Here is a 44,447-nt window from a genome sequence, read left to right as displayed (position 1 = left end):
CATCTCCGTCAAGGCAGGAGGTTGGTTATGCCACAAAGTGGCTGATTGTCCAGGGAATCAAGGACTAGAGGAGAGCCATAGAATGAGGAAAACCTGAGGACAAGAAAGCATGGGACGGCAACAACGGGTGGCCATCTTGGGGGCCACAGGAGCAGTAGGAGCGGAGCTGCTGAAACTGCTGGAAGAGCGCCACTTTCCGGTGGCAGAGTTGAAGCTGTTGGCCTCGCCCCGTTCAGCGGGCACCTATTTGACCTTCAAGGGGGAACGGATCCCAGTGGAGCCGGTTTCAGAAGCGGCCTTTCGGGGTCTGGACCTGGTGTTGGCCTCTGCCGGTGCTAGTGTCTCCAAAACCTGGGCCAAAACCATCGTCAAGGCAGGAGCGGTGCTGATCGACAACTCCAGCGCCTTTCGTCTGGATCCCGATGTCCCGCTGGTGGTGCCCGAGGTCAACCCCCAGGAAGCCTTTTGCCACCGGGGGATCATTGCCAACCCCAACTGCACCACCATCCTGATGTGCGTGGCCATCTACCCCCTGCATCGCCACATCCCGCTTCGCCGAGTGGTGGCTGCTACCTATCAATCGGCCAGTGGGGCCGGGGCCCGCGCCATGGTGGAGCTAGAGGAGCAAACCCGCGCCTACCTCCAGGGGCAGCCGTTGCAGCCCCAGGTGTTCCCCTACCCCATCGCCTTCAACCTCTTCCTCCACAACAGCCCCCTGCAGGAGAACGGCTACTGCCAGGAAGAAATGAAGATGGTCAACGAGTCGCGCAAGATTATGGGATCCCCCAACCTGCGGCTGACAGCTACCTGTGTGCGGGTGCCGGTGCTGCGTACCCACGCCGAGGCCCTCAACCTGGAGTTTGAACAGCCCTTCCCTGTGGAAAAAGCCCGGCAAATCCTGGCCCAGGCCCCTGGGGTGGTGCTCATTGAAGATTGGCAGCAGAACCGCTTTCCCATGCCCATCGACGTGGCCGGCAAGGATGAAGTGGCGGTGGGCCGCATCCGCCAGGACATCTCCGAGCCCAAGGCCCTGGAGCTGTGGCTGTGCGGGGATCAGCTCCGCAAAGGAGCAGCTCTCAACGCCATTCAAATTGCCGAGCTACTTTTGTGAGGACTAGTTCACCACCACTCTCCAAGTAACAGGCCCAGTCTGAACGGGGGCAGCCTGCGTGCTGTTTAGGGTAACTGGGGAGTTGGGGTAGTTGTAGTCGCCAGTTGCCGTCAGAGTTCCCGTTTGGACAGGGATAGTCACTGTGCAAGTTTGCCCTACATCCACTGATCCTCCGGTGAATCGAATAGTGTTACCACCTACAGTAGCTGTGAGGGTAGCCCCGGCACCGCAGGAAGCAGGCAAGGCAGGAGGTGCACCAGGCCCTATTGTCAAAGGCGGTGCCACTGGCAAGGTGTGGTTAAAGCTTAAGCCGGTTAGGGGTATAGCGGCGTTGTTGGTGATGGTGAAGGTTAGAGTTCCAGTAGCAACAACGCCAGAAGGGGATAGGGATAGGGTGCGGGGATTAGGAGCAAAGGCCATGGTAAAGGTGGGAGCCGGCACCGTTACCGTCAGGGTAATGGCGGCTGCGGTGGCATTGGGCGCCTGGTTGCTGCTGAGGACTACCGCTGGGCTGGTCAGGGATCCCGCTGTGGTGGCCGTAACTTGAAGATCCAAGCGGATGGTGCAGCTAGCATTAGCTCCTAGGGTGCCATTGACCAGCAAGATGGAGTTTGCCCCGGGGGGAGCTGCCACCGTCCCGCCACAGTCGTTGTTCAAGTTATTAGGATTGGCAACGATTAGGCCGGCAGGGAGTGGATCGGAGAAAGAGAGGCCAGTCAGCGGCAGGGCGGTTGTGTTGGTTGGGTCGGGGAGGTGGGGTTAAATGCCTTGTAATCGCTTTTCTTGTCATCTCTGCTTTCCTTTTAGTCATCGCCAATTGAACACACTAGAAGTGCGTTTTCCGTAGGGGTGAGCCTAGCGCTACTGGGGAGTCATTTTCAGAGGAGAAAGAGGCGGTGAATGGGAATTAGCCGGAAAAAGGGGAAAATTGAGAGGCATTGGGCCTTCAGGGAGAGTGATCTGTGCATCCAATCGCGATGGGATCCCTGGCCAGCTTGATCGCCGGGCTGGCAACCGGGTTAGGGGCCTTGCCCGCTCTGTTTCTCCCCTCGCTCTCGGAAAGGGCGCAAGGGATCCTGCTGGGATTTGGGGGTGGGGTGATGCTGGCGGCCACCTCGTTTTCGCTGGTGGTGCCGGGCACCGAGGCAGCCATGGCGCTGGGGTATTCCCAGTTTGGAGCGGCGGTGGCGATGGCGGCGGGCCTGCTGCTAGGGGCAATCTTCCTGGAGAGTGCCCACCGCTTTTTTCCCCACGAGCACTTTTTCAAAGGGCCTGAGGGGGTGAACCGCGCCCATCTAAAGCGGATCTGGCTCTTCATCATTGCCATTGCCCTGCACAACTTCCCAGAGGGTCTGGCGGTGGGGGTGGGATTTGCCACTGGCCAAGTCAGCGATGGGTTGGTGCTGGCGCTGGGGATTGGCCTGCATAACATACCGGAGGGGCTGGTGGTGGCCTTGTCGCTGGCAGGCCAGGGGTATTCGCGGCTGTTTGCTTTTGCCATCGCTCTGCTGACGGGTTTGGTGGAGCCCATCAGTGGCATCTTGGGAGCGACGGTGGTTGCCTTGGCTCAGCCGCTGCTGCCCTGGGGCATGGCTTTTGCTGCCGGCGCGATGCTGTTTGTTATCTCGGGTGAGATCATCCCTGAGTCGCACCGGCAGGGGTTGGAGCGGGAGGGCACCTTTGGCGTTCTCAGTGGGTTTGTGTTGATGCTGCTGCTCGATATTGCGCTGGGCTAGAAAGGGATCCTGTCCTGTCTTGACGCGAGGTTTTCAATGCTGAGCAACGAGCCTTTTCTGTGGCGGGGATCACGGGAGCACGCCTGCCTGCTGCTACACGGGTTGGGGGGTGGCGTCTACGAGTTGCAGTGGCTGGCGGAGCGGCTGTTGGCAGCCGGCCTAACGGTGCAGGGGTTTAACTACCCCGGCCATGACCGCCCAGCACCCCGCATGCCTCCTTCCCGCTGGACGGAGTGGTATGGGCGGGCTTTGGAACATTACCTAGCTCTGCGCCAGGAGTACCCGCGCCTTTCGCTCGTGGGGTTTTCCACCGGCTGCCTGTTGGCGTTGCACCTGGCCTTTGCCCATCCTGTCCACAAATTGGTGCTGCTGGCGCCGTTTTTTGCCATTCGCCACCGCTGGTACTACCTCTTTCGCCTGGAGCAGTACCTCAACAGCCTGGGCTGGCTTTTGGACGATGTCCCCCGCTTCCGCCTGCCGATCCGGGATGGCAATGTCCGCGCTTTGGCAGAAAAAGTGGCTTATTTCCGCAGCTTCAATCTGACGGCGGTGCGCAGCGCCCTCGAGCTCATCGAGCAGGTCAAGGGGGAGGTAGCCAGCATTCAAGTGCCCACCCTCATCCTGCAACCGCGCCAAGATACGGTGGTGGATCCCGACCAAGCGGTGTGGCTGTATCGGGAACTGGGATCCGCCGAGAAGAGCCTGCATTGGCTGGAGCACTCCGACCACGTTCTCACTTTGGACTGCGAGCGGGAGACCGTGTTTGCCCAGGTTTGCGCCTTTCTCAAACGGGATCCCTCTGCGCCCGGATCAGCGTAACCCGCTGCCAAGCACCGCGGGCATCGTAGTCCCGGATCAAACGCAAGAGACAATGGCAGTCTTCCGACTGCGGAAACCAGCTCAGGCTCACCGAAAAGCTGCGATCCCGGTGGGCGGTAGGGATGGGCAAGGGATCCGGCCCGCCAACCCACAGCCCTCCCGGCAAGGGATCCCAGTTGCTCAACCACTCTGCCCCCGAGCAGTCCACCTCGGTTTGGGCAAACCGGCCCTCGGCAACCGCAAAGCTCTGGGCGATCCCCCGCCATCTCCCCTGGAGGCAGGCCCTCAGTCGCTCTTTGCTCAGGGGTGAACAGTCTGCAACGGGATCCAAAGCTTGGCCGCGCCGCTCCAGGATCGCGGTTACCTCTACCAGACGACCTTGGGCGTCCCACTGTTGCACCACCCGCGCCTTGCGATCTCCCCAGAGAAAGCCTTGCTCAACGGCAAAGTCGCTAAACGGCGCTAGTTGCAGCCGCCCGTTAGAAAAGGAGCCATCGGGGAAAAAGCGCAGTCCGGGCGAGAAATCTCGGTAAACCCAGCTCTGGCGGCTTGTTGGGTTAGGGGATCCCTCCAGGGGGTAGTAGGCATTGGTTTGGCGGATCGCGCCCAACTCCAAAGCCTCAAAGGTAATGAGGCTGCGCTTTTGGCCTACTAGCTCCCAACCACCGTGGGCAGTAGGTCGATAGTCAAAAAAGAGGCCGTGCCATTCTCCCAAGTGTAGGGCTAGGCATTGTATCGGGGTTTTCATGAAGAAGCCTGAAGTGCAACGTTGAAGACAGAGCCGATGGGGAAGAAGCTCCGGGGTGGTATTTTACTGGTTTTGGGGTAACCGCAGTTACGAAGGCTCTAGAGGAATGAAGCGACACAAAGTAGCCATACCCTAGCCCATGAGCCGCCGCAAAGCCAAACAAGAGCAGCTTAAGTCAGAGCCATAAAAATCATCAAGAATTAGCTATAAAAGATCCCAGAATGCGCACTTCTGGCTCCAGCAGGATCGACCATTGTTGATAGACTTTTTCCTGGGCCAGACGAATTAGGCGGTAGATGTCATTGGCGCTGGCCTGGCCACAATTGACGATGAAGTTGGCATGGCGCTCGGAGATTTGGGCTCCGCCGATTCGGTAGCCCTTTAGACCCACTTGCTCAATTAACCAGCCAGCGGGATAGGTTTCGGGGTTGCGAAAGACGCTGCCACAACTGGGCAGATGATAGGGCTGAGAGCTTAGGCGCTGGTTGAGGTGGCGCTGGGTTTCCCACTGCACCTGGGCTGGATCTTGGCCCGGGATCAACTGCAATGTTGCCCCTATAACCGTCCAGGGCAAGTCCTGCAGCCGCGAGCGGCGGTAGCCAAATTGCAGGTCGGCGGGTTTCAAGCGGCAGGGCTCTTGCTCTTCATCCAAAATCTGCACCTCCACCACCACGTCCGCTATGGCATGCCCGTGGGCGCCAGCATTCATCACCACTGCTCCCCCCAGCGTGCCCGGGATCCCAATCGCCCACTCCAGTCCACTCCAGCCTTGCTTGGCAGCCGCCCGCGCCAGGTTGACCAAAGGTTCTCCGGCAGCGGCCCAGATCCTCCCCCCCTCCAGCAGTTGCAGCCCGCGCAAACGCCGGGTGTGGATCACTAGCCCCGGCAAGCCAGCGTCACTGATGAGCAAATTGCTGCCTGCCCCCACTAGAGTGGCAGGGATCCCTTCTGCCCGCGCCCAAGCCAAACACTGCCGCAGCTCCGGGTTGCTGCCGGGCTCACAATACCACTCCGCCTTGCCCCCCACCCGCAAAGTGGTCAGAGGGGCCAAGGGGATCCCTGGGCGAATCCGTCCAGACAGCAGCGCTTCTTGCCCAGCAGGAAGAAGCTCCTCGTTACCAGCATGGCCTGCGGCATCGGGCCCACAGGACCTGTTCTGCTGAGGCACCAGCGGAGCTGTCGTCATAGTTCGTCATAGTGTTGATACCTCAGAAGCAGCCATGTTGAAAGCGTGGGTTCTTTGCCCAGGCTATTCTCCCTCCGGAGGAGTCTGGAGCTGTTCCCCCACCTGGGCTGCATATGCCCGCATCGTAGCCGCTATCTGCTGATTGAGGTCGCCTGCACCCAGAAAGATGGCGAGATCCCCAGCTTGCAAAATGGAGGTCAACACCTGCGGCAGTTGCGCTAAAGAAGACACATAGCGCACCTGGGGATGGTGTTCCGCCACCGCCACGGCCAGCCGCAAGCTGTCAGAATGCTCCGACGCTGGCTCTCCTGCCCCGTAGGTGGGCACAATCACCACCACATCTGCATTCTCAAAGCAGCAGGCAAAATCCTGAAACAGGGCGGCCAAGCGGCTATGGCGATGGGGCTGAAATACTGCCACCACGCGCCGCTGTTGTAGCCGTGCTGCCTGCAGCGTAGCGCGAATCTCGCTGGGATGGTGAGCATAGTCATCGATAAAGGTAACCCCGCCCACCTCCCCTTTGGCCTCAAAGCGGCGCTGCACCCCTCGAAACTCGGCCAGGGCAGAGGCAATTACCGGAAACTCCAAGCCCAACTGTCGCCCAACGGCAACCGCTGCTAGAGCATTGCTGAGGTTGTGGGATCCCGGCACTTGCAGCCGTAGCTGACCCAGCAGGGATCCCCTTTCCCAGATCTCGGCGGCAGTGGAATTGCCCTTGTAGACAATCTGCCGCGCTTGGTACTGGGCTTGGGGATGTCCGGCCAGGCTGTAGCCCACGTCCACCTTGAGGTGGGTGGCCACGTTGGGGCAATCCAGGCAGGCCACTAGGGTTTGGCTCTGCTGCCCATACTGCTGAAAGGCCCGGATGACCTGCTCCAGATTGGCATAGTGATCTGGGTGGTCTAGCTCAACATTGGTGATCACGCCAATTTTGGGATAGAGACGCACCAGCGAGCCGTCTGACTCATCCACCTCCGCCACCAGGTATTCTCCCTGGCCTAGGCGAGCGTTGCCGTCCCACGCCTCCATCTCCCCGCCTATGATGAGGGTGGGATCCCAGCCCGCAGCAAGCAGCATGTAGCCAATCATGCTGCTGGTGGTGGTTTTGCCGTGAGTGCCCGCCACGCCGATGCTGGGGCGATGGTTAAACAAAGCCGCTAGTAAATCGGCTCGGTGCCAAACCTTTAGTCCCTTGTTTAGAGCCGCCGCTAATTCCGGGTTGGTGGGGCGAATGGCGCTGGAGTAGACCACCTGGGGATTCCCAATCAACCCCTCTGCCGTGTGACCTTGAATAACGCGCACCCCCAACGCCTCTAAGCGGCGAGTGCGGTTATTGGCAACAATATCGGACCCCGAAACGCGAAACCCTTTCTTCGCCAAAATATAGGCCAAAGCAGACATGCCGACCCCCCCAATTCCAACAAAGTGATAGGCCGAAAGGGAGGAGTTCGACAGCTCCAAGCTTTGCCCAAGTAGAGATGAAGACGGAGCCTGCACCGAAATGCCGGGATCTTCTCCCCCCGCTGTCTCCACCATTGCAACGTTGCCTCACTCCTCGCACACACCTAAAACCAAAGCTGCTGCAAGGCAGATCATATCAGCAGTTTTTCGCCTTCTGCAGCAGGGAAGCAAAGCCTAAGGAAAAAGAGCTGCTTAAAGTGCAATTTCGAACTTGACACTCTTTTCCACAAAGCTTTAAGCTTCTTAATAAAGGGGTAGCTGTAGGCTTGAAGTTGACGGCAAAATGAGACCCCAACTGCTGTGGTTACTGCCAGGAGCTGGGCTGGTTGGCTGGGCAGCGCTAGCTACCTTAGGGTTGAGCCAACAAGGAGCTACCCAAGGAGCAACGCCGCCGCCAGCCGAAACTCCGGCAGCAGGCGGGGCAACGCCGTTGGCTACCTCGGTCGGGGCTCTGGGCCGTCTGGAGCCGGAGGGGAGCGTTATCCGTGTTGCTGGCCCTCCTGGCGAACGACTGGGGGAGCTGTTGGTAGCCGAAGGGGAGCGGGTGGTGGCGGGGCAGGTATTGGCCCGTCTGGAAAGCTACAGCGAGCGCCTAGCGGAGAGGGAGTACGCTGCCGCCCAACTGCAAGAGGCCCGTGCCCGTCTAGAGGCTGAGACCCGCTTTGGCCAGGCTCAAATTGAAGAAGCACGCACTCGCCTTAGCCGGCTGGACGAGCCCCAACAGTTGCAGATCCGCTCCCAGGAAGCCGTGGTGGAGCGCATTCGGGCGGAGCTAGCCGATGCTGAGGCCAATCTGGCTCGCTTTCAGGCTCTCTGGCAGGAGGGAGCTATTTCGCAGCAGGAACTCGATCAAAAGGCTCTGGTGGTGCGACAGCGCCAGGAGGACTTACAAGCTGCCGAGGCCACCCTCAACCAACTGCGCCTTGCCCGCGAGCGGGATCTGCGCAATGCCCAGGCCCAAGTGCAAGCTGCTGAAGCGGCGTTGAGACGGGCCCAGGCGCAGGTGCAGCTGCAGTCTTTGGCCCGCAACCTGGAACTGGCGGAAGCCCGCTTGGAGCGCACCCTCATCCGTGCCCCCCGGGCTGGCCAGGTGCTGAAAATCCACACTCGGCCGGGGGAAGTGATCGCTGCTAACCAAGGGATTCTCGAGCTGGGCAACACCGACCAGATGATGGTGGTGGCCGAAGTTTACGAAACCGACATCCTGCGGGTGCGACCAGGACAACGAGCTACCATCAGCAACCGCGTGCTGCCAGAAACCCTACAGGGCCGAGTGGAGCGGGTAGGCTTGCAAATTGGCAAGAAAGACGTGCTCAACACTGACCCTGCTGCTGACGTAGATGCGCGGGTGGTGGAAGTGTACATCCGCCTGGATCCAGAAAGCAGTGCCCGCGTGGCCGGCCTGACCAACCTGCAGGTGAACGTGGCCATTGATGCTGAGGGGTAGAGGGGGCGATGTCCAGCCTGTTCAGCTTTATTGGGCGCCGCATTCCCCTAGCCTGGCTGCAGTTGATGCGGGAGAAGATCCGCCTGCTGGTGGCTTTAGCAGGCATTACCTTTGCCTGCATCCTCATGTTCATGCAGCTGGGCTTCCAGGACAGCTTGCTGGAGAGTGCCATCCGCTTCCATGTTGCCCTCAAAGGGGAGATCTTCCTGGTCAGTCCCCAGTCCAACGCCCTTATTGCCATGAACACCTTTTCGCAGCGGCGGCTCTATCAGGCGTTGGGCTTTGAGGGAGTGCGAGCTGTCTCGCCTGTGTATTTGAGCTTTGCCCTCTGGAAAAACCCTGAGACCCGTCGCACTCGCAGCATTTTTGTCGTGGGGGTGGATCCCTCTGCCGACCTTGTGGATTTGCCAGGGCTAACCCCCGACGAGCTGGAGGAGATTAAAAAAGCTGACGTAGTGCTCTTTGACCGCCGCTCCCGCAGCGAGTTTGGTCCAATTGCCCAATGGTTTGAGGCTGGACAAGAAGTCGTTACCGAAGTGGGCAACCGCCGGGTGCGGGTAGGGGGGTTGTTTGAGATGGGGGCTACCTTTGGCGCCGACGGCACCATCCTTACCAGTGACCTCAATTTCCTGCGGATTTTTCCTCAGCGCGAGCCTGGCCTGGTGGATATTGGCGTGGTGCAACTCCAGCCAGGGGTAGATCCCAAGCCGCTGCTGGATCAGATGCGGGCTCTGCTGCCCGAGGACGTGCGAGTACTCTCGCGGGCAGAGTTCATTGACATGGAGCGGAGCTATTGGGAGGAAGGCACGGCCATCGGCTTTATTTTCGGCCTGGGGGTGGCTATGGGCTTTATCGTCGGCATTGTGATTGTCTATCAGATTCTCTACACCGATGTATCTGATCACCTAGCGGAGTATGCCACCCTCAAAGCCATGGGCTACACTGACACCTACCTGTTGGGGGTGGTGCTTCAGGAGGCCCTTTTGCTGGCTGTTTTGGGCTACATTCCCGCCTTTGCCTTGGCTGTTTTGCTTTACGATTTGACGGCCAATGCTACCCTATTGCCCATTGCCATGACCTTTAACCGAGCGATGTTGGTCCTGGGGCTAACGGTGAGTATGTGCTTTATCTCAGGAGCCATTGCTGTGCGGCGGCTGCGGGCTGCTGATCCTGCCGACATTTTCTAACTGCTGAAGCAGGAATCCAGAATGGTGGCTTCCTTAGTTAGTAACTTGAGATTCTGAGCTTCCTATGCTGACTTCCCTTCTCAATCAAACTGCCCCTACCTCCACTCAAAATACCGCTGAGCCCGTGGTCAAAGTCGAAGGGCTAAATCACTATTTCGGTGAGGGATCCCTGCGCCGGCAAGTCCTTTTTGACATCAACTTTGTCCTGCACCCGGGGGAGATTGTGCTGTTGACTGGACCCTCTGGCTCGGGTAAGACCACGCTGCTCACTCTCCTAGGAGCCTTGCGCTCGGTGCAAGAGGGCAGCCTGCAGGTGTTGGGGCAGGAGCTGCGAGGAGCCAAGCCCAGCACCCTCGTCCAGGTTCGCCGCAGAATTGGCTATATTTTCCAGGCTCACAACCTGCTGCGATCCCTGACGTCAGCCCAGAATGTGCGCATGGCCCTAGAGCTGCACAACGGCCTGTCTCCCCAGGAGAGCCAACGGCGGGCAGAAACAATGCTGGCAGCGGTGGGTCTTGGGGATCGCGTCCACTACTACCCGGAACAGCTTTCAGGGGGTCAAAAGCAGCGAGTGGCGATTGCCCGCGCCCTCGTCAGCCACCCCAAGTTGGTGCTAGCGGATGAGCCGACGGCCTCCCTCGATAGCAGGTCGGGCCGCGAGGTGGTGACCCTGATGGAGAAGTTGGCGCGGGAGCAAGGTTGCACTATCCTGCTGGTAACCCACGACAACCGCATCCTTGACATTGCTGACCGGGTGCTGCACATGGAGGATGGACGGCTGGAGAGCCAGCCCATTGCCTAGGTTGCTCCCTGGGAGGCGTGACGGCGGTACCAGTCGATGGTGCGCTGCAGCCCTTCCCGCAACCCCACCTTGGCCACAAAACCAATCTTCTCGCGGGCCTTGGAGACATCTAAGCAGCGGCGGGGCTGGCCATTGGGCTTGTCAGTTCGCCAGCGAATCTCTCCCTGAAACCCCATCAGCTCGCAGATGAGGGCAATCAGATCCCGAATGGAGATCTCTTCGCCGGTGCCCAAATTCAGGGGCTCGGGGCTGTTGTAGAGCTGGGTGGCTAGAAGGATCCCCCGAGCTGCGTCTTCGGCGTAGAAAAACTCGCGCGTGGGGCTGCCATCTCCCCACACCTCCACGTAGTTCTGGCCCCGCTGCTGGGCTTCATGCACCTTGCGGATTAAAGCGGGGATGACGTGGGAAGTTTCGGGATCGAAGTTGTCCATGGGGCCGTAGAGGTTGACCGGCAGGAGGTAGATGCCGTTGAAGCCGTACTGCTGCCGGTAGGCCTGCAGTTGCACCAGCAGGGCTTTCTTGGCAATGCCGTAGGGGGCGTTGGTCTCCTCCGGGTAGCCGTTCCAGAGATCCTCTTCTTTGAAGGGGACAGGAGTGAACTTGGGGTAGGCACAGATGGTGCCCACGCAGACAAACTTCTCCACGCCCGCCAGGTAGGCAGCATGGATAAGCTGGGATCCCATGATCAGGTTGTCGTAGAAGAGTTCTGCTGGCTTGGCCTGGTTGAGGCCGATGCCGCCCACGTGGGCCGCCAGGTGGATGACGATATCCTGTCCCTGCACCACCTCTTGGCAAACTTCCCAGCGGCGTAGATCCTGGGTGCGGGAGCGTGGGATTCGCACCTGCTCCGGCTTGACGCCCAGGAGGTACAACTGTTGCAGGACATGTTTGCCCAAAAAGCCACTCCCTCCGGTCAGCAAGATGCGCTTTTGGCTGAGATCGATGGCAGTGGACATGGCTGGCGCGGAAAATTCCCGGCTTTCATTATGGCAGGGCGGCAGCTCCTAACTGCCCAAGCTTGAAGACAGCTCTGCCTGCAGCCGCTCTTGAGCCGCTTGGAGAGCTTGCGCCAGTTTCTCCGGCTGTTTGCCACCAGCCTGAGCTAGGTTGGGCCGCCCCCCGCCACCGCCGCCGGTGAGCTTGGCAATCTCGCCGATAAAGGAGCCCGCCTTCAGGCCAAGTTTCTGGACAGCCGGGCTAAAAGCCGCTACAAAGCTCACCTTGCCCGCTTCGGGCACCGATCCCAACACCACTGCCCCTTCCCCCAGCTTGTGGAGTAGGTGTTCGGCAGCGGTTTTCAGCGCCTCCGGGGGAGTGGCTCCCAGTTCCGCCACCAAGATCTGCAGAGGGCCCACGGCTACAGCCTGGGGCAAGAGCTGCTCTGCCTGGAGCAAGGCCAGCTGGCTGCGGGCCTCCTCAAGGGCCTTCTGGGCGGCCTTTAGCTCCGCCTGCAAAGCGGCAACGCGCTCTGGGATCTCCTGGGGCTTGGCCTTGAACTGGGCGCTCAGCTCCCGCACCACCCTGTCGCGCTCGTTCAAGTACTCCAGCACCGCCGGCCCGGCTACAGCCTCGATGCGGCGGATCCCGGCAGCTATGCCCGTCTCAGAGATGATCTTAAATAGGCCAATCTCGGCGGTGTTGCTGACGTGGGTGCCGCCACAGAGCTCCATCGACACCCCCGGAAAGTCGACCACCCGCACCTCGGCGCCGTATTTTTCCCCAAACATGGCGATTGCCCCTCTGGCTTTGGCCTCTGCCAGGGGCAGGATGGCTACCTGAGCTGGATGGGCCTCGGCAATCCAGGTGTTGACCAGATCCTCAACTTGCTGCAGCTCTTCGGGAGTAAGGGGACGCGAGAGGGTAAAGTCGAAACGCAGCCGGTCAAAAGCCACCAGGGATCCGGCTTGGCTAATAGAGGGATCAACCACCTTCTTCAGGGCTGCCTGCAGTAGGTGAGTGGCGCTGTGGTGGGCCTGGGCGCGCCGCCGACAGGCCAGGTCAATTTGGGCCTGCACGGGATCCCCCACCCGCAGGATCCCCCGTTCCACCTGGCCAAAGTGGACAAACAGATCTCCTCGCTTCTGCACGTCCTCCACCCGCACCCATACTCCGTCCCCAGCCAGGTAGCCGCGATCCCCAATCTGGCCCCCGGATTCGGCATAAAAAGGTGTGCGATCCAAAACCACCTGCACCACTTGCCCCGCCTCCACTTGGGGCACGGATTTCCCCTCCACCAGCAGGGCTTCGACCACGCCGCGGGCAGAGGACTGGCTGTAGCCGAGAAACTCCGTCTCGATTAAAAACTCGGCCAGCTCGTCCAGGGATCCCTGGGCCATGACGTCAAGGGTTTGGTGGGCGGCGCGGGCCCGCTGCCGCTGTCTTTCCATCTCCTGCTCAAAGCCCTGCAGATCCACACTGAAGCCGTGCTCCTGGGCAATTTCTTGGGTTAGCTCCAACGGGAAGCCGTAGGTGTCAAAGAGCTTGAAGGCGTCGGCCCCAGAGATCTGCTTTGGCGCGCCACTGGCTGTAACGTCTGCAAACAGATCAAACAGCAGCCGTTCCCCCCGCTCCAGAGTCTTGAGGAACTGCTCCTCTTCCCGCTGCAGCTCGGCTTTGATCACCGCCTCCCGCTCCCGCACCTCAGGATAGGCAGCCTCCGCCAACTGGATGGCCGTCTCCACCACCGGCAGGGTAAAGGGCTCGCCAATCCCTAAGAGGCGCCCGTGGCGCACCATCCGCCGGATCAGCCGCCGCAGCACATAGCCCCGCTCCACGTTGGAGGGGATCACCCCATCGGCAATTAGGTGCATCACCGCCCGCGCGTGATCCCCGATAATCCTAAGGGAGACTTTCTGCTCGGGGCTGGCCTGGAAGTAGTCCACCTGGGCGATCTCGGCCGCCTTCTGCACAATGGGGAAGAGCAAATCCGTCTCATAGTTGTTGGGGACTCCCTGGAGCACCCGAGCCAGACGCTCCAGCCCTAGGCCCGTGTCAATGTTTTGCTTGGCCAAGGGGGTAAGGTGGCCCTCGCTGTCCCGGTTGAGCTCCATGAACACCAGGTTGTAGATCTCGAGAAAGCGGGAGTCATCCCCCAGGTCGATCTGCTCATCCCCCAGCTCTGGCTTGAAGTCGTAGTAGATCTCCGAGCAAGGGCCGCAGGGGCCAGTGGGGCCGGCAGCCCAGAAGTTGTCTTCCTCCCCCCTGCGCTGGATGCGTTGGGGCGGGATCCCTATCTCATCGCGCCAGAGGGCAAACGACTCCTCATCCTCCCGGAAGACGCTCACCACCAGGCGCTCCGGCGGCAGGCCAAACACTTCTGTCACCAGTTCCCAAGCCCAGGTGATGGCCTCTTTTTTGAAGTAGTCGCCGAAGCTAAAGTTGCCCAGCATCTCAAAAAAGGTGTGGTGGCGGGCTGTCCGTCCCACGTTCTCGATGTCGTTGGTGCGCACGCATTTCTGGGCAGTTGTCACCCGCGGGTAGGGCGGATCCTGATGCCCTAGGAAGATGGGCTTGAAGGGCAGCATGCCGGCAATGGTTAGCAGCACCGTCGGATCCTCCGGCACCAAGGAGGCGCTGGGCAACACCTGATGGCCCCGCTGGGCATAGAAATCTAGAAAAGCCTGCCGGATGGCAGCTCCGGAGAAGGACGAAGACATGGCCAAGGCAAGGGGTGACTGCATTGATCAATATTCTCCATTCTAGGTTTTCTAGCTCTGGGGCAGTTGAAAGCAGCAAAATCTAAGCGATTTCGCCGATGGACCGCAAGTAGGCAAACGCATAGAATCAGCCTAGTTGAGCTAGATGCGCCAGATTTCTCTTGGGTCTAGCCTAAACGCGCTTGCCTACCTAGCTTTCCTCTCTTGGTTCTCTAGGCGTTAGCCGGTAGCGCGCTAAATGTTGAGCTGCTACTGCCTCAACCCCAACTGTCCGCAGCCAGAAAATCCGCCGGATGCCTCCACCTGTGCTGCCTGTGGACAGCCGCTGCTGCTGCGCAATCGCTACCGGGCCTTCAAGCGCTTGGGACAGGGGGGATTTGGCGCTACTTTCTTAGCTCGAGATGAGGACATGCCCTCCAAGCCCTGGCGGGTGATCAAGCAGTTGCGCCCAGTGGAAAATTCGCCCCAACTGGCCAAGCTGGCGGAGGAGCTGTTTAACCGCGAAGCCGAGGTGTTGGAGCGCCTGGGGGAGCATTCGCAAATCCCCACGCTCTATGCCCACTTCCAGGAAGGCGGCAAGTTTTACTTGGTGCAGGAGTTTATCGAGGGAATCACCCTTGCCCAGGAGGTGCGGCGTAACGGGCCTTTTTCCGAAGAACAAGCCCGGCACGTGATGCAGGAGGTGCTGCTCATCCTCAGCTATGTCCACAGCCACAACACTGTCCACCGCGATATCAAGCCGGCCAACCTCATTCGCCGCAAGGAAGATGGCCGCCTGGTGCTGATTGACTTTGGGGCCGTGAAGCAGCTCGGGCCGGGCCACAATGTCTCGGAGGAGGGAACGGCCATCCGCTCCCTGGGCTTTTCTCCGCCGGAGCAGATGGCTGGCCAGGCGGTAGGCCCCGCCAGCGATCTCTACGCGCTGGCTGCTACCTGCCTCAATTTGATGACGCTGGAGTCGCCGGCCAAGTTCTACAACCACAACACAGGCCAGTGGGATTGGTCGGATCGCCTGCAGCTCAGCCCTGAGTTCGACGCCATTTTGCGCCGTATGCTGCAGCCGGCCATCAGCCAGCGCTTTGCCACGGCTACCGAGGTGCTGCGGGCTCTACAAGGAATCGGCTCCACCCCCCAGCCAATCCTCTTGCCCAACTCTCCCCTGGCTGCCCCTTCCAGCCCCTCGCTGATCTCAAACCATTGGGCCAGGCGACCTTTAACCTCTCCTCCTCTACCTCGAACCGATGGGTTTTCGCCTAAGCCACTCCCTCAGCCCGAAGCGGGGGGCCTACTGCCTCCAGGATCCATTCCTACCGGCTCTACCCACGTGGGTCTGACTAGCCGCATTGCCGGCAGCGGGCGCATGAAGCCGGCTACCCCTCCGCGGATCCCGTCTTTGGCTGGAGCGGATCTGCGGGGCAAGTCCTTTGCTAACCGGAACTTGGCCGGCTACGATTTGCGCCGCGCCGATCTGCGGGGGGCCGATTTCTCGGGAGCCAACCTGCAGGGAGCCGATCTGCGGGGGGTTCGCTTCAACACCCCTCAGCCCCGCTGGCTGCGCTTTTTGAGCCGGCTTCTGGGCTCGGCCAAGACCCTGGGCGGGATCCTAGCAGGCCTGGGAGGACTCCTGGGATCGGCGGGCCTGGGGTTTTTGCTTGTCCATCTCACCACGCGCAACGTGGCTTACGCCTTGGGAGCAGCCGGGATCGCGGCGGCGGTGGCCAGCTCCGTGCTCTGGTCTGTAGGCAGCAGGGCCTCGCTGCTGCATCAGTCTGAGGAAAAGGACAAGCGCTTCACCAACTTCTCCAAAGCCGATCTGCGGGGAGCCCAAATGGATGAGAAGTTGCGTAGGTTTGCCCGCCGCCAGGGAGCCATCTTGAACTGACGTTCTGCCTCAGGCAAGAGGGGGAGGAATGACTTGGCGCAGGGCCTGGTTGATCTGTTCTGTTAAAAGCCGGCAATTGACGGCTTTCCCTTGCCGCCGATCCCCCGCTTGGTCATAAAAGACAATGCCCTCGGCGTGGGAAAACCCCAGGGACAGGAACAACAGCTCCAAAACCTTGAAAGAGGCCGCCTCCAGCTCCGGTGCCTGCTCCCGCAGCTCTGCCAGCGTCGCCTGGGCATCTTCCAGATGGCCAAAAGCTGGGATCCAAAGATGGCTGATGGGCTCCCTTCCTGGAGAGTTTTCCTCCACTCGTGCCGTTAGCCAACCGCCATCGGGGTAGCGCAGGATGGTGTACTGCAGGTGATCCAGATGCTGGGCCACCTGGGTAAGCACTGCCGTTACCTGCTGCATCGCTGCGGCCGGGATCCCGTTCTGCGGGGCTTCCTCCACCAGGGTTGCGGCCTGGGCCGCCAGACTAGGTACCATGATTGACAACCACCCTTACTTAGGTTCAGAATGAGTATTCGCAGCTCCTGGGGCTGTAGTTCAATTGGTTAGAGCACCGCCCTGTCACGGCGGAAGTTGCGGGTTCGAGCCCCGTCAGCCCCGTACCCATTGGGAACACTCTAGCCTACTTTGCCAAGGAGGTCAGCCCTGCTACCATAGGTACCCTGCCCCGTCAGGGAGATGTGCCTTGCGGTATCTGCGCCCAGATTTGCTTCAGCTGCAGCCCTACGCTGCTGTGCCGCCCTTGACGGCCGACAAGCTGGATGCCAACGAGTTTCCTTGGGATTGGCCGGTGGGCTTTAAGCAGAAGCTCTCTCTCCTCTGGGAAGAGGAGATCCTGAGCAACCGCTATCCCGATGCCCAGCATCGGCGCCTCAAGCAGGCCATTGCAGCCTATGCAGGGGCGGCTCCTGAGCAGATTAGCGTGGGCAACGGCTCCGACGAGCTCATCCGATCCCTCTTGATTGCCACCTGCCTGGGCGACAGGGGCGGCATTTTGGTGCCAGAGCCCACCTTCTCCATGTACGCCATCCTGGCGGAGAGCCTGGGGATCCCAGTGGTGCGCGTGCCCCGCCACCCCGAGACCTTTGCTCTAGATCTGAAGCAGTGCCAAGAGGCCATGACAGAGCAGCGGGTGCGTGTGGTGTGTTTGGTGGATCCCAATTCCCCCACCGGCAATGGTCTAACGGCGGCTGAGTGGGAGTGGGTGGAGGGGCTACCCGAGGAAGTCCTGGTCATCCTGGATGAAGCCTATTTCGAGTTCAGCCAGCACACAGCCCTGCCCAAGTTGGCAGAGCACCCCAACTGGGTTATCCTACGCACCTTCTCCAAAGCCTTTCGCCTGGCAGCTCACCGAGTGGGCTATGCCATTGGCCATCCTCAGCTCATCCAGGTGCTAGAGGCCATCCGCCTACCCTACAACCTCTCAGCCATTTCCCAGTGGGCCGCCCAGCTTGCCTTAGAGCATGCCGACGAGCTTTTGGCCGATGTGGCCCTCATTCGTCAGGAGCGGGAAGCCCTTTACCATGCCTTGCAAGAGCTGCCGGGGGTGCGGGTGTGGCCTAGCCAAGCCAACTTTCTCTACTTTCGGGTAGCCGGCTGGGACCCCCAAGAGTTGCAGCGGGCCTGGCAGGAGCTAGGAACCTGTGTGCGCTGTAGCGGCGGCGGGCTACGCCTGACAGTGGGCAGTTCCGAGGAGAACCAACGGGCCTTGGAGCGCTTGCGGCAGATTTTACAGTCAGGGAGGTGAGGGGATCCCTTCCTTCGGGGATCGGCTTGCCCTCCTTCCCAAAACGACGCTCTTGAAGAAGCGGGATCCGAGCGCTTGTTCAGCTTACGCAAGGAGGTTGAGGTGTGCGTGCTCCAGAGAGTGTCCCCGCAGTCCCTTCCCCACGCCGCTGCAAGTTTGGGAGAGCGGCGAAGCCTACACCTTCTCACCCTCACCCTGCCCAAGGCCGAAGCCGCTCAGGCTGTCAAAGTTCAAGGGGGAGTAACTGCGCCAGAGGCCGGGACGGTCGAAAGCCAACCCGCCGGGCCTTCCCTCTCCCAGGAAGTTGGCGGCGAGGAAGCTAGCCAAGCCACTCCAAGCGCACTTCCTCCCCTACCCTGAAGTCGAGGGTGCGGCTGGCGTTGCCTTGGTTTTGCACAATCTCCACCCAGCCGGCGCTGCCCACCAAAGCCAGTAGCTCGCCTTCGCTTCCCTCGGCAAAGGTGGTGGCAGAGCGGATGGCGATGCCTTTGATCCAGGCGCTCCAGCGCCGTCCCTCCACCCACTGACCCGGCAGGTTGGTGATGCCATTGCCAAAGTGGTCGATAGCCTGGATGACCCCCCGGCAGCCGTTGTTCTCCAGCTGCGGTGGTGGCCAGCTCCAGCGAACCAGCTCGGCCACGTCTAGAGGATCCCCCAGCTCTGCCAAAGGGATCCCGTTGGCCAGATGGGCAGCCACAGGGGCAAAAATGTCCCGCCCGTGGAAGGTGCGGCTGGGAGAGGGAGTGCGCCAGTACTGAGACCGGGTGAGTTCCACAGCGGCTAGAGGCGGAGATTGCTCCAAAATGCCGCTAAAAAGGCCATTGTCGGGGCCCACCAGGTAGCCAGTCTGGGTTTGGATGGCCACTGCCCGCCGCCGAGTTCCCACCCCCGGATCCACGACTGCCAGGTGAATGCTGCCTGGAGGCAGATAGGGGTAAGCCGTCATCAGGGCAAAACGGGCTGCTGCCACGTCCTGGGGCGGGATTTCGTGGCTGAGGTCGATAAACTGCACCTGGGGTGCAATCCCCCAAATCACCCCCTTGAGAATGCCCACGTAGGGATCCTGAAGACCAAAATCCGTGAGTAAGCTAATGATTTTCATTGGCGGGTCAAGCAGCGCTTGCCTACCCTCTGCTCCTGCAGGGGGTTTTCACGTGGAGGGGGAGTCTTTTGCCAGCTCCGGCTGGGGCGGAAGGGGCTCAGCGATGTTGGGCAACTCCAGGCAATAGCCTGCGCCATAGACAGTTTTGATGTACTGGGGGTGGCGGGGATCCGGCTCCAGCTTGGTGCGCAGGTGGCGGATATGGACACGGATGGTTTCAATGTCGTCGTCGGGATCGTAGCCCCATACCTCCTTGAGGATTTCGCTGGGGGAGACTGTCTGGCCGTGGCGCTGCAAGAGGCAGTGGAGCAGGTCAAATTCGAGGTGGGTGAGCTTAACGGTTTTGCCAAACCACACCGCCTCAAACCGCTCCGGCACCAACGTCAGGGGGCCATAGGTGAGGATCTCGCCGTGCTTGGCCGTTTGCGGGATCCGGTCGGCGCGGCGCAACAGAGCCCGTACCCGCACCAGCAGCTCCTGTACCTCAAAGGGCTTGGTCAGGTAGTCGTCGGCACCGGCGTTGAAGCCCTCGATCTTGTCCCGGGTCTGGCCAAGGGCAGTCAGCATCAAAATGGGAATATCGCTGGTGCGCTCCTCCCGCCGCAGCCGTTGGCAAACCGTCAGTCCATCTACTTGGGGTAGCATCAGGTCGAGAATGATGAGATCGGGGAGAGTTTGCAAAGCCAGCGCCTGACCCCGAACCCCATCCGTAGCCTTGACAACTTCGTAGCCCGCCAACTCCAGATTGATACGCAGAATATCTAGGACTGAAGGATCGTCCTCAATGATGAGTATGCGAGCCATAGAGGATTGCAGCCCGAACTGCGGATAAAACGTTTTGTTAAAGTCGCTAACAAAGAATCGAAGCTTTACAACTCAAAGTTTACTGGCATTCTACGGCCATTGCAGCCGGCAAGCACGGCTAGAGGCCAGAGCTTTTCAACCCAATAGAAGTGCTGCCTCTAGCCTCCAGTTGGTGGCCACCTGGAGACAAGCTAGCGGGCGGGCCGGAGAAGGCCGAAGCAGGAGGTGTAGCCGTGTAAGAAGGTGGATCCCCCCACGGGGCCAATCTCCCCATTGCAAAAAAAGCCTCCCAGCGGCACTTCTCCCAGGATTTCTCGAAACTGCTGCGAGTCAAAGTTGGGGACGCCATACAGCCCCTTGCCTCGCCCCAAACAGGCGAACATCAGCGCCCCCCAGGGCTGCGGGCTTAGGGCAGAGTCTTGCCCCAAGTTGCGCTCAAGGCAATAGCGCCTGAGAGCCGACCGCAAGTCCTCTGCCGAGGTCTGGGCATCTCGCAGATGAAACTGCACGGTCTGGCCGGAGCGCACCCGATCCCCAATGGCTATGGCTCCCACCCGCGGATCCACGCCGAGAATCACGCGAATGAGAAAATCCCCCGGCGTTGGATCCAACTTAAACTCATCCATCAGCAGGCCAATGAAGAGAGCGTGGCGAGCCAACTGGCGATCCGCTGGGCTCAGCCGTTCCACCAAATCCTGCAGAACCGCTAGGGGAGGTCGTCCTTCCAAGCTGAGGATGACATTGCCCTCTGCTTCGGTAACGCGCAAGGGATCCCCAATGGGACGGCACCCCTGGGCTACCACTGCATCCAGCACCACGTTGCCGGAGAGAGCTAGCCCCACGGTTCCTTCTCGATACAACTCCCGCCGGGGGGTGGAGGTACGTGCATCCAGCAAAAACAAAGCATTGCCCCGAGGACCGCGGCCACCACTGGCCAATCCCCCCACCTTGACAGCTCCGGGATAGGCAAAATCCAAACCCTGCACCAGCTCGGAGATGCGGGAGGAAAATCCATCGGCTAAGAGCAAGAAGTGGGGCTGGGCCTGGGGCGCAACTCCTACCTGCTCAATCCAGGCTGAAGGCGGGGCATCCAAGTCTGGCAGTTGATCCCCGCGCAGATGAAAGGGGTGCAACGCCACATCCGGCAGCACCGCCAAAGAGAGCGACACCGCCGGCCCTTCTTCAATTTCCTGACCGCCGCCAACAATGCCGCTACCCGAGCAGCCAACTAAAACGTCCACCTCGAGCAAGTCAGACAATAAGGGCAGCACGCGAAGGTACTCGCTGGCAAAGGCTGCTGACACAAACAGGATCCCTAAGTTGGGCCGCAGCGGCTGGGGGGGAAGGTAGCCCGTGAGCAATCCTGGCAAGCTGCCGGATCCCACCACCTGCACCTGCCGCGTCAAGGCACTCTTGAGCTGAGCTGCCTGAAGTTTAGCCTTGGCTTCCTCCACCACCTGCTGCAGAGCCGCTTCCAGGGAAGGAAGCTGGGAGAGTGCGTTTGCCCACTGCATCGGCCTGTTCTTAGAGGTTGGGAGCTTGCTCTTTTAGGCTAGCAATTTATACCCGGAGTGGTTGTGCTCAGCTAGCCCCGCTGGGATCAGGGTAGGTAAAGCAAGGGATCCACAGGCGCGCCCCCCCCGGGGCGGACTTCAAAGTGCAGGTGAGGCCCTGTGCTGTGGCCCGTGTTGCCCCGGCTCATGATCACCTGGCCCTGCTGCACGTACTGGCCCTTGGACACGTAGATCTGGTGGCCGTGGGCGTAGCGGGTAACGATCCCGTTGGGATGGCGAATATCCACGTAATTGCCATAGCCATCGCCGGCATTGCCGGCAAAGATCACAACCCCCTCCTGAACGGCCACAACCGGGGTTCCTAGCGGGCCGGCAATATCGATCCCCGAGTGGAAGCGACCGCGACGGTAGCCAAAGCCAGAGGTGACCTGCCCTGGGACTGGCCAGATGAAGCCCCTGCTGCGGGCCACGGGAGGCGGAGCTGCCAGTGCTGGCCGAGCTTGGGGCTGTCGCCAGGCTGGGTGCACGGGGGTGGGGAGGGGGAGCTGCCTGCCAGGGGCCGGAATCGTCAGGCGTTGGCCAATGCGCAGCCAATGGGGATTGTGCAGGTTGTTGGCCTGGATGATCGACCGCTGAGTTACCCCATAGCGAGCAGCAATCCGCTCGATGGTGTCACCAGCTTCCACCGTGTGGGTCAGGGATCGCCCCTGCTGGGCACGGCGTCGCTCCTCGGCTTGGAGTCGAGCCTGTTCTGCAGCTTGGCGCTGGGCTTTCTCTTCGCGGGCCTTCTGGGCAGCGATCATCTCCTTCTCGCGCCGGATCAGCTCGCCCACATCGCCAGGGATGAGCAGCCGTTGACCAATGCGCAGATACTCCGGCCGATCTAGGGGAGTAGCCTCGATGATCCGCTGCTGCGGAACCCCATAGCGCTTGGCAATGTCTTCCAGGGTGTCTCCCTGCTTGACGGTGTAGATCAACCCCGGCTGGCTGGGGATGAGCAACTTTTGCCCTGGCTGCAGCGGTGTACTCGCTTGAATGCGATTGGAGACCGTAATGGCGGCAGCATCGAGCTGGTACATCTGGCTCAAGCGCCAGAGGGTCTCTCCCGGTTGCACCTCATGCTCGAGAATGCCTCTAGGCCCTTCCCCCGTTGAGATCTGGCCGGCCTCGAAGGCTTGCCGCAGTTGGGCTTTTTTCAGCTCGTAGTTCTGCTGCAGGGCACTAGACAGGGTATACACGGAGGGTGGGATCGGCTCGGCCAGCTTCGCTCCCCAGGGGTGACGAGAAAGCTGGCGTTGCTGCAGACTAGCAGCCCCTGCCAAGCCCAACATCAGCAGAAGACTGGTGGCCCAGGCTGGATGCCCTCGCGAGGGAGCCCCTGTCTCTGGAGAGGCTGGTTCCTGAGAGGAACTGGGCAGCGACTCTTGCCAGGCCTCTGCCTCGGGATCCGCCTCCCGCTTCAGGAGCCACACCAGGCCAGCTAAGCTGAGAGAAAGGGCTAGCCCAGGCCACCACTGCCTGGATAGAGCGGAGAGCACCCTGCCTCCTTCCCCAGAGGGATCCGGAGCTGGCGGGGTCTCTAACCAATCCTCGGCTGGAGAGAAAGCCCTCGGGATGTCTAGCTCCTCCCTCTGGGAATTGGAGAGCGTCGATTTTGGAGGCATCCTCACACCAACGGCTAGAGTGCAAGAGAAGAAGCCAAAAACAAGGCAATAGGCCCCTGGCAATGAGCTGCCTTTGCAAGCGGCAAGGCTCAAGCCAATGTAACGAAGCTTTGTACTCAGGTTAGGTTACCGTAGTTAGTAAATCTAGACAAGTCTTCGCAGGTAATCTCCGCTAAGATGCTTGTCCTGCAATGATTCCAGCCTTCTACCCCTTGCGATTTTGCCTAGCCTCATCCAAGGGAGGAGGAAAGCGCTGCTTGGAAACAGAGCCCACTTTGCTGTATCTGAAACTACAACTACAAACTGGGACTTTCCATGGCTTTAGTGGTCTATAACACCTTGGCCCGGCGCAAAGAAGTATTTCAGCCCCTGTCTGCCGCGGAAACGCCCCCTGGGGAGAAGCCTTGGGTGCGGATGTATGTCTGCGGCGTTACGGTTTACGACCTCTGCCACCTGGGCCATGCGCGCACCTATGTGGTGTGGGATACAGTGCGCCGCTACCTAGAGTGGCGCGGTTACCGGGTCAAGTATGTGCAGAACTTTACCGATGTGGACGACAAGATCCTCAAGCGGGCGCTGGAGCGGGGCGAGTCGATGCAGGCGGTGGCAGAACGCTTCATCGCCGAGTATTTCCAGGACATGGATCGCCTCAACATCAAGCGGGCCGATCTCTACCCCCGGGTAACTCGCTCCCTGCCGGCAATCTTTGAGCTAATCCAGTCCCTGGAGCTCAAGGGCTTTGCCTATCGAGTGCGGGCTTGCCAGGAGAGAATCTCAGGCTATGACGTCTACTACGCCGTCCGTAAATTCCCGGATTACGGTCAGCTCTCCGGTTGCAAGCTGGAGGAGCTGGAGGCAGGGGCCAGTGGCCGGGTAGGAGAGGAAGGAGCCGGCAAACGGGATCCCTTGGATTTTGCCCTTTGGAAGGCGGCTCCCCCCTCGGAGCCGGGGTTTGAGTCCCCTTGGGGCTGGGGGCGGCCAGGGTGGCACATCGAATGCTCTGCCATGGTGCGGGAAAACCTGGGGGATCACATCGACATCCACGCTGGCGGTGCAGACCTCATCTTTCCCCACCACGAGAACGAGCTGGCCCAATCAGAGCCGATTACTGGCAAGCCGCTAGCCAAGTACTGGCTGCACAACGGCTTTGTCAATGTCAACGGCGAGAAGATGTCCAAATCGTTGGGCAACTTTACCACCCTGCGCCAGGCTCTTGCCCTCTACCACCCCATGGCCCTGCGGCTGTTCTTGTTGCAGACCCACTACCGCAGCCCGATTGACCTCACCGAGGCTGGAATGCAGGCGGCTAGCCGCGGCTGGGAAACCCTCGAGAAAGGGATCCACTGCGCCCAGCAGTTCTGCCAAGGGGAGACGGCCTCCCCTGCTGCCGAGGCCATGCAAGCCTTCCAGGAGGCCATGGACGATGACTTTGGCACCCCTGGGGCACTGGCTCTTGCTTTTGAACTGGCCAAGGAACTTATCCGCGAGCACAACCTGTCGACCCACGAGGGCTGCACCCACCTGGAGCCGCAGGTGCTAAGGCAAAAAGGCGCCGCTCTGCTGGAGATCCTGGCCACCCTAGGCTTCTGCTGGACCCAGCCTGGCACTGCGCAGGGATCTGAGAAAGGCGTTGCCAAGGGAGAACTGGCCAAGCTTCCACCTCTTGAAGACGCCCAGATTGAGGAGCTGGTGGCCCAACGCACGGCAGCCCGCAGGGCAAAAAACTTTGCCGAGGCGGATCGGATTCGAGAGCAGCTAAAGGCCTTGGGGATTACCCTCATCGATCAAAAAGATGGCACCACTCGTTGGCTGCGGGAGTAGGAAGCCTGGGGTAGCGGTCTATCTTGAAAGGCTAGCGGTGGCCTGGCGGTAGAACTCGCGCATCTCAGCAAACCACTCAGCCCGCGAGGGATCCCAGGTGTAAAACATGTGGCCGCCGCGGTAGTGGCGCAAGCGGAGGTTGGCCTTGAGGCGGGGATCCAACTTCATCAGATCCACCAAGTGGTTGGAGGCAAAGTAGGGCGTAACCAAATCGTAAAAGCCGTGATGGATGCTCACCTGCATGTGGGGGTTGAGGGCCATGCTGCTGCGCAGCTCGTCCATGGCGCCAATGAAGCCCTGCTTCAGCTCCCCCTTGGGAGTAAAGCGCCACGACTTGAACACCTCCAGGTTGAGGAGGTGGTAAGTTAGCTCCGTCTCCACCTGCAAGGTCTCCCGCAGGTGACTGTTGATGGCAGCAGTAAACAGGCGATCTATCCCATCCAGGGTGGGATCGGATCCCTCGAAGGTAGGTCGATCCGGAAAGGGATCCACGGTGGTTACAGAAGCGTCGTAAAGCCCCAACACCAGCCGCTGGGAGCGCAACAGCTCGCGGGCAAAGCTAGCCGGGTCGATCCGCCCCCCTTTGTGGGCCACATACTCCGCCGACAGGCCGATCCCTGCCGCCATCTCGGCGTAGATAGCCTGCCGCTCTGCCTCCGGCATCGCCTCCCCCATGGCCAGAAGAGGCAACAGACGTTGCCGGGCAAAGTTTTCCGCTTTGGGCAGGAGGATCTGCAAATCCTCCCCCCAGCCACATCGCCCATGATGGGCCGCCGTGGCTACATAGGAAGGGAAAAGCATGGCCCAGGTGCTGAGGTTGTAGTCGTTGGCCTCCAGCAACCCAAACTCAAGCGCTGGCGAAATGAGAATCGCCCCTGAGAGGCCCACGCCAAACTTGGACTGCAGCTCCTTAGCCAAGCGTGCTACCCGAAACCCCCCGTAGCTCTCACCGGCGATAAAAATCGGAGAGAGCCAGCGTTTGTGGCGCGAAAGGAAGCCCTGGATAAACTCGCCCAAGGACTGGAGATCCCGCTCCACATCCCAGAAGGGCGCTTCTTTGGGAGGCTCCTCCTTGTCCTGCAGCGGAGCAGGCTTGGGGGCAGAGGTTGCCGTTGCTTCCTGGGACGCTTTGGAGGATTGGGAGTCTTCGGTGAGGGCGCGGCTAAAGCCGGTTCCTACTGGATCAACAAAAACTAGGTCGGTAAAGGGCAGCCAACTTTCGGCGTTATCCACCAGTTGCACCGGCGAGGGCGGCAGACTGCCGTTGGGCCCAAAGCGGATGCGTTTTGGCCCCAGGGATCCCATGTGCAGATAGGCAGAGGCGGCCCCTGGCCCTCCATTGAAAACGAAGGTAAGAGGGCGGTGCTGGGGGTCAGAGTCCTGCTGCAAATAGGCGACGTGGAAGATCTCTGCTACGGGCTTTTCTCGGCGGAAGAGCCTTTGCCAGCCAGCCAAGGCCTTGTAGGGGAAGGGCTCTCCGCCAGCGGTAAAGATGTGCTCAGTAACGTGCAGGGCAGGGGTGGACTTGGGTTCTGCTGCCATAGTCGAGGTTCCTCCATTGGGGCAGAGCGCTGGGCGTAAATGCCGGGGCTTGCGCTGCCTTTAGCTTCCCCCTACCACTGGGCTAGAGGGATCCCCTAGCTGGCTAGATGAAGCAACGTCCACCAATCCTACAAAGCCAGCGGAGCTTCTAAGGTCAAATAAAAAGACTGACCAGGACGCAGCACCACCACCTGGGGAGCGGTGACATTGCCCACCACCACTCCAGCCACCGCGCCCCCCAGAACGTTACCTGGCGAGAGGTTGCCTGTGAGGGCCCCCAGCAACACGCCGGCGGCTGCCCCGATAGCCGCATCTTCGGCAATGGCCCTAGGTGTGTACTGCCGGGGATCCTTCTCGTCGGGAAGGACGCTGGAAGAAGCCCGCAGGCTATAGGTGCGACCGCCAAGGACAATGGAGGTGGCCACAAAGCGGGATCCACCGGGGGCTGGCTCCATTTGTCCGAAAACGCGACTGCCGGCTGGGATTACTAAACGCCCCTGGCTGTCGAAAATGTTCTCAGTAACAGCCACCTCCAGAGGATAGATGGTGTCTGGATAAAAGTACTGCGGTCCTTCGCTGCTGAGGCTGCCGACGGGGATAATGGTCCCCTGATCAAGGCGGTAGGTCCCCAACTCGAAAAGGGCCTGCGCCTTCACCGGCAAAGAGACTAGCCCAGGGATCCCGGTTAAACCAATTGCGGCTGCTACTAGAATGGCTCTCATCGCAAAATCCCCTGTTAGATAGAGGCTCACAGCCCTTCCGCGCTAGCCAGCCTGTTTCCTCTACATTTTATCCAGTCAAAGTTCCGGCTCTTTTTCCGAGCCGAGCAGCCTTGCCTTCAACTTTGAGCAGTTCTAGTTGCCTCCTTCTGTGCTCTTGGGGCAGCTAAGGTCTCATGGCAAGTTAAGATCTATCCGTTTGAGCCATGAGGATTCAGTCAATGCTTTCGTTGCTAACAAAACCTGGCTCCTCTGCAGAGTCATCGGTTGCGGGGGATTGCAGCGCATGTTTGAGAGCATGCCAAGCCAGGTTGGCACACTTGATGCGCACTGGGAACTGGGCGACTCCCTTCATGGCATTGAGGGAGCGATACTCCCGAGGGAACTCTTCGCCGCCCCGCATCATGGCCTGGAAGCGCTCCACCAACTGCAGGGCTTCGGGGATGGTACGCCCCCGCACAGCATCAGCCATCAAATCGGCGGAAGCCAGAGCAATAGCACAACCTTCTCCCTCGAATTTGATATCGACGATCCGCTCCTGGTTGGGATCCAGTTGCAAAGTGAGATCAATAGTGTCGCCACAGGAGGGGTTGTGGCCGCGTTGGTGGCGATGAACTGGATTTACCCTGCCAAAGTTGCGAGGCTTTTTGTAGCGCTCGAGAATAACTTGTTGATAGAGTCCGCGCAGGTTGTCAAGAGGCATCGTTGTTCCCAGATTGCCGCTTTGGCCGGAGAGATAAAAACCTCAGGAGCCTAACTTAATCTTAACTTCGCTCCTGGCAAGGTTGGGCTTGCAAAGGGGGCAATCCCCATCTGCTTTAGGAGCCATGGCGAGGCTACTTTGGGGAGCGTGGCTCCCCCACAAGCTGTGGCTAAGTCGGTGGCCAAACCAGCAAGGGGCTTACGGTCGGCTAGAACCAGCAGAGGTCTAGTCGGGGCCGCAAACGGCTTTCAGAGGAATCCCAACCAGCGCCGCCAGCTCCACCAGGGAGTTCCTTTTCGGCGAGCCTGGAACAGCTCGGCCACTTCTTCGCCACTGGGCCGGGCTCTAAAGGTCTGGAGGACGCTGTAGAGGCCGGACTCCTCCTGCTGCCACACGCTCCAGGGATCCGGATAGGCGCGAAACAGCGCCCCTTCCGCCAGCGAGCGCAGGTAGTAGCTGGTCTCAAAGGTACTCAGGAAGCGTTGGCGCAGCCGCCGACCAGCTAACCCCACTCCCACCGTGGCCGCATCCTGGAGCTGCGGGTTGAGGAGAACAACGGGCTTGGGATCCCTGCTGCTGACCGCCTGGCAAACCCGCTCCACCTGATCCAAGTTGTAGACGGCGGGCATGACGAAGAGAAGGCTCTGTTCTGGGGTGGGCTGGGTACGGGCCGTTAGGCTCTGCAGTTCCACTCCTTCGGGCAGGGATCCCCACTCCCGCTGGGCCAGCGCTGCTCCGCCGGCATCACTAAACAACACCAAGGCCGGTGGCTGGAGCAACTGCAAGAACGGACGAGCCAAGACTTCTGGCTTAATCTCCGGAGCGAGGATCTCGATGAGCAGGCGGCGATACCCTGCTTGTATGGCCAGCTGTGTGGCCTGGATGGCCTGCTCACAGGCCTGGGCTAGGTCGACAGGTAAATTAGGAAATTGGGCTAGTTGTAGGTGCTCGGTCACAGGTCAATCCAACTTAAGATTCTTCCCAAGCCCTGTGGGTGAGTAACTCCTCCAACACCCGCACCCCCCGCAGTTGGTTGGAAAGGGGCAGGTGGCCCTTGGGCGCAGACAGATCCCAGGTAAACTCGTCAGGGTAGCGGGTCCAGTGGTAGCCTTGCTTCCAGCCAATGAGCGACCAAAAGCGCTCCCAATTGCGATTTACCCCCAGCCATAGCTGCCGCTGCACCGAGTAGCCAAAGCGATCTCCGGAAGCTGCCCGCCAGAGGCGATCGATGGTGCGCAGATCCTCTGCCGGGATCCGGCTCACCTCGGAAAAATACAGCCAGCCCCGCCGCACTGCCCCCTCTCCTGCTGCGCGACACAATAGTTGCAGACTTAGGCGATCCGCCTCCCGCCAGGCTCCCGCCGACAACAACTCCTGCAAAGGCCGGTAGTCGATGTTCAGGGCTGAGATCAGAGGGACGGTTACCATTGCCCAGCTGCCAAAGGTCTTCCTCGATATCTTAGTCCCCTCAGCTTTCGGGCGGGTACCGGGGTGGATCCCCGAGGAGGAGGCGATAGCCAATGTAGGCTACCCCCAACAGCCCCGCCAGGATCCACAGGAAAGTCGAGAAGGGTAGGTAGGAAAAGAAGACAACATAAACCCGGCGGCTGAGCCAAGAAAAAATCAGATAGGCTGCCGCTAAAAGGCCGATCCCTTGCAGCGTGCGAAAAGCTGGCACCCGCGAGAGGGGCATGCGCTGGCGGGCCACCCAGATGGAGGCGAGGAAATAGTAAGGAGGAACCAGCAACAGGAACATATTCGCCTGCTTCACCACCGCTTCCCAGCCGGCTGTGTTGGTGGCGTAGGCCAAGTAACCCGCCCAGAGGACAAGGCTTACCGCTGCCAAGCCGAGGTTTAGGCTGAGCAGAAACGGCTCTTCCCACTGCCCAGGGATCCAGTGACAGAGAACCCAAACCAACCAGGGGGCAGCAAAGAGCAAGAGGGCAATCGTCAAGCCGTTGTCGTTGAGCTGAGTAAAAAACGTTTCCAGGGTCATGAGGGCGAGAGGAGGGAAGGTGGGTTTTGCTCGATAGTAGTGTAATTCCAATCCAACGCTAAACCCCTCCCCACCTAGGGAAGGGGCAGCGTGCCTGAACCGGCTCCGACTACAAACCCTGCAGCACCGTATCCTGGCGCACCGAGAGGTTCTGGATGCGGGTATCCTGGGCAGCCGGGGTGTCGGCTTGAGTAAACACGCCGATCTGCCGCAAGTACCGAGCCAGAGCGTCCTGCTCGCTGCCAGGGGTATCGAAGGTGAGGCCGGAGCCGGGGGCCAAGTTCACCCGGTTGGGGTTGGACAGGCGCGGGAAGGGATAGTCATCCCCACCGTTGGCCAAGAAGTCCAGCGTCACCATGCGGAAGGTACGGCGGGGATCTCCCTGCAACTGGCCGTTGCGCACCACCACATCCGGGCCCCTGGGCGTATCCACCCGCAGGGAGATGACGCGGGATCCCGGTGGCCGCGAGGGATCGAAGCTGAAGGCAAAGCCGCCAACCTGCGGGAAGCGGCCTGGTGTAGCTCCCGGCTGGGTTTGGGCCACCCCATGTTCTACTATCTGCTTGAGCTCCTCGGCGGTGACAGTCACCAAGGACAGGCCGTTGTTGAAAGCAAGAGCAGTTTCAATATCCAATTGCGAAATTTGGCCCGCCTGCTTGCCAGCCTCAGGGTTGGCCACCGGAGGGATCCGCCGTACTGGCTCGCCGCCGCCGCCGCCGGTGGTAGCTCCAATGGGAGCGCGAATGCCGCCGCCGTTTTTGAGGGAGATGACGGTGGTGGGGTCAACAGTTCTGGCGTAGGCCAAGTTGGCATCAGCCGTGAGGTTGCCCAAGTTGGTTTCCTCAGTGCGCACCTCGGCCCGCAAGCCGTTGAGGAATTGGGTGGTAGAGCCAAAGGTACGGCCATCCTTGGCGCGGATGATGCTGCCGATTTCGTTGGCGATCCGCACCACCTCGGGATTGGGAGTGCCGCGCACGGCTGCCACCCCTTGGTCATCGGTGGCGTAGGCGCCGCTCACTGGATCGATGCGGGCAATCACCCCGTTGGCGTCGAAGCTAACCACCAGGCGGCCCACGTAACGGTAGTTGGCGCCGGTGTTCACCACTGCCACCGGTTGACCGCTAGCCGAGGTGCGCAGAATGGGGTAGTCGCCCGTGCGCACATCCTCAGGGCGCAGGCGGTCAGTGGGCTTGGCAAGGACGCGGTGGGAGCCACCCGCAATGATGACATCGACATCCCGCAGCTGGGTGGCCAGGGTCACCTCATTCTGGAGTTGCTGCAGGTGGGCTAGGAGAATGATCTTATTGATGCCCTGCGCAGTGAGTTGGTTAACGAAGTTTTGGATGAGGGCAGCATTGACCTGGTCGGTGTCGTCCACCCTGCCTTCCACCCTCACCTCAGGGCCGGGGCTAGAAATAGCAGCTAGGCGCGTGGTCGTGGCTCCCACCAGGCCGATTCGCTCTCCTCCCACGGTAATCACTGCTGTCTTGACGATCTTGCCGCGGATGGAGCTGGCCTCTTGGCCATCGGCAGCAAAGTCAGAGCTGGCCAACTCACCAGTGCCGCTGAAGCTGAGGTTGGCGCTCAAATAGGGAAAGCGGGCACCTGCGTAGCCGCGGCTAGTGTCGGGTCGGATCAAGTCGCGAATTTGGCGCGTGCCTTGGTCAAACTCGTGGTTGCCAAAGGCAGCCGCCTCAAAACCGATAGCGTTGAGGATTTCCATGTCGGCTTTGCCAGGGGTGCGGTCATACCGGCCCCGCAGCGAGGGATCCGCGCTGGCGTTGTAGAAGGGGCTGGGAATGTAGTTGTCGCCGCTGGAGAGCACCACCGTGTTGGGAAACTGAGGCCGCAGCGCATTGATCACCGCGGAGAAGCGCGGCGCATCCTGAACCGCGGCAACCGAAGCCTCGAGATCGCTAGCGTGCAAGATCTGCAGGGTAAAGGTGGGCGGCTGAGAGGAGAGCCTGACGTTGGGATCTGAGGCGATAAACCCTGCCCCGCCGCCGGCTGGAGGAACTGAGCTACTGTCGGTGGTACCGCAGGCGCTGGCCAGGCTCAGCAGCAAGCAGCACAGCCCAACCCGCAGGAACTTGGCCAGAGCGTTCAGCCAAGCTGGAAGCCCTCCCTCAGCAGGGGCAGCCCCTCGAGCACGACAAGCTGGTTTCATGACCACTCAAGACGCATCCGCATTCACGTTACCAAGGCTGGACAGGAGATTTCGCTATGACCTGTTTAAGGTTAGGTCAAGCGCAGGTTAAGCTTCCCGGGGATCCCAGCCAAACTGCTGCAGATCCACCCGACCTTCGGCGTCAAAGGGGATCCCTTCAGCTTGGAGTAGGACTTTTTGCAAGTCGTCGTAGCCAAGGCGAAAGGGGGAGTAGGAAATGCGCCCTTGGGCGTTGATTACCCGGTGCCAGGGGATGTCGGTCTCTTGACCTTGCAGGCGAAACAGGGCATAGCCCACCTGTCGGGCACAGCCAGGACAGCCGGCAAGCCGCGCCACCTGCCCATAGGTAGCTACACGCCCCGGCGGGATCCGCCGCACGACTTCATAGAAGCGCTGGTAGAGGCTCACAGGGATCCCTCCCTAAACTCTGTAGACAATGGAATTGGCTGATGACGGGCACCGACCCTTTAACCTATGAGCTACCTAATTGCGGTACTGCCGGATCGCCTGGCTGCCGAGGCGGCCTACAGCGCCCTGGAACAGGCCGGTTTCCCCCTGGAGCGATTGCACCTACTGGGGCGAGGCTACAAAACTGCGGATGAGTTTGGGCTAATCGACCCGGCCCAAGCCGCGCGCCGCCAGATGCAGCGCCTGGCCATTTGGCTGGTGCCCTTTGGCTTTTTGGCTGGGGTGGGGTTCAGCGTCTTGAGTGGTTTGGATACCTTTGCCTGGGCGGGACCTATAGGCAACCATCTGATCGGCGGCCTGTTGGGTGCGCTGGGCGGGGCCATGGGCAGCTTTTTTGTGGGGGGCGGGGTGGGCCTGACCAGTGGCTCCGGCGATGCCTTGGCCTACCGCAACCGCCTCAATGCGGGTAAGTACGTACTCATTGTGGAGGAAGAGAATGAAACCCGCCTCCGCGAGGCCACGCGGATTTTGCGCCAGTTTGAGCCGGAGAACCTGCAGGGGTACAGAGAGCGCCCCTAGACTGGGAGATCTGGGCAGCTATTGAGAGAACTCAGGGAGGTCCAAAAGCATGTCTTGGCTGTGGCAGCAAGTCCCATCGCCGCTTGGGCGGTGGCGGAAGGAAGGGATCCCCAGCTTTGCCGCTGCTGGGGGTGCACTGGCAGTTACGGGGTTTTTTTCGCCGGCTTTTGCCCACCACGCCCTGGGAGGGAAACTGCCTGCAACGGCCTGGGAGGGATTTCTCTCCGGGCTGGCTCACCCTGTCATTGGCTTGGATCACCTGGCCTTCGTCGTGGCCATCGGTCTTGTGGCGGCGGGGCAGCCCTGGCGCTACGGGATCCCTTTGGGCTTTGTGTTGGCAGGTCTGGTGGGCACTGGGATCCACCTGGCCGGCTGGGATCCCCTGGGACTGACGGAGCTGGCCATTGCCTCTTCCGTGGTTCTCTTCGGCTTGCTGCTGGTGCAACCGCGGCAGATCCCCAGTTGGCTCTTGCTAATAGGGGGATCCCTGGCGGGGCTATTCCATGGCTATGCCTACGCCGAAACCATTATCGGCGCCCAACCCATGCCTTGGGTGGGATATCTACTGGGGTTGAGCACCGTCCAGTATGGGGTAGCTCTCCTGGCCCTTTGGGCAGCAGAACGCTGGGGGTTGCGGATCCCTGGCTTAACTCGCTGGGCCGGCTGGGCGATTACAGTGGTGGGGGCTGCCTTCCTGATCTTGGCAGTGGTGGGCGCGTAAAAAGCGCTAATTTTGCTCCCTTGCGCTCGGGATCCCCGATCCGGTACAAGGATAACGGTGAAGATAGGTAACAACAAGGGGAGATCCCATGGAGCGCACCTTTATCGCCATCAAGCCGGACGGCGTGCAGCGGGGTCTAGTGGGCACCATCATCCAGCGCCTGGAAAGTCGGGGCTACCAATTGGTAGGCCTGAAGCTGGTGCAGGTAAGCCAAGAGCTGGCAGAAGCCCACTATGCTGAACACAGGGAGCGCCCCTTCTTCCCCAGTTTGGTAAAGTTTATTACCTCGGGGCCGGTGGTGGCTATGGTTTGGCAGGGCAAAGGGGTGATTGCTGCTGCTCGTAAGCTAATCGGCAAAACCAATCCCCTAGAAGCCGAGCCAGGCACCATCCGCGGCGACTTTGGTATTGACATTGGCCGCAACCTTGTCCATGGCTCTGATGGCCCGGAAACCGCCCAGCGGGAGATTGCCCTCTGGTTCCGAGATTCCGAGCTGGTGAACTGGATCCCTGCTGCCCAAAGCTGGATTTACGAGGAGCCCTAAATGCCAGAGAGCTCCAAGCCTCAAGATTCAAGCAGCTGGGTTGGCATCACAATGAGGGTATTGCCCTTGCGATCGACCACGTATACCTCCTGGCCGGGTTGGATCTCCACGTCAGGAATACTGCATTTGGCGTTCCAGGTGGAGCCAAGATAGGAGACTCGCCCCTGCTTCCCTGGCGGAATGGCTGTAACTGCCCGCGCTTCCCGCGATTCTTTCAGGATATCCTCCAACTGGGCCGGGCCCTTAGGTACCAGGCGTTGGCTGAGGAGGATCAGCGCAATCGAGAGCAGCACCCAGGCCAAGAACTGGGCCCAAACCGGCAGCCCCCAAGAAGCCAAAAGAGCAGTTCCCAGCGCCGCCACACCCGTTGGACCAGCCACCAGTCCCGGCAAGAACAGCTCAGAGGCAACCAGAAGCAAGCCAAAGGCAAGCCAAGGCCATACCATAGAGCCCAAGGATCCCACTACGTTTATTATGAGCCGCGGCACCTGGAGGCTGGGCAGGGACTAGCCGCCTAGGCGGTAGTTCTCCAAAAACTGCAAGGGATCTTCCTGGGGAGGAGTCTTGGGCAGGTTCCTGGACTCGGCAAGCCGCATGAGCGTCTCCCAGTCTGTATTCATGATGAAGTCCACCGCTCGACGGGCTGCCTCTCGGTGGGGGCAGGCCTCGCCCAGGACACATCCATCCCGGCACAGCGTGGCGCAGTCGTGCTCGAAGCTTTGGGGATCCGGGCCAGCCATAGGGTCTTCCTCTCCTGCGGTTTCATCTTTTCTTTAGGATACCTGAAGAGAATCTTGCGCTTGCCGGGGATCAGAGCTGGCGGGGATAGGGTAGAGGGGGTGAGGAGAGCTGCTCAAGAGGAGCAGCAATTCCATGGAGTTTGCACAACTGCAGGCCCTAGTAGAGCAGGCCCTAGAAGATAGGAAGTTAACCCGCACCGAGTTGGAGCAAATCGTCAGCGCTATCCGCTCCGATGGCAAAATCTCCCCCGAGGAGCTGCGCTTGCTAGAGTCCATCCGCGAGAAGGTGCTGCACCGGGAAATTCAGGTAGTGGAAACCGCCGATTGAGCTCCCTTTCGCAAGTAGAGGGTGACTTCGCTGCGGTTATGGAACAGGTGGCGCGCCCTCACCACGGCAAAGGTACTGCTTAGGATATCGAGCGTTTGCTGCAGCACCCGCAGGCGGCGGCGGGAGGGAAGTTTTAAGGTCATCAGGGCTGCCCCCTCTGGCTCCAGATGAGGGGCAAAGGCTGTCATCAGGTGGGCAGAGGTGCGGCCATCCAGGCGCATGTCGTTGAGGATGAGGTGAAACCGCTCCCTACAGCGGGCCAGGTAGGCTTGAGCGCTGAGGCGATGGTAACAAATGCCGGCATCGGAGTGGAGACGCTCGTCCAATGCCGCCGGATCCACCGCTGTTACCTCCTGCCCGTAGAGGCGCAGGATGCGCGACCATCCCCCTGGTGCTGCCCCCAGATCTAAAGCCCGCCCTCCTGGCTGCAAAGGGATGTGGAACACCTGGATGGCTTCCAGCAACTTGAACTCAGAGCGGCTAATCTGACCGGGATCGCGGCGGAAGCGATGGATGCCGCCCGCCCAGTTGGAGAGGTTTTGCTCAGCCAGCGACAAGCCTAGCCAAACTCGGATCCCTGTCGAGTTAGCCAGGATCACCACCGAGATCACCTGTTGGGGATCCCTGACCTGCAGCGGCGATCCCACTGCCGCCACTACCTGGGCTGCCAGGGCTTCGTTGATCTGAAAGGGCTTGAAGTTGAGCTTGCCAAATAGGCGCGTCTGTACAGAAAAGCTGAGGGCCGGGTTGATGGCGGCCAGCAGCTCTTCATCTAGGCGGAGTCCTGCCAGGGATCCCTCGTCCAGCCAAAGCTCCCGCTGGATGGGACAGATGTGGCGCAAAAAAATAGGTGGGTTGGCCTGCCAGCTCTGGGCAAGGTCGGCAAAGGAACGCCGGCTGCACACCCACATCAACCCCGTGGCCTCGGGAAGGAGCTGGACGACGGCCTCTGGATCCGCAGCCACGATTTCCCGCCTTGCCAGATCCAGAAACTTTGGGTCAGCGCTGCCCAGCCACTGGTGGGTAGCAGGGGAAAGCGACCTGCTCAGCGGGCTCCTCGCTGCCATCGCAGGTAGGGCAAAGAGGCAGCTACCTCCTGAATGCGGTCGCGGGCAGCTAGCAGCTGCGCCGTGGCATCCCAAGTGCCCTGCACCAGCATCTGCCAAGCCCCCTGGGGGATCTCGACGGCGGCGGCTTTGTCTTCCCAGCGCACCTGTTTGTTGAGGAGATCCAGCGTTAACTGGAGCTCTGGGTTTCTGGCCACTGCCTCTTGGAGAGTTTGAATCACGCTCGCAGGCGCTGTGACACAGGGGATCCCTAGAGTCAGGCAGTTGCCGAAAAAGATCTCGGCAAAGCTTTCGCCAATGAGGGCTCGAATCCCCCACTTGGCCAGGGCTTGGGGGGCATGCTCTCGACTGGAGCCACAGCCAAAGTTGGCGTTGACCAGTAAAATCTCCGCACCCTGGTACTGAGGCAGGTCAAAGGGGTGCTGGCCAGCCGCTTGGGCGCGGTCGTCAGCAAACACGTGCTGGCCCAGGCCATCAAAGGTGACGCATTTGAGGAAGCGGGCCGGGATGATCCGGTCGGTGTCAATGTCATTGCCCACCAGCGGGATCCCTCGGCCTGTGATGCTTAAAACTTCGCTTGCCATGCAAACTCTTGCGGGAACTTCAGCCTCAGCCTAGAGATTGGCTAACGGTCAGAAGCGGCGGTAGAGCTGGTTCTCCAAGTTGCGCACTTGTCGCTCCAGGCGATCCAACCGCCCGCGCAGCTCGTCCATTTCCGACTGGCAAGGCACGCCTAAGTCCTGCAAAACGTTGCGCACCTGCCGCTGCACGTAGGATTCCAGGTTGCTCTGTTCAGATTTCACCTGGTTGAGCAGGTTGTTGAGGAGGTTAGAGGCCTCTTCTGAGCTAAGCTGCCCCTTTTGCACCAGCTCATCGGCAGCCTTCTTCAACTGCTCCGCTAGCAGCGTAGTGGTGCCAACGCCCACGAGCAAGAGCTGACGTAAGATACTGTTGTTGTCCAATGCTGCCCTCCCGAGAACGCTTGACCAACGGCACGGGTCTCCATGACCAAAGACCGGATTTCCAGCCCCCTTCTTCGGGACGGTTTCTGCCATCATAACAAATGGCCTCTGCCAACTCAAAAGAGTACTTGGGCTTCGGCCCAGAACTGTTGCTGGCAGCGCGGAGCGCCTGCAGGAATTCCTGCTTTCTCGAGCAGTGAAAACGCCAAAGCGCTAGCAACAGCGTTGAGCATTCCCCAAAAGATGCGGGAAGATCAGGAGTAAGGGACCGGGATCCCACTACTATCTCGTTTGCTGAGGAAACCCAATGCACGACCTGGACAGTTTGCCAGAACCGGTAGCCAATGCCCTGATCAAAAGCCTGCTTACGGATCTGGAACGGTTGATCAACCAGCATGGTTTGTCCGAGGTTTTGGTGGGGTTGGCCATGTATTGCAATGTGCAGTTCAAGGCCAAGCTCAATAAGCCCAACCGCACGGAGAAAGATGAGGAGCTGGGGTTTTACTTCCGCGACGCTGCCAAAGCCCTAGAGGTAGCAGCCAGCCTCACCTACCGCACCATCGATCGCTCCCAGCCTAGCCAGCCGGCCCAACCCAACGCCTAGACACCAGCGATCTTGCCGTCATCCCCAACTGCTCTCCTTGAGGGAGAGGGGAAGGGATTTAGGCTGGCCAGAGATCCCTTGCAGTTTTTATCCTGGTGGGCAAAAGTCTAGCGAGGCCGAGCGTGAAAATTGTCTGGGAACGCAGCATTTACGCGGGCAATGGCCGCGTGCCCTGCATTATCTGCGGCGGATGGGTCACCCCTATCCAGAGGAAGGGGCAGCAGGTGCTGCTGGCGGTAGTCTACAACGACCGCGGCCAAATCTATGGCGAGATCTGCCGCAGTTGCCTTAGTCTGGGGGCCAAGGGCATCAAAGAGTATCTCCGAGAGCGGATTGCCCGCCTGAGGAGGCAACTGCAAGATCTGGAGGAGCTAGAGCGGGAAGAGGTGCAACTGCCCACACTGGAGCAGGAGTTGAGTGCCTATTTGGATTGACAACTACACCTTCTGCCGTTCAACCGGGATCTTCAGCCAACGGCTCAGCTCCGCGGCCAGCCACTCCAACTCCGGCTCCTGCAGATCTCTTAGCTCGTACTTGCGGATGCCTGCCCAGATGTTCAACTGTGGGCTTACCTCCACCCGATTCCCATCGGAATCCCGTCGGGTATGGCGTGGGATCAGCTCTAGCCGGTCAATATCCCATCGCCGACTGGGGGGAACATTGCCAAACCTCAGGCCAAACACCTCGTGAGCCAGGCGAATGTATTTTGTGTCGATCCGTAGGTGGGCCTTGCCGAATAGACCGTAGAGGATCCCGCCCACCATCCCCAACCCCACCCTCCAGAAGGGCAGCATGAATAGGCCAAACACCAGATTGACCGGAAAAGGCGCAGGCACAACCGATATGATCGTGAATAAGGTGATGAAGGAGTTCAAAGCGATGGCGACAGGCAGCAACACCAAAACACCGGTTTGCCGGGCCGGGATCACCACCTGAAAGGTCTGTTCGGACTTGTGCAGTTGAATCCGGCTGCCTGCTGGCTGTCGAGGAGGGACTGCTGCTGCGTCTGAGGGAATCAAGGCGGGACGACGATCCAAATGCTCCAGCGCCTCCAGGGCCTGCCGGGCGGAGGCGGGACGATTCGCCACCAGAGGCTCCGTCAACCACCGCAGCCAGTCGCGAAAGGGCGGGCTCAGTTGCACCGCTTGCTCGAACGCAATCCGGGATCCCTCCTGGGGCAAGTCCGCCGGATGCTGGCCCGTGAGCAGGTGAATCAGCGTGGCGCCCAGGCTGTAGAGATCGGAGGCGGGCACGGTTCTGCCGCCAAATTGCTCCAGGGGCATGTAGCCGTAGCTTCCCACCACAGTGTAGGATCCCTGCTCCCGGGGGGCAGCCGCCTGAACCGAACCAAAGTCCACCAGATACACCTGCTGGTCGGATCCCAAGAGAATGTTGCTGGGCTTGAGATCCCGGTGGATGACCGGCGGATGGAGTTCGTGGAGGTAGATGAGGATGCGTAGCAGCTTCTGCGCCAAGTCGCGCACCTCCGGCTCAGCAAAACGCCGCCCTCGCTCCATCCACTCCTGCAGGGAGGGAGCCTCGATGTAGCTTTGCACCAGCGCCAGGCCGCGCCCCCCTTTCAGAGCAATCTCAAAGCAATCGCGGTACCGGGGAATGGCTGGGTGGGAGAGGGTCTGTAGGACTTGGGCTTCCCGCTCAAACAGCTTCAGATTGTCCCAGTTGAAATCCGGCCCAAACAGGAGCAGCTTGATCACAACTGGCTCTGAGGTGAGGAGATCCCGTGCCAGGTAGGTGTGTCTGCCGCTGCGCTTGCTCAGCCGCCGCTCCAGCTGATACCGCTGGCGCAAAACAGGAAGCTCTGAAGCCATGCTCCTTTGCTTCTGGGGCCCTTTTTTTGCTCAGCTCCATAGTAGCCGCTCACCCAAACCCACCTGCAGCAGGCTAACGGCACCAAGGGCAGCCGTGTGCCGTTGGATTGGCCCTAGCCGGTCAAAAACTTGGCCCCTAGGCGCGAGGAGAAAACTTCGTAAATAACCGTCAAAGGTTGGCCTCGGTGCAGCAAAAGATAATGCCTAGCCCAGAAAGGGCCAGGACAGTTGAGCAGCCGGGCAATGGGCTCAGCTTCGCCGTAGTAGAGGCGACGCACCTCGCGAAAGGTCTCCAGTTTTTCTTGGATTAGATTTTGGCCGATGGGCAAATCGGGATGGGGCAAGTATTGAGCCAGATGTTCCGCGTTCCACCAAGAGGTGGCATAGAGCAAGGGCTGTTGCGAGGCCGCTCCGCCCAGCCAAACCCGCCGCCGCATCAAGGGGGATCCCAGCCGCGCCAGATCCCTAGCCAGTTGTGGCATGGACTTGGGGACAGCGCTTTGCTCGGCCAGTAGCTCGACCTGGGCCGTATCTAACAGATGGGCCTGAATTGGTTCCAGGGTCAGAGTGGCCAGATTGCGAGTGGTCAAGCCATCCCCCAGCAGCAGCAACCGCAACAAGGGATCCACCCCTAGCAGCTCCGGCTGAAGGGGGTCAGCCTCTCCCTGCCACTGCAACCGCAGCGGCCACCACTCGGCTTGACCCATGTTGCCTAGGAAAGTCTCCTTGGCAGAGCAAGCCGAGGGCCAAGGGGATACTGCCCCAGGAGCATGGTCGATGGAGAGAGGGGGAGAAAGTTCCAAGATGGCGGTGCGGTTGTGAAGTTCTGTATCGACCCCTAGTCTAGCCCACTCCCCCTCTCCCCTCCGAGGACTTTCCTAGCTCGTACCCGGCTGAATCAGCAGCCGCACCACCCAGGGGACGACCACGATGACGCTAATCAGACGAGCTAGGTGCATAACTACCACCGTGCTGGCCTGGGCCCCCATGTCCAGGGCAATTAAGCTCATATCGGAGATACCCCCTGGGGCCGTGCCCAAGATGGCAGTAAGGCGCTCGATCCCCAACCAGCGGGAGATCAAAAACCCCGATAGAACGCCGGTGCTCACCGCAATCACGGTACACACTAGGGCTGGCCGCCACAGATCCTTGAGGGCGAGCAATGTCTCAGCGGTAAGCTTACTGCCCAAGAGAATACCCAGTATCACCTGCAGGACAAAGCGGATTCCAGGTGGAGGAGTGGGAATCGGGATGGCCCCCCAGACATTGACCAAGCCGACTGCCACCATCGAGCCTACTAGAGCTCCTGCTGGCAGCCTCAGCTTGACTGCAATCAAGGCACCTGCCAACCCAATCAACACCGTCCAGAGATAGCTCATCATTGCGGCTTGGCCTCAAGGCAAGAGGATGACTAGCAGTTGGGGTTGGGCCTGCTCCCTCCACGGCATTCAGCACAGATGCCGTAGAAGTCAAGCACATGGTACTCGATAACAAATTGGTAACGGCTGGCAATCTGCTCCTCTAGATCCCCCACGGGACAACCTGACAGAGGCACCACCCGCCGACATTCAGTGCAGATCAGGTGATGGCGACTGTGGCCGTTGCTGGGCAGAAGCTGGTAGTAGGTTTGCTGATCCCCCAAGTGGACGGCCTGCAGCTTGCCCTCGTTGCGCAGCGCCTCCAAGACCCGATAGACAGTGGCCAAGCCCACCGTGTGGTTGGCATTGCGCAGCTTCAGGAAAATCTCCTGGGCCGAGAGGGGCCGCTCGCTTTGCTCCAACACCTCCAGGATCAATTGGCGGTTGCGGGTCTGGCGGGAGGAGGACATGAGCCTTTTCCCTTGGGGGTTACTGGGAGAGTCAGCGCTCAGCGTCGGCTTCAGCTTTCATGCGCTCCAGGGTTTGGTGCATTTGGTCAAACATTTGGCTAAGAGAGAGCCCTAACCCCCCCAGTTGGGTTTGCAATTGCTTAATGGTCAGTTGGGCCATAAAATCGTCGGAAAGCTCCAGCCGCTTCATGAAAATGCGCTGGCGCTCCAGCAACTCTTCCATGTGCTGGATAAAGATCTTTTTGCCTTCCCGGTCAAATTGACCGTAGCGCTCGCCAAGTCGCATCAGGTTTTGGAAATCCCGAAACAGTTGCTTAGCTTCTTCCTGAACAATCTCCGAGTCGAAGAAGCCCATGGCTTTCCCCTTGCCCCCAACAAACGACATTCGATATACCTATCCTATCCGATGGCCTTGGGGAATGCAGGCGTTGCTATCTTCTGGCCAGTACGGGATCCCGTCCTGCAGGTAATTATTGGCTATGCTCCTCCTTCCCTGTGTTAAGGCTTACACTCAGCTGGCTTTGGCCCAGCAGTGGTGCCAACGGGTGCAGGGATCCCGGCCTCTGTTTTTGGCCTGCCTGGGGTTTACGGAAACAGCCCTTATTCCAGGCATCTCTGCTGCTGGCGCCACGCCCTCTCTGCGGCGCTACACCGCCCTGGCTGATGGGGAGGTGCTGCTGACTGGCCGTTCTTGCCGCTTGCCCACATCGCCCGAGGGCTATCCTTCGCCAGTGGTCATCAGCCGCGCCATCTTAAGCGAGCTAGGGATCCCCTGCCGCGTGTTCGACTGTGGTCTGCTAGAGCCTTTGCCAGGCGCAGAGAAGGTGCCTTCTGGAGGGCCAGCCCGCTGTCTGAGCACCGGCCAGGCCTTGTCCGTGGAACAGGTGAGATCCCTGTGGCAGGAGGGGTATGAGCGGGGATCCCAACTGGAAGCCAGCTACTGGGTCGTCGGAGAGTGCGTGGCCGGCGGTACTGCAACAGCGCTGGCGGTGCTGCTAGGGCTGGGCTGGCAGGCAAACGGCATGGTCAACAGCAGCCATCCAGTTTGTAACCACGCCCAAAAGCTGGCCTTGGCCCAGCGGGGTCTAGCCAATCTCTCCCCCACTGCCACTGCGCCAGAGGTAGTGGCTGCCGTGGGGGATCCCGTGCAACCCTTCATCGCCGGGTTAGCCATGGCAGCAGCCCAGCGGGGGCCGGTGCTGCTGGCGGGAGGAACGCAAATGCTGGCAGTGCTGGCCCTAATGCGGCGCTGGGGAGAAGAGGAAGGGATCCCCTGGCCCCCTGAACACGTGGTGGTAGGCACCACCCGCTGGGTGGCGGAGGATCCCTCTGGCAACACCGTGGCTCTGGCGGAGCTGTTGGGCAATGTCTGCCTCTTGGCCACCCAACTAAGCTTTGCCCAGAGTTGCTACTCCTCTCTTCAAGCCTATGAGCGAGGCTATGTCAAAGAGGGAGTAGGGGCTGGCGGCCTGGCAATTGCCAGCAGCTTGTATGCTGGCTGGGGTCAGGCAGAGCTATTGGCTGCCGTTGAGCGCAGCTACGAGCACCTACTGCTTCAGGCCGGCTCCAGCGGAGCCATCGTCAGACCCTCCCGCAGCAGCTGCTGATGGTAGAGCTCCGCTTGCTCCTGTGGGCCGACCCAGACAACGGCCTGCCCTTCCCTGTCCACCTGCATGGTCAGTTGCCGCGCCAAGGGCAAAGTCATGCCGGGGATGTACTTGAGCAAGCATTCGGTAACGTGCTGGAAGGTGTTGATGTCGTCGTCTAGGACGATCACTTTGTAGTTTGGGTAGGGCTTGCGAATCCGCCCTGTTATCGAAGACAACTGCTCCAAAGCACGGGTTGGAGTTTCTGTGATTGCGGTCATAGCAGCTCAGGGTGAGACAACCTCTAGGTGCTTGTAACCAATGGCCCAGCTTCCAGGAGCGGCCGCTTGACCACTCAAGCCAAGCTGCGAAAGCCGCCTGCTTGTGATTACTACTACTAGCTATTTTTAGCCAGTTTTGTAGCTATGGTCAGCCTGCGCCTGCCTGCGGATTCCCGCACCAGTTTGCAGCTAGGGCTCTTGCGGAAGCGCTAAATATCACGCGGATTCTGGCAGCACATCAAGCCCTAAGAGGGCCGTCGTTCTTGACTTTGGGCAAACTGTTGCAGCTGCCGCAGCATTAGCAGGTGGCCCAAGCCTAGGGGCAGGAGCGAGACGGCCTCTACCCGCAACTGCACCCAGCCGTTCCCCCACCGCCAGTCGCAGTAGCCATCGGCACCACCCCACATCACCAGCCGCAGCCGTTGGGGCAGCAGGATTTCCACCTGGTGCAGGATGGAGATAGGGCCCCACTGGGCGGCAAAGGTGCTGCCTTGCTCTAGCTTGGGGGGAAGGGATCCCTGCAGTTGCTGCGGCCAAATCCACTGCTGCAGAAGTTCCACCTCTGTTAGGCAACGCTGCAGAGTCGAGGAACTGGCCTCGACAGCGATGCGGATAGTGGAGGACTGGAGCGTTCCTAGCATATAACCCTGGAGCCAGGGCACAGGCTGGTCAATACCCCTGAGTCTATCCTGTGCTGATTGCTAGAGATCTGCCTTTGAAAGCCCCTCGTCCCCACTTGGTGGCCATCTTGGCCCAAAGTTTGGATGGCAAGCTCGCCGCCCACCGCGGGCAAAGGCCCCATTTCCCTAGCCCTGAAGACTATCGGCACCTGGAAACCCAAGCTGCTCGGCAACAGGCTTTAATTATGGGGGCAGCCACGCTGCGGGCCTACGGCACTGCTCTCCGCCTGCGGGATCCGGAGCTCATCCAACGCCGAATTGCACAGGGTCTCCCCCCTCAGCCCCTGACGATCATCTGTTCCGGCAGCGGCGAGATTCCGGAAGAGCTGCCGTTTTTTCGCCAGCCCCTCACTCGCTGGCTGTGGACGACGCCGGCGGGCTCCCGCCAGTGGCAGGGACGGCCCGGTTTTGCCGAGATCTGGGTGGCCGCGGATTGGGATTTGACCGCTCGCCTAGCCCGCCTGCGG

The 44,447-nt window shown here is 60.3% G+C and carries 48 protein-coding genes and 1 tRNA gene; 18 read left to right on the top strand and 31 right to left on the bottom strand.

Annotated features, from left to right (window positions below):
* Positions 1-109: 109 nt before the first annotated feature.
* Positions 110-1,111 carry an aspartate-semialdehyde dehydrogenase gene (locus NW814_RS08605; protein ID WP_414405966.1) on the top strand — a complete coding sequence of 334 codons (1,002 nt, stop codon included), beginning with the start codon at positions 110-112 and terminating at the stop codon, positions 1,109-1,111.
* Positions 1,112-1,114: 3 nt separating this feature from the next.
* On the opposite strand, the gene NW814_RS08600 is transcribed toward NW814_RS08605, so the two are convergent.
* Positions 1,115-1,744 carry a hypothetical protein gene (locus NW814_RS08600; protein ID WP_414405965.1) on the bottom strand — a complete coding sequence of 210 codons (630 nt, stop codon included), beginning with the start codon at positions 1,742-1,744 and terminating at the stop codon, positions 1,115-1,117.
* A gap of 329 nt (positions 1,745-2,073) precedes the next feature.
* On the opposite strand from NW814_RS08600, the gene NW814_RS08595 reads away from it, so the two are divergent.
* Positions 2,074-2,847, top strand: coding sequence for a ZIP family metal transporter (locus NW814_RS08595; RefSeq protein WP_414405964.1), 774 nt, complete (start codon positions 2,074-2,076; stop codon positions 2,845-2,847).
* A 36-nt stretch (positions 2,848-2,883) separates the two neighbouring features.
* Positions 2,884-3,666, top strand: coding sequence for an alpha/beta hydrolase (locus NW814_RS08590; RefSeq protein ID WP_414405963.1), 783 nt, complete (start codon positions 2,884-2,886; stop codon positions 3,664-3,666).
* On the opposite strand, the gene NW814_RS08585 is transcribed toward NW814_RS08590, so the two are convergent.
* The 3 genes from NW814_RS08585 to murC all read right to left on the bottom strand — a co-directional run bounded on the left by NW814_RS08585 (position 3,632) and on the right by murC (position 7,061).
* Positions 3,632-4,414, bottom strand: a complete 783-nt coding sequence (locus tag NW814_RS08585) for a DUF3598 family protein (RefSeq protein ID WP_414405962.1) — start codon at positions 4,412-4,414, stop codon at positions 3,632-3,634. The genes NW814_RS08590 and NW814_RS08585 overlap by 35 nt on opposite strands.
* A 193-nt stretch (positions 4,415-4,607) precedes the next feature.
* A complete protein-coding gene (gene murB / locus NW814_RS08580) occupies positions 4,608-5,600 on the bottom strand; it encodes a UDP-N-acetylmuramate dehydrogenase (protein ID WP_414405961.1) in 993 nt (330 codons plus the stop codon).
* A 63-nt stretch (positions 5,601-5,663) separates the two neighbouring features.
* On the bottom strand, positions 5,664-7,061 hold the full coding sequence (murC, locus tag NW814_RS08575) for a UDP-N-acetylmuramate--L-alanine ligase (RefSeq protein WP_414405968.1): 1,398 nt from the start codon (positions 7,059-7,061) through the stop codon (positions 5,664-5,666).
* A gap of 283 nt (positions 7,062-7,344) precedes the next feature.
* Between murC and NW814_RS08570 the strand changes: the two genes are divergently transcribed.
* From NW814_RS08570 to NW814_RS08560, 3 genes are all read left to right on the top strand, one after another.
* Entirely contained in the window at positions 7,345-8,508 is a 1,164-nt protein-coding gene (locus NW814_RS08570) for an ABC exporter membrane fusion protein (RefSeq protein WP_414394433.1), read from the top strand.
* An 8-nt stretch (positions 8,509-8,516) separates the two neighbouring features.
* The gene (gene devC / locus NW814_RS08565; protein WP_414394436.1) at positions 8,517-9,695 is read left to right on the top strand and encodes an ABC transporter permease DevC; all 1,179 of its coding nucleotides are present in this window, start codon (positions 8,517-8,519) and stop codon (positions 9,693-9,695) included.
* 64 nt (positions 9,696-9,759) lie between these two features.
* Entirely contained in the window at positions 9,760-10,497 is a 738-nt protein-coding gene (locus NW814_RS08560; protein ID WP_414405960.1) for a DevA family ABC transporter ATP-binding protein, read from the top strand.
* Here NW814_RS08560 and NW814_RS08555 read toward each other — a convergent pair.
* Entirely contained in the window at positions 10,494-11,453 is a 960-nt protein-coding gene (locus NW814_RS08555; protein ID WP_414394442.1) for a GDP-L-fucose synthase family protein, read from the bottom strand. The genes NW814_RS08560 and NW814_RS08555 overlap by 4 nt on opposite strands.
* Before the next feature lie 48 nt (positions 11,454-11,501).
* Entirely contained in the window at positions 11,502-14,153 is a 2,652-nt protein-coding gene (gene alaS / locus NW814_RS08550; RefSeq protein ID WP_414405967.1) for an alanine--tRNA ligase, read from the bottom strand.
* A 238-nt stretch (positions 14,154-14,391) separates the two neighbouring features.
* On the opposite strand from alaS, the gene NW814_RS08545 reads away from it, so the two are divergent.
* Positions 14,392-16,035, top strand: a complete 1,644-nt coding sequence (locus NW814_RS08545) for a protein kinase domain-containing protein (protein WP_414405959.1) — start codon at positions 14,392-14,394, stop codon at positions 16,033-16,035.
* Positions 16,036-16,044: 9 nt separating this feature from the next.
* Here NW814_RS08545 and NW814_RS08540 read toward each other — a convergent pair whose 3' ends face one another.
* Positions 16,045-16,521, bottom strand: a complete 477-nt coding sequence (locus NW814_RS08540; protein ID WP_414405958.1) for a hypothetical protein — start codon at positions 16,519-16,521, stop codon at positions 16,045-16,047.
* Positions 16,522-16,570: 49 nt separating this feature from the next.
* On the opposite strand from NW814_RS08540, the gene NW814_RS08535 reads away from it, so the two are divergent.
* Both NW814_RS08535 and NW814_RS08530 read left to right on the top strand, forming a co-directional pair.
* A tRNA-Asp gene (locus NW814_RS08535) sits at positions 16,571-16,644 on the top strand.
* Positions 16,645-16,729: 85 nt separating this feature from the next.
* Positions 16,730-17,791: a histidinol-phosphate transaminase gene (locus NW814_RS08530; protein ID WP_414405957.1), complete on the top strand. Its 1,062-nt coding sequence runs from the start codon at positions 16,730-16,732 to the stop codon at positions 17,789-17,791.
* Between the two features lie 319 nt (positions 17,792-18,110).
* Here the strand turns inward: NW814_RS08530 and NW814_RS08525 are convergent, their stop codons facing one another.
* The 4 genes from NW814_RS08525 to NW814_RS08510 all read right to left on the bottom strand — a co-directional run bounded on the left by NW814_RS08525 (position 18,111) and on the right by NW814_RS08510 (position 22,749).
* Entirely contained in the window at positions 18,111-18,893 is a 783-nt protein-coding gene (locus NW814_RS08525; RefSeq protein WP_414405956.1) for an S-adenosyl-l-methionine hydroxide adenosyltransferase family protein, read from the bottom strand.
* 48 nt (positions 18,894-18,941) lie between these two features.
* On the bottom strand, positions 18,942-19,697 hold the full coding sequence (locus tag NW814_RS08520; protein ID WP_414394455.1) for a response regulator transcription factor: 756 nt from the start codon (positions 19,695-19,697) through the stop codon (positions 18,942-18,944).
* A 191-nt stretch (positions 19,698-19,888) separates the two neighbouring features.
* On the bottom strand, positions 19,889-21,211 hold the full coding sequence (locus NW814_RS08515; protein ID WP_414405955.1) for an FIST N-terminal domain-containing protein: 1,323 nt from the start codon (positions 21,209-21,211) through the stop codon (positions 19,889-19,891).
* 86 nt (positions 21,212-21,297) lie between these two features.
* Entirely contained in the window at positions 21,298-22,749 is a 1,452-nt protein-coding gene (locus NW814_RS08510; RefSeq protein ID WP_414405954.1) for a LysM peptidoglycan-binding domain-containing protein, read from the bottom strand.
* Positions 22,750-23,190: 441 nt separating this feature from the next.
* Between NW814_RS08510 and cysS the strand changes: the two genes are divergently transcribed.
* Positions 23,191-24,696 carry a cysteine--tRNA ligase gene (gene cysS / locus NW814_RS08505; RefSeq protein WP_414405953.1) on the top strand — a complete coding sequence of 502 codons (1,506 nt, stop codon included), beginning with the start codon at positions 23,191-23,193 and terminating at the stop codon, positions 24,694-24,696.
* An 18-nt stretch (positions 24,697-24,714) separates the two neighbouring features.
* Here the strand turns inward: cysS and NW814_RS08500 are convergent, their stop codons facing one another.
* The 8 genes from NW814_RS08500 to NW814_RS08465 all read right to left on the bottom strand — a co-directional run bounded on the left by NW814_RS08500 (position 24,715) and on the right by NW814_RS08465 (position 32,231).
* Positions 24,715-26,238 carry a S10 family peptidase gene (locus NW814_RS08500; RefSeq protein WP_414405952.1) on the bottom strand — a complete coding sequence of 508 codons (1,524 nt, stop codon included), beginning with the start codon at positions 26,236-26,238 and terminating at the stop codon, positions 24,715-24,717.
* 128 nt (positions 26,239-26,366) lie between these two features.
* Positions 26,367-26,960, bottom strand: coding sequence for a hypothetical protein (locus tag NW814_RS08495; protein ID WP_414405951.1), 594 nt, complete (start codon positions 26,958-26,960; stop codon positions 26,367-26,369).
* Between the two features lie 211 nt (positions 26,961-27,171).
* Positions 27,172-27,660, bottom strand: a complete 489-nt coding sequence (sufU, locus tag NW814_RS08490; protein ID WP_414405950.1) for a Fe-S cluster assembly sulfur transfer protein SufU — start codon at positions 27,658-27,660, stop codon at positions 27,172-27,174.
* Between the two features lie 248 nt (positions 27,661-27,908).
* Positions 27,909-28,616 (bottom strand): DUF1995 family protein, encoded by a 708-nt coding sequence (locus NW814_RS08485; RefSeq protein WP_414405949.1) that lies wholly within the window; start codon positions 28,614-28,616, stop codon positions 27,909-27,911.
* Between the two features lie 13 nt (positions 28,617-28,629).
* Positions 28,630-29,088 (bottom strand): GUN4 domain-containing protein, encoded by a 459-nt coding sequence (locus tag NW814_RS08480; RefSeq protein WP_414405948.1) that lies wholly within the window; start codon positions 29,086-29,088, stop codon positions 28,630-28,632.
* Positions 29,089-29,128: 40 nt separating this feature from the next.
* Positions 29,129-29,707: a hypothetical protein gene (locus tag NW814_RS08475; RefSeq protein WP_414405947.1), complete on the bottom strand. Its 579-nt coding sequence runs from the start codon at positions 29,705-29,707 to the stop codon at positions 29,129-29,131.
* A gap of 58 nt (positions 29,708-29,765) precedes the next feature.
* Complete coding sequence (locus NW814_RS08470) at positions 29,766-31,721, bottom strand: bifunctional metallophosphatase/5'-nucleotidase (RefSeq protein ID WP_414405946.1); 1,956 nt, start codon at positions 31,719-31,721, stop codon at positions 29,766-29,768.
* 189 nt (positions 31,722-31,910) lie between these two features.
* Positions 31,911-32,231 (bottom strand): MGMT family protein, encoded by a 321-nt coding sequence (locus tag NW814_RS08465; protein WP_414405945.1) that lies wholly within the window; start codon positions 32,229-32,231, stop codon positions 31,911-31,913.
* A 66-nt stretch (positions 32,232-32,297) separates the two neighbouring features.
* Here NW814_RS08465 and NW814_RS08460 point away from each other — a divergent pair, with 66 nt between their 5' ends.
* The 3 genes from NW814_RS08460 (at position 32,298) to ndk (ending at position 34,075) form a co-directional block, all read left to right on the top strand.
* Entirely contained in the window at positions 32,298-32,810 is a 513-nt protein-coding gene (locus NW814_RS08460) for a hypothetical protein (protein WP_414394490.1), read from the top strand.
* A gap of 49 nt (positions 32,811-32,859) precedes the next feature.
* Positions 32,860-33,531 carry a HupE/UreJ family protein gene (locus tag NW814_RS08455; RefSeq protein WP_414405944.1) on the top strand — a complete coding sequence of 224 codons (672 nt, stop codon included), beginning with the start codon at positions 32,860-32,862 and terminating at the stop codon, positions 33,529-33,531.
* A gap of 88 nt (positions 33,532-33,619) precedes the next feature.
* Positions 33,620-34,075 carry a nucleoside-diphosphate kinase gene (ndk, locus tag NW814_RS08450; RefSeq protein ID WP_414394494.1) on the top strand — a complete coding sequence of 152 codons (456 nt, stop codon included), beginning with the start codon at positions 33,620-33,622 and terminating at the stop codon, positions 34,073-34,075.
* Between the two features lie 20 nt (positions 34,076-34,095).
* Here the strand turns inward: ndk and NW814_RS08445 are convergent, their stop codons facing one another.
* Together NW814_RS08445 and NW814_RS08440 are read right to left on the bottom strand one after the other, a co-directional pair.
* A complete protein-coding gene (locus tag NW814_RS08445; RefSeq protein WP_414405943.1) occupies positions 34,096-34,521 on the bottom strand; it encodes an NfeD family protein in 426 nt (141 codons plus the stop codon).
* Positions 34,522-34,581: 60 nt separating this feature from the next.
* Positions 34,582-34,815: a hypothetical protein gene (locus NW814_RS08440; protein WP_414394500.1), complete on the bottom strand. Its 234-nt coding sequence runs from the start codon at positions 34,813-34,815 to the stop codon at positions 34,582-34,584.
* 133 nt (positions 34,816-34,948) lie between these two features.
* Between NW814_RS08440 and NW814_RS08435 the strand changes: the two genes are divergently transcribed.
* Positions 34,949-35,143, top strand: a complete 195-nt coding sequence (locus NW814_RS08435; RefSeq protein WP_414394503.1) for a hypothetical protein — start codon at positions 34,949-34,951, stop codon at positions 35,141-35,143.
* Here the strand turns inward: NW814_RS08435 and NW814_RS08430 are convergent.
* Genes NW814_RS08430 through NW814_RS08420 form a run of 3 tightly spaced genes read right to left on the bottom strand, consistent with a single transcriptional unit; the run spans position 35,119 to position 37,172 of the window.
* Positions 35,119-36,210, bottom strand: coding sequence for an SAM-dependent methyltransferase (locus NW814_RS08430; protein ID WP_414405942.1), 1,092 nt, complete (start codon positions 36,208-36,210; stop codon positions 35,119-35,121). The two genes, NW814_RS08435 and NW814_RS08430, sit on opposite strands and share 25 nt — an antisense overlap.
* Positions 36,189-36,794 (bottom strand): 3-isopropylmalate dehydratase small subunit, encoded by a 606-nt coding sequence (gene leuD / locus NW814_RS08425; RefSeq protein ID WP_414394509.1) that lies wholly within the window; start codon positions 36,792-36,794, stop codon positions 36,189-36,191. Before leuD ends, NW814_RS08430 begins: the two co-directional genes overlap by 22 nt.
* A gap of 48 nt (positions 36,795-36,842) precedes the next feature.
* Complete coding sequence (locus tag NW814_RS08420; RefSeq protein WP_414394511.1) at positions 36,843-37,172, bottom strand: phasin family protein; 330 nt, start codon at positions 37,170-37,172, stop codon at positions 36,843-36,845.
* A 307-nt stretch (positions 37,173-37,479) separates the two neighbouring features.
* Between NW814_RS08420 and NW814_RS08415 the strand changes: the two genes are divergently transcribed.
* Together NW814_RS08415 and NW814_RS08410 are read left to right on the top strand one after the other, a co-directional pair.
* Complete coding sequence (locus tag NW814_RS08415; protein ID WP_414394512.1) at positions 37,480-37,776, top strand: hypothetical protein; 297 nt, start codon at positions 37,480-37,482, stop codon at positions 37,774-37,776.
* A 122-nt stretch (positions 37,777-37,898) separates the two neighbouring features.
* Entirely contained in the window at positions 37,899-38,210 is a 312-nt protein-coding gene (locus NW814_RS08410) for a hypothetical protein (protein WP_414405941.1), read from the top strand.
* Between the two features lie 3 nt (positions 38,211-38,213).
* On the opposite strand, the gene NW814_RS08405 is transcribed toward NW814_RS08410, so the two are convergent.
* From NW814_RS08405 to NW814_RS08385, 5 genes are all read right to left on the bottom strand, one after another.
* Positions 38,214-39,605: a serine/threonine protein kinase gene (locus NW814_RS08405; RefSeq protein WP_414405940.1), complete on the bottom strand. Its 1,392-nt coding sequence runs from the start codon at positions 39,603-39,605 to the stop codon at positions 38,214-38,216.
* 113 nt (positions 39,606-39,718) lie between these two features.
* Positions 39,719-40,312: a chorismate pyruvate-lyase family protein gene (locus NW814_RS08400; RefSeq protein WP_414405939.1), complete on the bottom strand. Its 594-nt coding sequence runs from the start codon at positions 40,310-40,312 to the stop codon at positions 39,719-39,721.
* Positions 40,313-40,483: 171 nt separating this feature from the next.
* Entirely contained in the window at positions 40,484-40,984 is a 501-nt protein-coding gene (locus tag NW814_RS08395; protein WP_414394523.1) for an AbrB family transcriptional regulator, read from the bottom strand.
* 32 nt (positions 40,985-41,016) lie between these two features.
* Positions 41,017-41,433 (bottom strand): Fur family transcriptional regulator, encoded by a 417-nt coding sequence (locus tag NW814_RS08390; RefSeq protein ID WP_414405938.1) that lies wholly within the window; start codon positions 41,431-41,433, stop codon positions 41,017-41,019.
* Positions 41,434-41,464: 31 nt separating this feature from the next.
* Positions 41,465-41,788, bottom strand: a complete 324-nt coding sequence (locus NW814_RS08385) for a DUF1825 family protein (RefSeq protein ID WP_414394812.1) — start codon at positions 41,786-41,788, stop codon at positions 41,465-41,467.
* 124 nt (positions 41,789-41,912) lie between these two features.
* Here NW814_RS08385 and cobT point away from each other — a divergent pair, with 124 nt between their 5' ends.
* A complete protein-coding gene (cobT, locus tag NW814_RS08380; protein WP_414405937.1) occupies positions 41,913-43,040 on the top strand; it encodes a nicotinate mononucleotide-dependent phosphoribosyltransferase CobT in 1,128 nt (375 codons plus the stop codon).
* Here cobT and clpS read toward each other — a convergent pair.
* A complete protein-coding gene (gene clpS, locus NW814_RS08375; RefSeq protein WP_414394530.1) occupies positions 42,989-43,300 on the bottom strand; it encodes an ATP-dependent Clp protease adapter ClpS in 312 nt (103 codons plus the stop codon). The two genes, cobT and clpS, sit on opposite strands and share 52 nt — an antisense overlap.
* A 245-nt stretch (positions 43,301-43,545) precedes the next feature.
* Positions 43,546-43,941, bottom strand: a complete 396-nt coding sequence (locus tag NW814_RS08370) for a hypothetical protein (protein WP_414405936.1) — start codon at positions 43,939-43,941, stop codon at positions 43,546-43,548.
* Positions 43,942-44,015: 74 nt separating this feature from the next.
* Between NW814_RS08370 and NW814_RS08365 the strand changes: the two genes are divergently transcribed.
* A partial coding sequence (locus NW814_RS08365; RefSeq protein ID WP_414405935.1) for a RibD family protein occupies positions 44,016-44,447 on the top strand: 432 nt, incomplete at its 3' end.

This window comes from Synechococcus sp. R65.1 (assembly GCF_047461755.1).
Lineage (GTDB): Bacteria > Cyanobacteriota > Cyanobacteriia > Thermostichales > Thermostichaceae > Thermostichus.
The sequence above is the reverse complement of the archived record's forward strand: the minus strand, read 5'-3'. Positions and strand labels throughout refer to the sequence as shown.

Bases quoted from the DNA above. Each gene is read 5' to 3' on its own strand.
- NW814_RS08515 (WP_414405955.1), bottom strand. From the start codon at position 21,211: ATGCAGTGGGCAAACGCACTCTCCCAGCTTCCTTCCCTGGAAGCGGCT.
- NW814_RS08400 (WP_414405939.1), bottom strand. From the start codon at position 40,312: ATGGGTCAAGCCGAGTGGTGGCCGCTGCGGTTGCAGTGGCAGGGAGAG.
- NW814_RS08415 (WP_414394512.1), top strand. From the start codon at position 37,480: ATGCACGACCTGGACAGTTTGCCAGAACCGGTAGCCAATGCCCTGATC.
- NW814_RS08385 (WP_414394812.1), bottom strand. From the start codon at position 41,788: ATGGGCTTCTTCGACTCGGAGATTGTTCAGGAAGAAGCTAAGCAACTG.
- NW814_RS08545 (WP_414405959.1), top strand. From the start codon at position 14,392: ATGTTGAGCTGCTACTGCCTCAACCCCAACTGTCCGCAGCCAGAAAAT.
- NW814_RS08405 (WP_414405940.1), bottom strand. From the start codon at position 39,605: ATGGCTTCAGAGCTTCCTGTTTTGCGCCAGCGGTATCAGCTGGAGCGG.
- NW814_RS08540 (WP_414405958.1), bottom strand. From the start codon at position 16,521: ATGGTACCTAGTCTGGCGGCCCAGGCCGCAACCCTGGTGGAGGAAGCC.
- murB (WP_414405961.1), bottom strand. From the start codon at position 5,600: ATGACGACAGCTCCGCTGGTGCCTCAGCAGAACAGGTCCTGTGGGCCC.
- sufU (WP_414405950.1), bottom strand. From the start codon at position 27,660: ATGCCTCTTGACAACCTGCGCGGACTCTATCAACAAGTTATTCTCGAG.
- NW814_RS08430 (WP_414405942.1), bottom strand. From the start codon at position 36,210: ATGGCAGCGAGGAGCCCGCTGAGCAGGTCGCTTTCCCCTGCTACCCAC.
- NW814_RS08560 (WP_414405960.1), top strand. From the start codon at position 9,760: ATGCTGACTTCCCTTCTCAATCAAACTGCCCCTACCTCCACTCAAAAT.
- NW814_RS08395 (WP_414394523.1), bottom strand. From the start codon at position 40,984: ATGAGCTATCTCTGGACGGTGTTGATTGGGTTGGCAGGTGCCTTGATT.
- NW814_RS08590 (WP_414405963.1), top strand. From the start codon at position 2,884: ATGCTGAGCAACGAGCCTTTTCTGTGGCGGGGATCACGGGAGCACGCC.
- leuD (WP_414394509.1), bottom strand. From the start codon at position 36,794: ATGGCAAGCGAAGTTTTAAGCATCACAGGCCGAGGGATCCCGCTGGTG.
- NW814_RS08455 (WP_414405944.1), top strand. From the start codon at position 32,860: ATGTCTTGGCTGTGGCAGCAAGTCCCATCGCCGCTTGGGCGGTGGCGG.
- NW814_RS08445 (WP_414405943.1), bottom strand. From the start codon at position 34,521: ATGGTATGGCCTTGGCTTGCCTTTGGCTTGCTTCTGGTTGCCTCTGAG.
- NW814_RS08495 (WP_414405951.1), bottom strand. From the start codon at position 26,960: ATGAGAGCCATTCTAGTAGCAGCCGCAATTGGTTTAACCGGGATCCCT.
- NW814_RS08390 (WP_414405938.1), bottom strand. From the start codon at position 41,433: ATGTCCTCCTCCCGCCAGACCCGCAACCGCCAATTGATCCTGGAGGTG.
- ndk (WP_414394494.1), top strand. From the start codon at position 33,620: ATGGAGCGCACCTTTATCGCCATCAAGCCGGACGGCGTGCAGCGGGGT.
- devC (WP_414394436.1), top strand. From the start codon at position 8,517: ATGTCCAGCCTGTTCAGCTTTATTGGGCGCCGCATTCCCCTAGCCTGG.
- cobT (WP_414405937.1), top strand. From the start codon at position 41,913: ATGCTCCTCCTTCCCTGTGTTAAGGCTTACACTCAGCTGGCTTTGGCC.
- NW814_RS08585 (WP_414405962.1), bottom strand. From the start codon at position 4,414: ATGAAAACCCCGATACAATGCCTAGCCCTACACTTGGGAGAATGGCAC.
- NW814_RS08570 (WP_414394433.1), top strand. From the start codon at position 7,345: ATGAGACCCCAACTGCTGTGGTTACTGCCAGGAGCTGGGCTGGTTGGC.
- NW814_RS08480 (WP_414405948.1), bottom strand. From the start codon at position 29,088: ATGGTAACCGTCCCTCTGATCTCAGCCCTGAACATCGACTACCGGCCT.
- clpS (WP_414394530.1), bottom strand. From the start codon at position 43,300: ATGACCGCAATCACAGAAACTCCAACCCGTGCTTTGGAGCAGTTGTCT.
- NW814_RS08440 (WP_414394500.1), bottom strand. From the start codon at position 34,815: ATGGCTGGCCCGGATCCCCAAAGCTTCGAGCACGACTGCGCCACGCTG.
- NW814_RS08555 (WP_414394442.1), bottom strand. From the start codon at position 11,453: ATGTCCACTGCCATCGATCTCAGCCAAAAGCGCATCTTGCTGACCGGA.
- alaS (WP_414405967.1), bottom strand. From the start codon at position 14,153: ATGTCTTCGTCCTTCTCCGGAGCTGCCATCCGGCAGGCTTTTCTAGAT.
- NW814_RS08520 (WP_414394455.1), bottom strand. From the start codon at position 19,697: ATGGCTCGCATACTCATCATTGAGGACGATCCTTCAGTCCTAGATATT.
- NW814_RS08370 (WP_414405936.1), bottom strand. From the start codon at position 43,941: ATGCTAGGAACGCTCCAGTCCTCCACTATCCGCATCGCTGTCGAGGCC.
- cysS (WP_414405953.1), top strand. From the start codon at position 23,191: ATGGCTTTAGTGGTCTATAACACCTTGGCCCGGCGCAAAGAAGTATTT.
- NW814_RS08460 (WP_414394490.1), top strand. From the start codon at position 32,298: ATGAGCTACCTAATTGCGGTACTGCCGGATCGCCTGGCTGCCGAGGCG.
- NW814_RS08605 (WP_414405966.1), top strand. From the start codon at position 110: ATGGGACGGCAACAACGGGTGGCCATCTTGGGGGCCACAGGAGCAGTA.
- NW814_RS08500 (WP_414405952.1), bottom strand. From the start codon at position 26,238: ATGGCAGCAGAACCCAAGTCCACCCCTGCCCTGCACGTTACTGAGCAC.
- NW814_RS08525 (WP_414405956.1), bottom strand. From the start codon at position 18,893: ATGAAAATCATTAGCTTACTCACGGATTTTGGTCTTCAGGATCCCTAC.
- NW814_RS08435 (WP_414394503.1), top strand. From the start codon at position 34,949: ATGGAGTTTGCACAACTGCAGGCCCTAGTAGAGCAGGCCCTAGAAGAT.